Origin of the sequence: Brachybacterium alimentarium, from assembly GCF_002332425.1 — a bacterium.
GTDB lineage: Bacteria > Actinomycetota > Actinomycetes > Actinomycetales > Dermabacteraceae > Brachybacterium > Brachybacterium alimentarium.
In genome coordinates this window covers 1-57,070 of record NZ_NRGS01000020.1, presented here as the reverse complement: position 1 = coordinate 57,070, position 57,070 = coordinate 1, and the positions used below count along the sequence as shown (strand labels likewise).

Below are 57,070 nucleotides of genomic sequence, written 5' to 3'. Positions count from 1 at the left end.
GCGATCGCCGTAGATGCGCTTGGGATTCTCGCCCAGTGCCGCCTTCAGCCCGGAGGGGCTGCGCAGCACCATGTCGTCCACGACGCGGCCGTGGGTGCGGATCGCGACGGCGAGCCCACCGATGGGGTTCCCGGAGCCGGGGTTGACGTTCACGGCGGTGACGCCGCCGATGATCGCGTCGTCGAAACCGACCTCCACGGGGTTGATCGCGTCGATCGCCCGGGCCGCGGCCATCACCGGATCGGTCATCTCGTTGGTGTCCTGCCCGGCCCAGCCCTCGCCCTCCTCGTCCACGCCGAGGTGCACGTGGGCGTCGAGGAAGCCGGGCAGCAGCCAGCCGCCGTCGGCATCGATGACCAGAGCGTCCTCGGGGACCGGGACATCCGGTCCGGCGGCCGTGATGCGGCCGTCCTCGATCAGGACGGTGCCATCGAAGGCGGGGGAGGCGACGGGATGGACGTGGGCATCGATGAGGGCGGTGATCGTCATGCCTCGACACTCCGCCGACCGATCGGTGGAGTCAAGTGCACGCGGAACCCGGTGTGAGCGCCCCGCCCGCGTTAGCCTGCACCTCATGTCGAAGAAGACCGCTCCCGCAGACCAGAAGCCCCGAGGCTTCCCCATCGCGTCGGACTGGACGGGGGACGTCACCGAGCTCGATCCGCGCGCCACCCCGGGCTTCACGGCGAAGAAGGCCCAGGGCAAGAAAGTGCTCGCCGCACGGAACGAGCTCCTCTCCGAGCTCCAGGAGCGGCTGTACGCCCAGCACCACGGCCAGGACGGCGGGCGCTCCGTGCTGCTGATCGTGCAGGGCATGGACACCTCCGGCAAGGGCGGCATCATGCGTCACGTGGTGGGTGCCGTGGACCCCCAGGGCGTCGACATCACGGCGTTCAAGGCCCCCACTCGCGCCGAGAAGCGCCATGACTTCCTGTGGCGGATCCGCAGGCATGCGCCGGCGTCCGGGATGATCGGCGTGTTCGACCGCTCCCAGTACGAGGACGTGCTGATCCACCGGGTCCGGGGCTGGGCCGACGCGCAGGAGATCCGCCGCCGGTACACCGCGATCAACGCCTTCGAGCGTGAGCTCACCGAGGCCGGGACCGTGGTCGTGAAGGTCATGCTCCACCTCTCCCGCGCAGAGCAGGGGGCGCGGCTCAGGGAGCGTCTGGAGCGTCCGGACAAGCAGTGGAAGTTCGCTCCCGGCGACGTGGACGAGCGCGCGCGATGGGAGGAGTACATGGAGGCGTACACGAGGGCGCTGCGTGCCACCTCAACCGTGGGGAACCCATGGACGGTGGTCCCGGCCGATCGGAAGTGGTACGCCCGGCTCACGGTGCAGCAGCTGCTGCTGGATGCGCTGCGCGGGATCGACCCGCAGTGGCCACCAGCCGATTTCGACGTGACCGAGCAGATCGAACGCCTCGCGGAGACCACCCGCTGACGCTCTCCGGAGGTCTCTGCGGTGACCGCAGCGATGGCCTGGCGATGCCTCCGGCGGGCACCTCCCCGGGAGACGTCGGTTCGCGGTCCCACCAGGCAGCATGGTCCATGCTCCAGGGGGCGGCTTGTGCCGCTGGGGTCTGCGGATGATGATGGGGGCATGGCTTCCATTACTTTCCACAACGATCCCGTCTCCACTGTCGGCGAGCTGCCGGCCAAGGGCTCGGCGCTGCCGACCTTCGAACTGGTCGGCCAGGACCTCGCACCCGTCGCCAGCTCCGACCTCGCCGGCAAGCGCGTGGTGCTGAACATCTTCCCCTCGCTCGACACCGGCACCTGCGCCATGAGCGTACGGAAGTTCAACGAGCTGGCCGCAGGGTTCGAGAACACTGTCGTCGTCTGCGTCTCCAAGGACCTCCCGTTCGCCCAGGCCCGCTTCTGCGGTGCCGAAGGCATCGAGAACGTCGTCACGGGCTCCGCCTTCCGCTCCTCCTTCGGCGAGGACTTCGGCGTCACCATGGCTGACGGCCCGCTGGCCGGACTGCTCTCCCGCGCGGTCGTCGTCACCGACGCCGAGGGCACGATCGTCTACACCGAGCAGGTGGGCGAGGTCAGCGAGGAGCCCGATTACGAGGGCGCGAAGGCTGCGTTGGCCTGATCCGCACACGGTGATCGTGAGCACGGGAGGAGAACGAGCAGCTGGGCCCGGCAGTGCCAGGACGCTGCACCACCCGTGATCCAGGGCCCGGCCCGCGCTGCACAGCGCGCGCCGGGCCCTCTCTCATCCGCACAGGAGAAGACAGGAGAGTGGGCATGAGCACGATGAAGGTCTCGGTGGAGCGGGTGCAGGACGTGCTGGACGACGAGGGCTCGGCGACGGGCGAGTTCCGGGTGCTGGTGGACCGCCTCTGGCCCCGAGGCATCAAGAAGGAGCGTCTGGACCATGACGCCTGGAACAAGGACGTCGCCCCCAGCTCGGATCTGCGCAAGGCCTTCCACAGCGGAGAGCTGGGCTTCTCGACGTTCTCCGAGCACTACAAGCGTGAGCTCCAGGACAGCGATGCGCCCGAGGACCTGCTCAACCAGGCCCGCAGCCGGCATGCCCGGAACATCGTGCTGCTCTTCGCGGCGAAGGACACCGAGCACAACCACGCCCAGGTGCTGCAGGAGGTGCTGCAGGACCTCGCCGACTGAGCGGGAACCGGCCGGGACCGTCGGCCCGGGACCAAGGTCACCGGGCCGACGATGAGGCGCTTCTAGCGTGGGGGAGCAGGTGGCCGAGCGATCGGCGACCTGGCTCCACCCCGCGATCACGAAGGACTTCCCCATGTCCGTGGCCCTCACCGCCGCCCGTCGTCCCCAGCTCGACCTCGAGGGTGCGCTCACCCTCGCCCAAGAGACCGTCATCCGTGACACCCTTCCCCTGGTCGGTGCGGAGGCCGGGATCCCGGAGGAGCGGGTGCACGTGGAGCTGTTCGCGCCGAACGACTGGCTGCTGCCGGGCCGCTGATCCGGCATAGGGGGCGCGACCGGGCCGTGGACCTCCCACCGCGGGGCCGATCAGATCAGTAGGGTCGTCCGTCGTGGAACCCCTCAGTATCGTCGTCCTGCTCGTCATGGGCACCATCGCCGGCGCCATCAACGCCGCCGTCGGCTCCGGCTCGCTGCTCACGCTCCCGGTGCTCATGGCCATCGGCATCCCCCCGGGCGTCGCGGTGCGGACGAACACCGTGGGCATGTTCTTCTCGACGCTGGGCTCGTGCGTCGGATACCGCCGCGAGATCGTGGCCGAGAAGCAGCACATGCCCCGGCTCCTGGCCACGGCGACGGTCGGCGCCACGGTCGGCGCGATCCTGCTGCTCGTCTCCCCGGCCTCGGCCCTCGACGTCGTCGTGCCGGTCCTGATCGTCCTCGCCCTGCTGCTGGTCGTCTTCCAGAAGCGGATCACCCGCGCACTGCGAACCCGGAAGGGCCGCGGCGGCGCCCCCTCCGCGGACGATGCGCCGAGCGGTGCGGCACCGACCGAGAGCGCGGGCAAGCCGGAGAGCGCGGAGAATGCGGTGAGCGCGACGGGAGCGATCGACGCGTCGTCGGAACGCAGCCCGCTGCAGTCCAAGGGGCTCCTCGGCTCCCTCGGTGCCGCGTCGGTGTACGGCGGCTATTTCACCGCCGCGCAGGGTGTGCTGTACCTGGGGATCCTCGGCGTCTTCACCGGGCGCACCATGGGATCGGTCAACGGGATCAAGAACCTCATGAGCCTGGGCGTGAACCTGGCCGCCGCGGTCGTATACGTCGTCGCGTTCTTCCTGATCGACGCGGAGATCGTCTGGATCGGCAGCGCGGTGATTGCCGCAGGATCACTGCTGGGAGGCTTCTTCGGAGCGCACCTGGCCAAGCGGATGCCGGAATGGATGCTCCGCGGTGTCATCGTCGTCGTCGCGCTGGCGGCCCTGATCCGACAGTTCGTCTGAGGAGTCGACCTCTGTCCGGGCTCCGGGCCTTCTCGGATCCGGTGCGGTCACCTCAGACCCTCCGGCCGACGTGCCTTGGGGAACGCGCTGGTCGCGTGCGGGCGAGCATCCGCCCCCAGCACGGATGCCGCCCAGCACGGATCTCACAGCACTGATGTCACAGCTCGGTGGTGCCGCTCGTGCCCTCCGGCTTCTTCCCGGTGACCTTCGCCGTGACCATCGCGGCGAGCACCGCAGGTGCTCCGCCCGGCTTCCCCCAGAACTGGGCGGAGTCACCGTGGATCCGGATCAGACCCAGCCGGGGGTCGTCCACACCGTCGAAGAAGGCATCGACGGCGCCGTCCCACAGCGCCTCCGTCTTCGCGCGGTCGGTGACGAACTCGACCGTTCCGGAGAGCGAGAGCCACGATCCTGGCTTGGAGAAGGCGACGTTCACGGCGGGGTTCGCCCGCAAGGCGTCGGCATGGTCGCTCTCGAGGTCGACGAACAGCCACACGTCAGCGTCGTCGGAGACCTCCTGGACCGTCATCGGGTGGGCGACGAGCTTGCCGTCGGCCGTATTCGTGGTGAGCATGACGATGCGCTCGGAGCGCATCACCGCTACGACATCGGACTGCGAGACCGTCTCGTGGGTGGACATGGTGTACCCCTCCTGGCTGTGTTCGCGTGCTGTGAATGCGTGCTGCAAATGGATGCTCTCTCGACCGTAGACCCGACGGTGCGGCCCCGTCACTCGTCCCTACCGGCCGGGAGACCGTGCCGGTTCCGGCTCGGCGCGATGTCGATCCGGCGGGCCCGGAGGCGGTGTGGATGCAGAGCGAGGGACGCACCGCAGACGCGGCGCGCCCCTCGCTCGCTGCTCGTCCGTCGCGGCCGACGGGCCTGGCGAGATCAGCTCTCGCGGAAGGTTCCTTCCTCGCCTTCGACGTCGAGCTCCTCATGGGCGGTCTGGGTGGTTACCTCCTCGGTGTCCGTCACGGAGCGCTTGCCCACGTTGACCTGCTCGGTGGCGACGGTCTCGGTCTCGACCACGGGGCGTTCCTCGTGGAGTGTCACCTCGACATCGTCCTCGGAGATCCGGCCGCCGGTCTCGCCGCTCGCGGGCACGCGCTCGACGACGACCTCTTCGCGCTCGACGGGTACCTGCACGGTCTCCGTGTCGGTGACGACGTGCTTGCGCAGCCGCACCTTGCCGGTCTCGACCCGCTCAGTGCCGACGTTGGCACGCTCCTCATGCAGCGTGATCGACTCGCCGCCCTCACCGGCACCAGCACCGTCGTGGCGCTGCTGACCGGCGTCGCCGGCCCGATCCCGTGCGGTCTCCTGACCGGGACGAGGAGCACCTGCCCCGGCAGCGCCCTCGGAAGCACCGGTGCGCTCGTGCTGCCCGGTTCTCGTGCCCGCCCCTGCTCCGAGATCTGCGCCCGCGCCCGCGCCTGCCGCCCCGGCGGCTCCGGTCGTGCCGGTGCCCGGACCGGTCTGGCCCGGCGATGCCGGACCGTTCGCGCCGTCTCCGGCACCTCGGCCCTGCTCCGCGGTGCGGCCCTCCCCGTCGGCGGCGGCGCGGTCGTCCGTGACGCCGTAGTAACGGTAGAGCTCATCCTCCTCCTCGACGGAGATCGCGCCGTCGGGATCGATCTGCGGAGCATCCTTCACGAAGGACTTCTCGTAGGGGACGCGAATCCTGCCGTCGGCGTATTCGGCCTCCGTCAGGGGGATGAAGGACTCCTTCGTCCCGAAGAAACCGGTATTGACCGTGACCCACGTCGGCTCCTGGGTGCCGTCATACAGGTAGACCTGGCCGACCTTCCCGATCTTGTCGCCGCTCGAGTCGACGACCTCTGCGGACTGCAGGTCCTGGATTGTGCCGTTGAACGCCATGATGGTTCCTCTCGGTCTGGAGACCACGAGGGCGAGTGACCCGACCTCATGCTTCTGCCCCGTTTTATCCCATGAGACCTGCGTCACCGACGGGAGTTCGTGGTTCCGCCATCGGAAGTTCGCCGAACGGATGCCCGTGCCCTGGGCAGATGCCGGCGGAGGGCGTGAGGACGGCAGTTCCCCGACCGGTAGGTCAGCTGGTCCACCGTGAGCACCGCGCCGGCTGCGAGCCGCCCACGGCGTCGACGCCTCACCGGAGGAAGGGCAGCACCCGGTCGAGGATCGGCCCGGGCGGCGACAGCGTGCCGCCGTGATCGCGACCGGGCAGCGGCACGAACTCCGCATCGGGCATCAGCGCCGCGGCCCGCTGTGAGTCCTCGAAGCGCGGGTGGTCCTCGGTGCCGGCCATCCACAGCGTCGGGACGCTGCAGGCGGCGAGCATCTCGTCCGGAACTCCGCCGGTGGCGTCCGTGGCAGCGAGCAGCGCGGCGATGGCGCGGTGGTCGGCCGCGAGGAATGCGGTGCGGGTGGCACGGGCGCGGTGCGACGTGACGTCGGGCCCCAGTCCCTGACCGGTGCAGAATCCTTCCATCCCCTCGTGGCGCACGGCGTCGATCACGCCGGGGAAGAAGACGGAGTCCACGGCGCCGTGCTGCGGTGAGGCGGAGCCTCCGAGGCTCACCAGCCGTGAGACGCGGCCAGGATGCTCGAGCGCCGCGAGGAGCGCGATGCGGGCGCCGAGCGAGTACCCGAGCAGGGCAGCACGTCCGGTCTCCTCGGCGTCGAGCACTGCCATCAGGTCGGCCACGAAGTTCTCCTGCGTGTAGGCGGCAGGTTCGTGAGGCGCACCGGAGCGGCCATGCCCACGCAGATCCATCCTGATCACGGTGTGCTCCGCGCTGAGCGGCTCGAGGTAACCCAGTCCGCGCCAGATCGCGCGGGAGAGCACGGAGCCGTGCAGCAGGACGAGTGCCGGACCGGAGCCTGTCACGTCGTAGCGCAGATCGATGCCGTCCACGGGGGAGGGGATGACGGGCACGGTTCTCCTTCGCCGGCTGGTGGACGAATCTCGGTGCACAGAAGGCAGGCAGGGACGGACGCACAACGGCGGCCCTTCACCATGACGTGAAGGGCCGCCGTCCTCGGTCAGCGGTGGCCGAAGAAGGCCGAGGCCGCCGTCACAGCGCCGCGGAGATCTCCTCGAGGATGCGGTTGAACGTCTTCGACGGGCGCATCACGGCCGAGATCTTCTCCAGGTCCGGGCGGTAGTAGCCGCCGATGTCCGCCGGCTTGCCCTGCACGGCGATCAGCTCGTCGGCGATGGTCTGCTCGCTGTCGGTGAGCTCCTTCGCAATCGGACCGAAGGCGGTCGCGAGCTCGGTGTCCTCGGACTGCTGGGCCAGCTCCTGCGCCCAGTACATGGCCAGGTAGAAGTGGCTGCCGCGGTTGTCGATCGAGCCGAGCTTGCGCTGCGGGGACCTGCCCTCGTTCAGCAGCGTCTCGGTCGCACGGTCCAGGGCGTCGGCGAGCACTCGGGCACGCTCGTTGTCCGCGGTGCGGGCGAGGTGACGCAGGGACTCGGCCAGCGCCAGGAACTCCCCGAGGGAATCCCAGCGTAGGTAGTCCTCCTCGACCAGCTGCTGGACGTGCTTGGGGGCCGAACCGCCGGCGCCCGTCTCGAACAGGCCGCCGCCGTTCATCAGCGGGACCACCGAGAGCATCTTGGCGCTGGTGCCCAGCTCCATGATCGGGAACAGGTCGGTCAGGTAGTCACGGAGCACGTTGCCGGTCACCGAGATGGTGTCCTCGCCGCGGCGCACGCGCGCCAGGGTGTGCTCGGTGGCCTCGATCGGGTTGAGGATCTGCAGGTCCAGACCCTCGGTGTCCTCCTCCGCGAGGTACTTGTCGACCTTGGCTCGGACGTTGCGGTCATGGGCGCGGGCCTCGTCGAGCCAGAACACGGCGGGCATGCCGGACTCGCGCGAGCGGCGCACCGCGAGCTGCACCCAGTCGCGGATCGGGGCGTCCTTGGCCTGGCAGGCGCGGAAGATGTCGCCCGCGGCGACCTCCTGGGTCATGAGCGCGGAGCCGGAGGAGTCGCGCACCTCGACCCGACCGTCGGCCGAGATCTCGAAGGTCTTGTCGTGGGAGCCGTACTCCTCGGCCTTCTGCGCCATGAGGCCGACGTTCGGGACGGTGCCCATCGTGGTCGGGTCGAAGGCGCCGTTCTTCTGGCAGTCCTCGACGGTCGCCTGATAGACGCCGGCGTAGGAGGAGTCCGGGATCACCGCGAGGGTGTCCTGCTCGGCATCGTCCTTGTTCCACATGTGGCCCGAGGTGCGGATCATCGCGGGCATCGACGCATCGACGATCACGTCGGAGGGGACATGGAGATTGGAGATGCCCTTGTGGGAATTGACCATCGCCAGGTCCGGCCCGTCGGCGAGGTCCTGCTCGATCGCGGCCTTGACGCCGGCGCGCACGGACTCCTCGAGATCATCGACACCGGCGAGGATCCCGCCCAGGCCGTTGTTGGGGGACAGGCCGGCGGCGGCGAGCTGGTCGCCGAACTGGGTGAACAGGGTGGGGAAGAAGGCGCGCACGGCGTGCCCGAACAGGATCGGGTCGGACACCTTCATCATGGTGGCCTTGAGGTGCAGGGAGAACAGCACGTCCTGCTCCTTGGCGGCGGCGATCTGCTCGCGCAGGAAGGCGTCCAGCGCCTCGGCGCGCATGACCGTGGAGTCCACGATCTCGCCGTCGAGCACCGGCAGGGAGGCCTTGAGCACGGTCTCGGTGCCGTCGGCGGCGACGTGGACGATCGACAGGGTGTCCTCGCCCTCGAGCACGACGGACTGCTCGTTGGAGCGGAAGTCGTCCCCGGTCATCGTCGCGACGGAGGTCTTGGAATCCTTGCTCCACTCGCCCATGCGATGAGGGTGCACCTTGGCGAAGTTCTTCACCGCGAGCGGTGCGCGGCGATCGGAGTTGCCCTCGCGCAGCACCGGGTTCACGGCCGAGCCCTTGACCGAGTCGTAGCGGGCGCGGATGTCCTTCTCGGCATCGGTCTCGGGCGACTCGGGGTAGTCCGGCAGGGAGACGCCCTGCTCCTGGAGCTCAGTGATCGCGGCCTTGAGCTGCGGGACGGAGGCGGAGATGTTGGGAAGCTTGATGATGTTGGCCTCGGGCGTCTTCGCCAGCTCGCCGAGCTCGGCGAGGGCGTCCGCCTCCCGCTGGTCCTCGGGCAGGAGGTCGTTGAAGGCGGCGATGATGCGGCCGGCCAGCGAGATGTCACGGGTGGTGACGTCGATCCCGGCGGTGTCGGAGAAAGCATCGAGGATGGGCAGGAACGATGCCGTCGCCAGCATCGGTGCCTCGTCGGTATGGGTGTAGATGATGCGCGCCATGTGTCGCGGGGCTCCCTCGGTCGGTGCGGCAAGTGTCTTGACGTCAAGACTAATCGACAGCGAGTCCGATCTCGCTGGATCGATCCGGATACCCCCACGGTACGTGACGAGCTCGTCGCGGTGCGCTGCGCTCAGGCGTCGGCGAGGGTGCGGCGGGAAGCCTCGGGAAGCCTCGGGAAGCCTCGGGAAGCGCCGGACCGAGGAGCGCGATGGCGACCGTCAACGGCTCGGGCGGTGAAGGAGATGCCGTCCTCCCTGGACCGACGAAGGCTCCGCGGTGTGAGGAGGCGCCCGGCGGTCGCGGCGGAGAGTCGAGTGCCCGAGCGCAGGGGCACCGGCCGTACCCTCCCAGGAGGACCGAGGAGGCTGGATGGACTGGGACGAGCGCTACGCGATCTACGGCCGACCCTTCGGCGAGCAGCCGAATGCGTTCGTGCAGCAAGTGATGGACGACGACGGCTTCGCCGAGGTGCTCGGCAGCGCCTCGCGCATCCTGTGCCCGGGAGACGGGTATGGACGGAACGGGCTCGCCCTGGCTCAGCGCGGGCATCGCGTTCTCGGACTCGACATCTCCGCGACGGCCACGCGCGACGCCCGAGCCCGCGCGATGGAGACCGCGGCCGACGCCACGTTCCTTACCGCGGACCTCTCCGGCCCTCCGTATCCCCTCGCGCCCGACGACGTCTTCGACGCGGTCGTCTCGGTCTGGTTTCGTCTGCCGGAGCGCAGCGCCCGGAAGGCCTGGAACAGAGCGGCCATCGGGCACTTGACGTCTCGGGGAGCCCTCGTGGTCGTCACCGGCGGGAAGGTGACGACCATCGACGCCGAGATCGCCGAGTGGGGGAACGGCATCGCCTGGGAGGACCACTCCACGGCCGAAGAGATCCGACTGATCGGCCAGCTCGTAGACTGCCCGCATGCCTGATCCCGCCCCGTTCCTCGCCGTGACCGACCTTCGCGCGCGCACCCTCACCGCCGCCGAGCTCACGGCCGCCCTGCCTCGCGCCGAACTCGACGTCGACTCCGCGGCCGCCGCCGTGCGCCCCGTGATCGAGGACGTCGCCGCGCGGGGCGCCGCCGCCGTGCTCGACGCCTCCGAGCGCTTCGACGGGGTGCGGCCGGAGCATCTGCGGGTTCCGCAGTCCGAGCTGCAGCGCGCCCTGGACGAGCTCGATCCGCAGATCCGCACCGCCCTCGAGGAGTCCGCGGAGCGCGTGCGACTCGTCGACTCCGCCCAGTCGCGACCTGAGGAGACGGTGGAGGTGGTGCCCGGGGGCACGGTCTCGCAGCGTTGGGTGCCGGTGCGCCGGGTGGGCCTGTACGTGCCCGGCGGGCGAGCGGTGCTGCCCAGCTCCGTGGTGATGAACGTGGTGCCGGCCCAGGTCGCCGGGGTCGAGCAGATCGTGCTCGCCTCCCCGCCGCAGAAGGAGTTCGGCGGCCTGCCGCACCCCACGATCCTCGCCGCCTGCGCCCTGCTGGGGGTGACCGAGGTGATCGCCGCCGGCGGTGCGCAGGCGATCGCCCTGCTCGCCCACGGCGGCGACGATCTCGGGGACGGCGCCGCCCTCGAGCCGGTCGATCTCGTCACCGGCCCCGGCAACGTCTACGTGGTCGCCGCCAAGCGCCTGGTGCGCGGCACGGTCGGCATCGACGCGGAGGCCGGCCCCACCGAGATCGCGATCCTCGCCGATTCCACTGCGGATCCCGCCTTCGTGGCCGCGGACCTCATCTCCCAGGCGGAGCACGATCCACTGGCTGCGAGCGTGCTGGTCACGGATGACGCAGCCCTCGTCGGCGCCGTCGAGACGGAGCTCGCGCGGCAGGTGCCGCTCGCCCTGCACCGCGAGCGCATCGAGGAGGCGCTGCGCGGCACGCAGAGCGGAGCCGTCCTGGTCGACGGGGTGGAGCAGGGGCTCGCGGTGGTGGATGCCTATGGCGCCGAGCACCTCGAAGTCCAGACGGCCGACGCCGCCGCCGTGGCGGCGCGGGTCACGAACGCCGGCGCGGTGTTCGTGGGCTCGCACAGCCCCGTGAGCCTCGGCGACTACGCCGCCGGGTCCAACCACGTGCTGCCCACTGGAGGCAGTTCACGCTTCAACGGCGGTCTGGGCGTGCAGACCTTCCTGCGCGGCATCCACGTCGTCCACTACGACCGCGACGCACTGGCCGGCGCCCGCAGCGCCGCGACCACGCTGGCCGCCGCCGAAGGCCTTCCCGCCCACGGGTCGGCCATCGACATCCGCTTCGAGAGGTGAGCGGCGGGTCCCTCCCGCAGGAGACGTGATGCCGGACCCGGCGACGACCGGCCGCTGTCGACCGCCCGACGTCCCCTGATCCTCCCCACCGACCGGCAGAACGGCCCCGCACAGCGCGGGGCCGTTTCGCGTGGGGCGACCTCTTGCTCTTCGTGGATGTAAGCGCATACAGTGTGACCCTGACTGTAAGCGCTTCCATTGAGGGGGCGTCGACAGGCCCGGTGGCTGCCGACAGAGTCGTCCACCGCGCGAGCACTCGATGACGAGCATGAGGAGGCCCGACGATGGCAGAGCGTTCCGTGACGTCCGGCCCGACGATCTACGAGGTCGCGGCCCGCGCCGGTGTCTCGATCGCGACCGTGAGCCGCACCTTCTCCGACAGCTCGAAGGTCGCGGCCCGCACCCGGGATGCCGTGCTCGATGCCGCCCGCGAGCTCCACTACGTCCCCGCGGCCGCGGCCCGGGCGCTGGCCGTGCGGCGCAGCAAGGCCCTCGGGGTGGTGCTTCCTCATATCGATGGTCCGTACTACGCCGAGCTCCTGGTCGGCTTCGAGATCGCGGCGTCCGAGCTCGGACTCTCCGTGGTCCTCGCCCTCGCCGGGCCGCAGGAGCGACGCTCCGCCGCGGTGCTCGACCTGCTGGGCCGGGTGGACGGCGTGGCCTTCATGGCGCGAGGCGGCGCCGACGATGCGGCGGTGCTCGAGGTCGCCGGCGTGCGTCCCACGGTCAGCGTCGCCCGGGGGAGGGTCGACGGCGTGGATGCGTTCTACGCCGAGAACCGCGGCACGGCACGCGAGCTCACCGAGCACCTGATCCAGCACGGTCACCGACGCATCGGCTTCGTGGGCCGCCCCGAGGAGGGCTCCGACATCGGTCGCCGCCATCGCGGATATCTCGAGGCCCTCGACGCGGCCGGGCTCGCTCCGGCCGCACATTTCGCGGTCGCGCCGGTCGAGCACGCCGGGCTCGAACTCGCCGACCAGCTCCTCGCGGAGCAGCGCGACGACGCCGGAGGCCTCACCGGCCTGGACGCACTGGTCTGCGGGAACGACGAGCTGGCGATGGCGCTCGTGGCCCGCATGGCAGATGCAGGGATCGACATCCCCGGGAGACTGGCCATCACCGGCTGGGACGACACCGTCACCGCCCGCTACCTCACCCCGGGGCTGACCTCCGTGCGCCAGGAGGTCGCAGAGCTCGGCGCGCTCGCCGCCCGTCGCCTGGCCGCACGCATCGGCGGGGAGCCCGAGCAGGGCCCGGTCACCGTCGCCTCCACTCTCGTGCTGCGCCGCTCCTGCGGCTGCGATCCCGCCGCGCCCCTCACCTTTGCCCCGATCACCGACATACCGACGAAGGAGTCGTCATGACGATCACCCCCACCACCTCGCGTCTCTCGCGCCGGCACTTCGCCGGGCTGGGCGCCGCCGGCACTGCGGCGCTGCTCGCCGCCTGCGGCCGTTCGGAGGAGGACAAGAGCGGCTCCTCGGCAGCCGCCGAGCCGGTCGCCGAAGGTCCTGCGACCGGCTCGCTCACCGTCTGGGCGATGGGCGCCGAGGGCGAAGCCCTGCCCGAGCTCCTCAAGGGGTTCGAGGAGGAGAACCCCGACGTCTCGATCAAGGTCACGCCGATCCCCTGGGACTCCGCCCACGACAAGTTCACCTCGGCGATCGCCGCGGGCACCGCCCCGGACGTCGCCCAGGTCGGCTCCACCTGGATGGCCGAGTTCGTGGGCCTGAACGCGCTCGAGCCCACACCGGATCTCCTCGAGACCGACGATTACTTCCCAGGAGCGCTGGACTCCGTGACCGTCGACGACGTCGTCTACGGGGTGCCGTGGTACGTGGAGACCCGTCTGGTCTTCTACCGCAAGGACATCGCCGAGCAGGTCGGAGTCACCGAGCCTCCCACGGACTGGGAGGGCCTGTTCGAGATGGCCCGCGCGCTGCAGGGCGGCCCCGACGGGACATGGGGCATCGCGCTCCAGCCCGGCGGCGACGGCTCCTGGCAGACGGTGCTGCCGCTGTGCTGGTCCAACGGGGGCGACGTCGTCTCCGAGGACGGCGGCGAGTTCACCTTCGAGACCTCTCAGAACGAGGAGGCGCTGGCGTACTACCAGTCGTACTTCACCGAGGGGATCTCGGACCCCTCGCCCGCCGAGGGCACGACCGAGCAGGATTTCGTCTCCGGCGCGGTCCCGATGTTCATCTCCGGTCCGTGGATGATGGCCGCCGTCGAGGACCTGGGCGGCGAGGGCTTCGCCGATAAGTACGGGGTGTTCGTCATGCCGGAGAAGGAGAGCAGCGCGAGCTTCCTCGGCGGCGCGAACATCGGCGTCTTCCAGGGCACGAAGAACCGCGACGGCGCCTGGAAGCTGGTCGAGTACCTCTCCCGCCCTGAGGTCCAGGTGGAATGGTTCACGCAGGTCACCGATCTGCCGGCGCTGCAGAGCGCCTGGGAGGACGAGGCCGTCTCGGCGAACGAGAAGTTCGAGGCCTTCCGGACCCAGCTGCAGAGCGCCTTCGCTCCGCCCACGATCGCCACGTGGGAGCAGGTCGCCGCCCGCTTCGACGCGCAGATCGAGCAGGTCTGCAAGCAGGACCTCGCACCGAAGGACGCCCTGGCGACCACGCAGTCCGAGGCCCAGGGCATCGGAACCGGGGGCTGACATGTCCACCCAGCCGATGACCCCCACCGCGCCGCCCCGTCGGCGCAGTGGGAACGACGGAGCGTCTGCACGCCGACGGGGCCACCGATCCGCCGCCGAGGCCCGGGCGGGTCTGCTGCTCTCGCTGCCCTTCGTCCTGCTATTCGGCGTGTTCATCGCCTGGCCGGTGGTGCAGTCGATGTTCATGTCGTTCACCGACATGCGCATCTCGGACATCCGCACGCCCTTCGCGGTGGACTTCGTCGGCGTCGACAACTACGTCACCGCGTTCCAGGATCCCGTCTTCCGCCGGGCCGCAGCGAACACCGGAGTGTTCGTGCTCGGCGGCGTGCCCCTGACGATCATCGCCGGGCTCGCGGCGGCCGTCGCCCTGGACCGCGGCGTCTCCCGGCTGCGCAGCGTGTTCAGGATCGGCTTCTACACGCCGGTGATCACCTCGATCGTCGCCGTCGCAGTGGTCTGGCGGTTCCTGCTGCAGCCGGACAACGGCCTCGTGAACACGGTGCTGGGCTGGGTCGGCATCGACGGCCCGAACTGGCTGGGGGACGAGCGCACCGCGCTGCTGTCCCTGATCGTCATGGCCGTCTGGCGGAACTTCGGCACCTCGATGGTGATCTTCCTGGCCGGCCTGCAGGCGGTCGACCGGGGACTGCACGAGGCCGCCGCCCTGGACGGCGCGAACGCCTGGCAGCGGTTCCGGAACATCACCGTCCCGTCCATCCGCCCGACGCTGCTGTTCGTGCTCGTCACCACCTCGATCGGGTACCTGCAGTTCTTCGAGGAGCCCTTCGTGATGACCGGGGGCGGGCCGTTGAACTCCACCATCTCGGCCTCGATGTACACCTACAACCAGTTCGGCTTCGGCAACTACGGCGTGGCCGGGGCGATGGCCTATCTGACCTTCATCGTCATCGGCATCGTCACCCTCGTGCAGTTCCGCCTGATGAGGGAGAAGTGATGATCGAGCGTCGCAGCCCGGTGCTGACCTACATCGTCCTGACGGTCTTCCTGCTCCTGGTGATCACCCCGTTCGTGTGGATGATCCTCGGCAGCGTCAAGACCCAGGGGGAGCTGCTGCGGGTGCCGCCCACCTGGATCCCGGAGGAGCCCACCTGGGACAACTTCCGTCGTCTCTTCGACCGGCCCTTCGCCCAGTACTTCCGCAACTCCGCCGTCGTCGCGATCGCCGTGACATTGGGGAACCTCTTCTTCAGCTCGATGTTCGGCTACGCGCTCGCGCACCTGCAGTTCCCCTTCAAGCGGGCGCTGTTCATCCTGGTGCTGCTGTGCCTGATGATCCCGGGCCTGGTCACGTTCATCCCGCAGTACGTCCTGGTGGTGAACCTGGGGCTCGCCAATACGATCCCGGCCCTGATCCTGCCCTTCCTCGTGCAGCCCTTCAGCGTGTTCCTCATGCGGCAGTTCTTCCTGGGCCTGCCCCGAGAGCTGCTCGAAGCCGGTCGGATCGACGGGGTCGGGGAGGTCGCGATCTTCTTCCGCATCTATCTGCCGCTGGCGGGCCCTGCCTTCGCGACCCTCGGGATACTCACCTTCCTCGGCTCCTGGAACAACTTCCTGTGGCCGCTGGTGGTCTCCTCCGACGAGTCCACCTACACGCTCCCGGTGGCGCTCGCGCTGATCTCCACCGGTCAGAACCAGACGGACTACGGACTGCTCCTGGCCGGTGCCACGCTCATCGTGCTGCCGATCCTGATCGTCTTCCTGTTCTTCCAACGCCACTTCATCCAGGGCATCGCGACCACCGGGATCAAATGATCCGCCCGGTCGTGGGCTGCGTGCCGCTCGCAGCCCTCCCCGCACGAGAACCGGTCCGACGTCGTACCCACCGCCTCGAGGAGGCATCGTGAACACCATCGCTCGCCGCACCCTGCTCACCGTCCCGCTGCTCGGGGCCGGTGCCGCGCTCGGCGCCGCCGCTCCCGCCGTCGCCGCTCCGCTCCCGACCCTGTCGACGGCCGGCCCGCCCGCCCCAGCCGGCCGGGCCCGCGCAGGCGGCTCCGGGCGCCGAGGCGCCGACCGCCTGCTGCGCCGCTGGGCGCAGGACACCTGGCGCTCGCTGGACGCGATGACCGTGCGCTCCACGGGGCTCATCTCCGACGCCATCGGGGCCGACCTCGAGGGCCATTCGGGCAACACCTCACCGACCAACATCGGCGGCGGCCTGTGGTCCACCCTGATCGCTCGGGAGCTGCGCCTGATCACCCCCGGAGAGGCCCGTCACCGGATCTCCCGCACCCTGGGATCGCTCGAGACGATGGAGCACCACGGGCCCTCGGGCATGTTCTACAACTGGTACGACGAGACCGACGGATCGGTGCTGCGCAGCTGGCCCGGCACCGGCGAACCGGTGGTCCCCTTCGTCTCGAGCGTGGACATGGGCTGGCTCGGGGCGGCGCTGCACGTCGTCGCCGAGGCGGACCCCACCCACCGTCGACGCGCGAAGCGCCTGTTCGACGCGATGCGCTGGGACGTGTTCTTCGACCGGGACGTCGACGCCTCGCCCGGGCTGACCGTCGGCGGCTTCTGGAGCGAGGACCCCGAGCGCGAGGGCACTGAGCTGCGCCCGCTGATGGGCGATATCCGCGGGGCCGACGTCTGGTACCACTCCGAGCACCACTACGACACGGCCGTCTCCGAGGCCCGCATGGTCACCTACCTCGGGATCATGACCGAGCAGATCCCGGCCGGCGCCTACTACTCGACCTTCCGCACCTTCCCGCCGGGAGGGTTCAGCGCCGAGATGCCGCCCGTCGGTGAGTGGACCGAGCACGAGGGCGTGCCCGTCTTCGAGGGCGCCCACACCTACCGCGGCATGGAGATCGTGCCCGGCTGGGGCGGTTCCATGTTCGAAGAGCTCATGCCGGATCTGTTCGTGCCCGAGGCGAGCTGGGGACCCGGCAGCTGGGGGAGGAACCACCCGCTGCACGTGCGCGCCCAGCGCGAGCACGGCCTGGACGAGGCGGGATACGGCTACTGGGGATTCTCTCCCTGCTCGGACCCGCACGCCGGGTACCGCGAGTACGGGGTCGACGCCCTCGGCCTGAACCCCGCCGGCTACTTCTCCGACGCCGAGGAGACCGATTGGCATCACGACCAGCCCACCCCCGCCTTCGGCGACGGCGTGGTCACGCCGCACGCCGCAGCCCTCGCCCTGCAGTACGAGCGCGAGGAGGCGACCGAGAACCTCACGAGGATCGAGGAGGAGCTGGGCGCCTACGGCCCCGGCGGCTTCTACGACGCGGTCGCCGTCCGCTCCGGTGTCATCGCGACCCGGCACCTGTCCCTGGACCAGTCGATGGTCCTCGGCGCCCTCGGCAACGTGCTGCTCGACGAGCAGATCCACGAATGGTTCGGCACCGACGAGGTCGCCGCCAGCATCCGCCCCCTCATCGCCCAGGAGACCTTCCGTGCCCACGGCTGACCGCGCCCTGCCCCGGTTCCTCTCCGACTCGGAAGGCACCCGCTACCGGGACCTGAACCGCAACGGCGTGATGGACCCCTTCGAGGACCCGCGGCTGACGCCGGAGGAGCGCACCGAGGATCTGCTCTCCCGTCTCTCCCTCGAGGAGAAGGTGGGGCTGATGTTCCACACGGTCATCGAGACCGGAGCGGACGGCACGCTCCTGGAGACCCCTGGGGCGATCTCGAAATCGCCCACCTCGACCGTCGTGCTTGAGAAGTGCATGTCCCATTTCAACGTGCACGGGCTGGAGAGCGCCGGGGCCGCCGCCCGCTGGCACAACCGCCTCCAGGAGCTCGCCGAGCGCACCCCGCACGGCATCCCCATCACCCTCTCCACCGACCCCCGCCATGGCGGCGCGCAGAACGCCGGAGCCTCCTGGGTGACATCGTTCTTCTCCCTGTGGCCGGAGCCGTTGGGCCTCGGCGCACTCGCGGATCCCGAGCTCGTGCGCACCTGGGCGGACACGGTGCGCCGTGAATACACCGCCATCGGCATCCGCGCCGCGCTGCACCCCGTCGCGGATCTCGCGACCGAGCCGCGCTGGGCCCGGCAGCGCGAATGCTTCAGCCAGGATCCGGCGCTCGTGGCGGAACTGGTCACCGCGGCGCTCGCCGGCCTTCGTGGGGGCGGGCATTGTGCCGGGCCTGCCGTGCAGTCCACCGTGAAGCACTTCCCCGGCGCGGGCCCGCAGAAGGACGGAGAGGATGCGCACTTCCCCTACGGGCGCGACCAGGTCTATCCCGGCAGTCGCTTCGCGGAGCACCTGCTGCCCTTCCGGCGCGCCATCGAGGCGGGGGCCGACGCGATCATGCCGTACTACGGGCGTCCCGTCGGCCTCGAGATCGACGGGCAGCAGATCGACTCCGTCGGCTTCGGATTCAACAGGCAGGTCCTCACCGGACTGCTGCGCGAGGAGCTCGGCTTCGACGGCGTCATCGTCAGCGACTGGGAGCTGGTCAGCGACAACCACGTCGGCGATCAGGTGCTGCCGGCGCGAGCCTGGGGAGTTGAGGGCCTCAGCGCCTCCGAGCGCATGGCCCGCATCCTCGAGGCCGGGGCGGATCAGTTCGGGGGCGAGGAATGCACGCAGCTGCTGCTGGACCTCGTGCGGGATGGGGCAGTCGCCCCCGAGCGCGTGACCGACTCGGCCCGACGTCTACTGCGGGTGAAGTTCCAGCTCGGACTGTTCGACGACCCCTATGTCGACGAATCCGCCGCCGAGGCGCTCGTGGGTCGCGCCCATGACAGGCGCGCCGGCCATGAGGCGCAGGCCGCGAGCGTGGTGGTCCTGCACGACGACGGGCAGGTGCTGCCGCTGCTGGGCGTTCAGGGCCGGACCCGGATCTATTCAGAGGGCCTGCCCGAGGAGGTCGTGGCCCAGCTGGGGGAGCAGGTCCTCGCCCCGGCGGAGGCCGACGTGGCACTGCTGCGGATCGGCGCCCCGTTCCAGCCCCGCGACGACCTCTTCCTGGAATCCTGGTTCCACCAAGGCGACCTGGAGTTCCCGCCGGGTCTCGCGCACCGGCTGGCGCGGATCCGGGAGGAGTGCCCGCTGATCCTCGACGTGGACCTCGATCGGGCCGCGGTGCTCACCGACGTCGTCGGTCACTGCGATGCGCTGACGGGCAGTTTCGGGGTGTCAGGGGCGGCGTGGGCCGACGCGATCTCCGGGGAGGTGCCGGCTCGCGGACGCCTGCCGATCGAGCTGCCGCGGTCGATGGATGCTGTGCGCGCCTCGCAGGAGGACGTGCCCGGCGGCACCGAGGATCCGCTGTTTCCGGCGGGGCACGGTGTCGACCTCCGGGCGGTCGTCAGTCCTGCGCGGAGGGAGCATCCCCGACGCGGGTGACGGCCTGGGGACGGACCCGCTCGCCGCGGGTGGCGAACAGTGCGATCGCCCGCCAGCCGAGCATCAGCACCGCGGTGAAGATCGCGGTGGTGATGACGAAGCCCACCTCGGTGCCGGCCGCGAAGAGGGTGCGGATCGCCATACCGGCGGCGAGCGTGATCGCCCACACGAACACGCCGTGAGGCCAGATCCGGAACGGCGCGCGCCAGGTGCGGATCGCGAGATGGCCCAGCAGGACGCCGACGACGAACGGCCATGCCACCAGGAAGGTGTTCTCCATGGTCAGCGGCGTGCCGTGCTGCAGGAAGCCGATCGCGACGAAGAGGACGACGACCAGCAGGTCGCCGATCAGGGCACCCAGGGAACGGAACATCCCTCCAGCGTAATGGCGCGCGGGTCCCGGTTCTTCCAGCCTCGTGCGCCTGTGAAAGGGGCCACGTGACCGGGTCGTCGCACCGTCCCGGCGCATCGCGGGGTGTCTGGACGGTGGGCGGGGAAGTCGCTCCCACCTCGGCCTGACTACCATGGAGCCATGCCTGAGAACTCTGCTTCGACCCTGCCCGCCGCGGCGCTGCCCGCGCCGCGCGACGGTATCGCGGGAGCTGCACCGTACGGTGCGCCCCAGCTCGAGGTCGAGCATGCGCTCAACGTGAACGAGAACCCCTACGGGCCCTCCGCCGAGCTCGCTGAGGCCATCGGCCGCGCGGCGTCCGAGGCGGCACTGGGTCTTAACCGCTACCCGGACCGTGAGGCGCTCGGTCTGCGCGCCGACCTGGGTGCATACCTCGCCGTGGAGTCCGGCATCAGCGCACCCGCCCCAGAAGCGGTCTGGGCGGCCAACGGCTCCAACGAGATCATGCATCAGCTGCTGCTCGCCTATGGCGGCCCCGGTCGCACCGCGCTCGGTTTCACCCCGCACTACTCGATGTATCCCGAGTACGCGCGCGACACCTACACCGACTGGGTCACCGCGGAGCGTGGCCCGGCGCCCGAGTTCGAGCTCACGGCCGACGTCGTGACGGCGGCGATCACTGCGCACCGCCCCAGCATCGTCGTGCTGACCAGCCCGAACAACCCCACCGGCACCGCACTCGCACTCGACGTGGTCGCTGCTGCCGCCGCTGCTCTGGCCGAGACCCGAGGCCTGCTGGTGGTCGACGAGGCCTACGGCGAGTTCCGCCGCGACGGCGTGCCCAGCGCACTGACCCTGCTCGAGCAGCATCCGAACATCGTCGTCACCCGCACCATGTCCAAGGCCTTCGCCCTCGCCGGAGCCCGCCTCGGCTACCTGGTCGCCGATCCCGCGATCGTCGACACCGTGCGCGTGGTGCGCCTGCCCTATCATCTGTCGGCCGTCACCCAGGCCGTCGCCCGGGCCGCACTCGCCCATCGCGACGAGCTGCTGGGGAAGGTCGCCCTGCTGCGCAGCGAGCGCGACGCCCTGGCGCAGCACCTTGTCGAGCGCGGCCACAGCGTGGCCCCGTCCGACGCGAACTTCATCCTGTTCCGCACCTTCTCCGACCGTGACGCGGTGTTCGAGGCACTCCTCGACCGCAGCGTCCTCGTGCGAGCCGTCGGCCCTGCCGGCTGGCTGCGCGTGTCCATCGGCACGCCCGAGAACAACGCCGCATTCCGTACCGCCCTCGAGGAGGCCGACCCCCGATGACCGACACCACCACTTCTGCGCGCCCGTCCCGCACCGCGACCCTCACCCGCTCCACCCGGGAGTCGAGCGTCGAGGTCACGCTCGATGTCGACGGCACCGGCCAGGTCGACGTCTCCACCAGCGTGCCGTTCTTCGACCACATGCTCACGGCGCTGGGCACCCACGCCCGCTTCGACCTCACCGTCCGCGCGACCGGCGACACCCACATCGACGCCCACCACACCGTGGAGGACACCTCGATCGTGCTGGGCCAGGCGCTGCGCGAGGCGCTCGGGGACAAGAAGGGCATCGCCCGCTTCGGCGACGCGATGGTGCCGCTGGACGAGTCGCTCGCCCAGGCCGTCGTGGACCTCTCCGGCCGCCCGTACTGCGTGCACTCCGGGGAGACCGAGGCCCAGGCCCTGCACCTCATCGGCGGCCACTTCACGGGCTCGCTGACCCGCCACGTGTTCGAGTCGATCGCGCACCACGCCGCGATCTGCCTGCACATCCGTCTGATCCAGGGCCGCGACCCGCACCACGTCGTCGAGGCCCAGTTCAAGGCGCTCGCCCGTGCGCTGCGCGCCGCCTGCGCCTATGACGAGCGCGTGCTGGACGTGCCGTCCACGAAGGGAGCCCTGTGAGCACCGCCGACCGTCCCGACCCCGAACCCGATGACATCGATGCCGAGTTCGCGCGGCTGACCGAGGGGCTCTCGCTGGACGAGGTCCCGTTGACCGTCGAGGACGTGCTATCCGAGGGCGGCGAGGGAGAGGACGAGGAGGAGCTGCCCACGATCGCCGTGGTCGCCACCTCCGTCGCCACGTCCCGGGCCCTCGCCGGAGCGATCCGTCTGGGCCGCGAGGCCCGGACCGACGGGATCGACATCCCCACCGGCAGCCGTACCCACGACACCGGCACGGGCGCCATCGCGGTGGGCCCGCTCGCCGAGACCGCTGCCCACGACCTGGCCGCGATCGCGTCCACCGCCCTGCAGCGCAATGGCATCGTGCTGTTCTGGCGTCGCGGCGACCGGATGACCGCGACTCGCTACAAGGGCGGTGAGCGCGGCGAGGACATCTCGCCCGCGATCGTGCTCGGTGCGGTCGACGACCTCGTGGAGGAGCTGCTGCTCGGCGCGACCGCGCTCGACGAGCTGGACGAGGGCATCGATCCCTCCACGCTCACCCGTGCCGAGGCCCTCTCCTGGATCGCCGGCAAGGGCAAGGGCAAGGGGAACCGCTCGTGAGCCACTCGACCGGCTCCGTCGCCGACCCCCTCGGCGCCGCCGAGGCCACGACCACCACCGTCCCGCGCGTGGTCGTCCTGGATCACGGATCGGGCAACGTCCGCTCCGTGGTGCGCGCCCTGGAGAACGCCGGCGCCCAGGTCGAGCTGACGGCGGATCGGGAGCGCGCGCTGGCTGCCGACGGCCTCGTCGTGCCGGGCGTGGGAGCGTTCGCCGCGACCATCGCCCAGGTGCGCGGCGTGGGCGGGGACCGCATCATCGAGCGACGCCTCGCCGGCGGCCTGCCCGTGCTCGGCATCTGCGTGGGCCTGCAGATCATGTTCGACGCCGGCACCGAGCACGGTGAGCGCAGCGTCGGGCTGGCCCAGTGGCCCGGCGAGGTCACCGCGCTGGAGGCCTCCGTCGTTCCCCACATGGGATGGAACACGGTGCAGAGCCCCGCGCAGTCACTCCTGTTCGACGGGATCACCGACGAGCGGTTCTACTTCGTCCACTCCTATGCCGCGCGGCAGTGGGAGATGGAGCAGCTCGGCTCGCTCAACGCGCCCCTGGTGACCTGGGCCGAGCACGACGGGGATCGCTTCGTGGCCGCCGTCGAGAACGCCGCCCTCACCGCGACCCAGTTCCACCCCGAGAAGTCCGGCGAAGCGGGGTCGAAGCTCCTGGCCAACTGGCTCCGGACGCTGCCCCGCCTGCAGACGGACATCGCTGATCATGCTGGTGCTGGTGCTGGTGCTGGTGCTGGTGCTGGTGCTGGTGCTGGTGCTGGTGCTGGTGCTGGTGCTGAGAGGGATGGTGCGGCGTCCCCCGAGGAGATGCCTGCATGATCTACGCCTTCATCCTGCTCTTCGCCGGGGGCATGGTCCTCGGCGGAGCCTGGTCGTTCTACCGGTCCCACAAACCCTGGTGGGCGACGCTGGCTCTCGCCGTCGTCGGGCTCGGCCTGATCGCCTTCTCGATCTGGAACCTCCGAGCCGGCTGATCCGACCAGCCCCCTCGGGGGCGCCCGGCGTCCCGCCGGTCGACCCCCTCCTGAATTCCCTCTCTCGAGTCCCTGCGGGTCTCGACCCCGACCCACCTTCCCTGGAGGCAACCATGACCGCTCCGATCCTCGAGCTGCTCCCCGCCGTCGATGTGCAGTCCGGCCAGGCCGTGCGCCTCGTGCAGGGCGAAGCCGGCAGTGAGACGTCCTACGGCGCCCCGTTGGACGCCGCGCTGACCTTCCAGGAGGGCGGCGCGAGCTGGCTGCACCTGGTGGACCTCGACGCCGCTTTCGGGCGCGGCAGCAACTCCGCACTGCTCGCCGAGGTGGTCGCCGCCGTCGATATGAATGTCGAGCTGTCCGGCGGCATCCGGGACGACGAGTCCCTCGCCGCGGCGCTCGCCACCGGCTGCCGCCGCGTGAACCTCGGCACCGCCGCCCTCGAGAACCCGGAATGGACCGCAGAGGTCCTCGCCGAGCACGGCGACCGCATCGCCGTCGGCCTGGACGTGCGTGGCACCACCCTCGCGGCACGTGGCTGGACCCGCGAGGGCGGCGACCTGTGGGAGACCCTCGAGCGCCTCGACGAGGCCGGCTGCCAGCGCTACGTCGTCACCGACGTCACCAAGGACGGCACCCTGCGCGGCCCCAACGTCGACCTGCTGCGTGATGTGTGCTCCCGCACCGATGCGGCAGTCGTCGCCTCCGGCGGCATCTCGTCGCTCGATGACCTGCGTGCCCTGCGCGAGCTGGTCCCCGCCGGGGTCGAGGGTGCGATCGTGGGCAAGGCCCTGTACGCCCAGGCCTTCACGATGGGCGAGGCGCTGGACGTCGCGGGGCGCGCCTGAGGCCCACCCCTCACCGCCATGACGGGCAGGGCGGGTCGGAGCGAACTACGCTGATCCCATGACTTCTGCGAACGACCCGACCCGTCCGGCGGACGCGCACGCGGTCCAGGACGGAGCGGACTCCGCAGCGGACCACGGAGAGCAGGCCCGGCGGGCGCTGCCCGCCCATTTCCGCGAGAAGTCCGCGCTGACCGATACGGCGGGCGTCTCCTGGGAAGGGCGCGATTACACCGTCAGCCCCTTCCCGCAGGACGAGGGATCCACCCCCGCCGCGCTCGCAGAAGCCCTCGCAGCCCACCGCGCCGGAGAGGATCCGCACCGGAAGGACCTGGTCGCGGTCCTCGCCGCGACCCGCCTGCTGGTGCCGATCATGGCGGTGGCCACCGAGACCGGGACCACCGCCCACGGGCTCACCGGGGACAACGGCGCCGACATGGCGATGGTCTCGATCACCGCGCCGGACGGTTCCCGCGTACTGCCCGTCTTCACCTCGGTCCAGGCGCTGGCCGACTGGCGCCGCGACGCCCGGCCCGTGCCCGTGGTGGCGCCCCAGGCGGCCCAGGCCGCCGTCCAGGAGGGCTGCACCTCGTTGCTCGTGGACGCGGCGACCCCGGCCGATGTCGGCGGTCCGATCCTGCTGCCGCGCTCCGTGCTCTGGGCGCTCGCCCAAGGACGGGACTGGATCCCGCCGCATGAGGATCCGGAGCTGGCCGACGTCCTGCAGCGCATCGCTGCGGCGTCCGATGAGGTCACGGGACTGGACGCCCGGGCGGGGGAGCGTTCCGAGGTCGACCTCCACCTGCAGTTGCGTCCCGGTCTCACGGCGGAGCAGGTGCGCACGGTGGTCGAGGCGGTCTCCGCCCGTCTGGGCAACGAGCAGCTCGTCGCCGAGCGCATCAGCTCGCTGCGCATGGTGCTGGGTTCCTGAACCCCTGATCGCCTGCCACCGAGCTGTCGCCCGCGCAGCGCTCGCGTGACCAGCCTGCGCAGCGCTCACATGATCACGCAGTCAGGACGACGCGCGTCCGGGCCTTCGCGCGTCCGGGCATCTGCGCAGTCGTGCGGCTCGGCCCAAGGCGGCGAACTCGATCCGAGACAGGACCAGGCCGTCCGGATGTCCGGACGGCCTGGTGCATGACGCCTTCGCGGGTCGGGCGCTGAGCGCGGGGCGGGTCAGGAGACCCGGCCGGTGTACTTCTCGCCGGGGCCTTCGCCGGGGGCGTCCGGGTAGGGGAGCGCCTCGGCGAAGGCGAGCTGCAGCGAGCGCAGCCCGTCACGCAGGGAGCGCGCGTGCTCTCCGCCGATCTCGGGGGACGCGGCGGTCACGAGGCCGGCCAGCGAGATGATCAGCTTGCGGGCCTCGGCGAGGTCCTGGTATTGACCGGACTCCTCGTCCTCGGCGAGTCCCACCTTCACCGCGGCGGCGCTCATGAGGTGCACGCATGCCGAGGTGATGATCTCGACCGCGGCGACCTCGGAGATGTCGCGCAGGGCGTCGGCGGATCCGTCGCCCTCGGGGATGATGCTGGGAATCGTGTTGTCGTTCACTGAGATGTCCTTCGTCGTGCGGGAGAGCGGTCACCGGCGGTGACCGGGGGATGTGCGTCGGGCAGGGGCGGGGGAGCGCAGCAGGACCCACGGCGGCAGGTGCGCGGCGCACCGTTTGCGCAGGGTCATCCGTCCATGGGCAGCGGCCCGTGGCGGGAACCGGGGTCGGCGGAGCGCTCGAACTGGTTTCCGGCGGGATGCGAGCCGATCGGGACGTCACGGGCGGCAGGGGCGTCACTGGCGTCGAGAACGTAGAGATCGTGAGGGTCGACGCCCTGCTCCCCGGGATGCCCCTCAGCGTAGGCGGCGGGAGAGGCGGAGGAGGTCGGGGGCTGTGGATCCTCCGGCCCGGCGGCCAGCGCCCGGTACGCCAGGATGCTGCCGCCGATCGCGACGACGAGCACCAGGACCGCGACCACCACGACAGAGACGATCATGGACCCTCTGCCCGGCACGGTGCTCCGGCCCGAGCGGCCTGGACGACCTGGGTCACCGGGGGTCTCGCGCTCGGTCTCCACCAGAACTCCTCGCTCATCACGGCTCCTACGCGTGCGGACGCGACGCACATCACCTGGACTGCACGAGCGCTCCTGCTAGGATAGGGGATCGGAACAGGTCGAAACCCTCGTCACATCGTTCCTCAAGTGGAGTCCCTTCCCACCTCGTGGCAATCCGCGCCTGAGCCCTTCGGCTCGGGACGAACCGTCGCTGGGTCATTATCGCAGCCGGGCATCCGTGCCCGTCTCCGGGCAGCAGTGCCCGGTCGACGTCTCGACGTCGCGCACCTTGGGGCCTCCGCGTGAAGCGGGGGCCTTTCGTCTTGTCCGACTCGAACCAAGGTGAGGAGCCAACATCAGCGAACAGCGCATCAATGGTCAGATCAGGGTCCCCAAGGTCCTTCTGGTCGGGCCCGCCGGCGAGCAGGTCGGTGAGGTCCGCGTCGAGGACGCACTGCGTCTCGCCGCGGAAGCCGATCTCGATCTCGTCGAGGTCGCGCCCGGCGCGAACCCGCCGGTCGCCCGTCTCATGGATTACGGCAAGTACAAGTACGAAGCCAACCTGAAGGCCCGTGAGGCGCGCAAGAACCAGGCGAATACGGTCCAGAAGGAAATCCGTATGGGCCTGAAGATCGACGTCCATGACTATGAGACGAAGCGTCGCAATGTTGAGAAGTTCCTTGACGGCGGCGACAAGGTCAAGGTCATCATCCGATTCCGTGGTCGTGAGCAGTCGCGCCCCGAGCGCGGCGTGAAGCTGCTGCAGCGCATGGCCGAGGACGTCGCCGAGTACGGCTTCGTCGAGTCGCACCCGCGACAGGACGGTCGCAACATGGTGATGGTCTTCGGGCCGCACAAGAAGAAGGCCCAGGCCATGGCCGAGGCCCGCAAGCGCAAGACTGACGCCGAGAAGGCTGCTGCCCGTGGTGAGGACGACGCGTCCAAGCCCGAGGCCAAGGCCGAGCCCGGCTCCGAGTCCTGAGAACGTACGAAGGAGAACAGGCAACATGCCGAAGAACAAGACCCATTCGGGGACCAAGAAGCGCATCCGCGTGACCGGCTCGGGCAAGCTCATGCGGGAGAAGGCGAACGCTCGCCACCTCCTGGAGCACAAGTCCTCCACCCGCAAGCGCCGCCTCGGCAGCGACACCAGCGTCGCCAAGGCCGACGTCAAGCGCATGAAGAAGCTTCTGGGCCGCTGATCGCCCACGCGGGAGCCCAGCTCTCGCGCCCCTGAATTCACGATCGAAGGAGTATCACGTGGCACGCGTGAAGAGGGCGGTCAACGCCCATAAGAAGCGTCGGGAAATCCTTGAGCAGGCCAGCGGCTACAGCGGCCAGCGCTCGCGTCTCTACCGCAAGGCGAAGGAGCAGGTGCTGCACTCGCAGACCTACAACTTCCGCGACCGCAAGAAGCGCAAGGGCAACTTCCGTCAGCTGTGGATCCAGCGCATCAACGCCGCATCCCGCGCCAACGGCATGACCTACAACCGTCTCATCCAGGGCCTCGGTCTCGCGGGTGTCGAGGTCGACCGTCGCATGCTCGCAGAGCTCGCGGTCAACGACGCCCCGGCGTTCGCCGCACTCGTCGAGGTGGCGAAGAACGCCCTCCCTGAGGACGTCAACGCCCCGGCAGCCTGACATCGCGCCTCACCACGCGATGACCGAGCGCCCGGATCAGTCTCCGATCACCTCCCTCCGCTCCGAGCGGGTGCGGAAGGTGGCGGCGCTGGCCGGGCGCTCTGCGCGTCGCAAGCAGCAGTCCTTCCGCGTCGAGGGCCCGCAGTCGATCCGTTCGCTGCTCAGCCAGCGGGCCGATCTCGCCCGCGAGCTCTTCGTCACCGCCCGCGCCGACGCCGCCCATCCCGAGCTGGCCGACCTGGCCCGTGGGGCGGGCGTTCCGGTGCACGAGGTCGAGGACCAGATCATCCGCGCCATGGTGCGCGAGCACGACGTCGAGGACCCCAGCAGCGCAGGCCCCGTCTCCTCGAACCCCGGCGGCGCTCTGGTGAACCCTCAGGGTGCTCTCGCGCTCGGCCGCCTCCCTGCAGAGCAGTCGTCGGCCGCGACCGCGGCGATCGCGGCCCTGCCGACGCAGGGGCCCGTCACCGTCGTCGTCCTGCACGAAGTGCGGGATCCCGGCAATGTGGGCACACTGATCCGCACGGCGGACGCTGCCGGAGCCGATCTCGTCGTGCTCACCCGGACCTGCGCAGACCCCTACGCGCCCAAGGCCGTGCGCGCCGGCGTCGGCAGTCTCTTCCATCTCCCCGTGGTCACCGGCGCCGAGATCGACGAGGTCCTCGAGACTCTCGGCTCAGCGGACATCGCCACGGCGGCGACCAGTGGATACGCGCAGGACGAGCTGTTCACCGCCGAACTCCCCCCACGCCTGGCATGGATCTTCGGGAACGAGGCGCACGGGCTGGACGAGCACACCCTGCAGGCGGCGTCGTTCGGGGTGCGCATCCCCCTGGCCGGGCGTGCGGAATCCCTGAACGTCCACACCGCTGCGACGGTCTGCCTGTTCGAGACCCTGCGGCGCAGGCAGGCGAGGGAATGACCTCTCGTGCCGTGCGGGCCAGCGCTCTCGCCGTGCCCCTGCTGCTCATCCTCACGATCGTGTCGGCCCTGATCGGGCTGTTCGCCACCGGAGCTGCCGCGCCGTCGACGCTCCTGCCCGCCTCGCCACTGGTCACCTGGGGCCTTCCCGTCGTCCGCGCCCTCCACCATCTCGGGCTGCTGCTCGCCATCGGTGCAGGCGGCACCGCCGTGCTCCTGCAGCCCGGTCCGTCCCGCCGCGAGGTCACACGCCTGGATCCCGCCCGGCGCAGGACGGTCCGCCTCGGAGGAGCCGGCGCTCTGCTGTGGGCGGTCGCCGCCCTCACACAGATCCCGCTGAGCGGCCTCGAGGCCGCCGGTGCCGGCTCGGGGATGGACCTGTGGAGCATCGCCCTGGGCACTGATCTCGGCAAGCTGCAGCTCTCGGTGGGCATCGCCGCAGGGCTCGCCGCACTGTTCTATCTCGTCGCGCGCTCGACGACCCTCGCCTGCTGGGGCCTCGCCTTCGCCGGACTCGGCGTCGGAGCCCTCGGCCTGGCCGGGCACGCCGGAGCGAGCCTGGACCACACCAACGCCGTCAACGCGATGGCCCTGCACTTCGTGGCCGTCGCCGTCTGGGCCGGCGGACTGCTCGTGATCGCCCTGATCGCTCCGCGCCTCGACGACGATCAGCTCGCCACCACCGTGCGTCGCTTCTCGCCCTGGGCGCTGGCCGCTGTGACGGCACTCGCCCTCAGCGGGATCCTCAGCGCCGTGATCCGCCTGTCCGGGTGGGGGGACCTGCTCACCACGGGCTACGGACGCGTCGTGCTCGTCAAGGCCGTCGGCCTGGTCGTGCTCGCCGGCGTGGGCGCCTCCCAGCGTCGACGTCTCGGCGAGAGGCTCCGCTTCCGGCACCTGGCGGCGACCGAGGGCATCGTGATGGCGGCGGTCATCGGCGCCTCGATCGCGCTGGGTCGCTCGGCGCCCCCGGTGCCCCAGGAAGTGCCCGCCGTCGGGGATCTGAAGACCCTTTCGCTGGTGGGCTACCTGCCGCCCGCGAAGGAGTTCGGCCCGGGGACGATGTTCACCGTCATCCAGCCGGACTGGATCGCTCTGCTGCTGGCCGTGGCGATGGCGGCGATCTACCTGACCGGTGTGTTCCGGCTCATCCGGCGCGGGGACACCTGGCAGTGGCATCGCACGCTCGCGTTCCTGGCGGGCTGCCTGGCCTTCGCCTGGGTGCTCAGCGGTGGTGCCGCGGCCTGGGGCCGCTTCCGCTTCGATGCGCACATGATCCAGCACATGGCGATGATGATGATCGTGCCGCCGCTGTGGGTGCTGGGCGCCCCGGTCACCCTGCTCTCTCGAGCCGTGGCACCGCGCACCGACGGCTCCCGCGGCATCCGCGAATGGGTCCTCGCGGCCCTGCACTCCCGCTACTCGGAGTTCGTCTCCTCGCCGCCCCTGGCGGGCCTGATCTTCGCCGGCTCCCTGGTGGTCTTCTACTTCTCGCCGCTGTTCGAGGCGGCGATGTACTCCCACCTCGGGCACGTGCTGATGACCGTGCACTTCCTGGCGTCCGGATATCTGTTCGCCTGGGTCCTGATCGGCATCGATCCCACCACCAGGCCGATCAACCCGATCCTGAAGCTGATCACCCTGCTGGTCACACTCGCCTTCCATGCCTTCTTCGGGGTCGCGATGGTGTCGATGACCTGGCTGATCGCCCCGGACTGGTACCACCAGCTGGGGATGTACACCGAGGAGCAGCTCCAGGTCATCCAGACCCGTGGCGGCACGATCATGTGGGCGATCTCCGAGGTGCCCACCGTCGGCTACGCGATCATCGTCGCCGTGCTCTGGATGCGCTCGGAGGACCGTCGGGCCCGCCAGTTCGACCGCAAGGCGGAACGCGATGGCGGCGCGGAGCTCGAGGCGTACAACGCCTATCTCGCGAGCCTCCAGGAGCCGACGGATCCCGCGGACGGTCCCTCCGGGACGGCTCCGTCGGTCGATGCCGATACCACCGATGCAACCGGTGCACGCCTCGACGTCGACGCTGGCCCCGGCATCGAGACCGCCGCCACTGGCTGCGGGACCGACACCGCCACTGACCCCGGGGCCGACGCCGCTGACACCCCCGCGAGCCCGGAGGCCGACGCGGACGAAGGACGTCGCCCGAGCCTGTGAGCAGGACCGAGAACCGGCCCGTGAAAGGCCCGGCCGGCCGGGCGCGTGAGCGCAGCGGCACCACGGCCGGGAACGACATCGGCGGCGGTCGCGAGAGGCGACCGCCGCCGATGAGGTCAGGGGCTCAGGGGAGGAACAGCGCAGTGCTCCTCGCCGTGCTCACAGGTGCTCACAGCCAGTCGCCGCGAGCCGCCTCCTTCTCTGCGCCGATCGTGGTGTCCGGGCCGTGCCCGGTATGCACCACGGTGTCCTCGGGCAGCGCGAACAGACGCTCCTTGACGGACTGCTCGATGGTCTCCCGCGAGGAGAACGAGCGCCCGGTCGCCCCGGGGCCGCCCTGGAACAGGGTGTCCCCGCTGAACAGAGCACCCAGCGCCTCGACGTAGTAGCAGGTCGAGCCGGGGGAGTGGCCCGGGGTGTGCAGAGCCTCGATGTCGACGCCGGCGATGGTGAACATGTCTCCATCGGTCACGTCGTCGTCCCAGGGCAGATCACCGTGGGTCAGCTGCCAGACCTCGCGGTCGGCGGGGTTCAGCAGCAGCGGCGCCTCGAGGTGCTCGGAGAGCTCCGGAGCCATCCGCACATGGTCGTCGTGCGCATGGGTGAGCAGGATGCCCACGCACTCGCGCTCGCCGATGAGATCGGAGACCGTCGTCAGATCGTGCGGGGCATCGAACACGACGCACTGCTCGTCGTCGCCGAGCACCCACACGTTGTTCTCGACCTCATGGGTCTCGCCGTCCAGGCTGAAGGTGCCTGCGGTGACGGCATGGTCCACACGCGCGCTCATCGGGCCACCTCCGCCACGGTGCGCAGGGTGTCGCCCTCATGGAGCGAATCCAGCGCCGTGTTCACCCCGGCCAGATCGGTACGGCCGGTCACGAAACGGTCCAGGGGGAGACGCCCCTGCAGGAACAGGTCCGTGAGATACGGGAAGTCCCGCTCGGGCAGGCAGTCCCCGTACCAGGAGGACTTCAGGGAACCGCCGCGGCCGAAGACGTCCAGCAGCGGCAGCGTGATCTCCACGTCCGGGCGGGGGACACCCACCAGGACCACGCGACCGGCGAGATCGCGCGCGTAGAACGCGGTCTCGTAGGTCTGCGGGATGCCGACGGCGTCGACCACGAGATCCGCGCCGTTGCCGTCGGTGAGCTCCTGGACCTTCTCCGCGACCTGCTGCGGGGAGAGATCCTTGGTGACCAGCGTGTGGGTGGCGCCCAGCTCCTTCGCGGCGGCGAGCTTCTTCTCGTCGACGTCCAGGCCGATGATCGTGGTGGCGCCCGCGAGCTTCGCGCCGGCGATCGCCGCGCAGCCCACGCCGCCCAGACCGATCACCGCGACGGACTCGCCGCGCTGCGCGGCACCGGTGTTGATCGCGGCGCCGATGCCCGCCATCACTCCGCAGCCCAGGAGCCCGGCGACCTCGGCCGGGGCGTCCTCGGAGACCTTCGTGCACTGGCCCTCGTGGACCAGCGTCTTCTCCGCGAAGGATCCGATGCCCAGAGCCGCGGTGAGCTCCGTGCCATCGGTGAGGGTCATGGGTCGGGAGGCGTTGTGGGTGTCGAAGCAGTACTGCTGCACACCCTTCTTGCATGCGCGGCACTCCCCGCAGACGGCACGCCAGTTCAGCACGACGTAGTCGCCGACCTCGACGTGGGTGACGGACTCACCGATCACGGAGACGCGACCGGCGGATTCGTGGCCCAGCAGGAACGGGAACTCGTCGTTGATGCCGCCGTCGCGGTAGGCGAGGTCGGTGTGGCACACGCCGGTGGCCTCGATGTCGACGATGACGTCGTGCGGCCCGGGATCCGGGATCACGATGTCGACCAGCTCGGCCGGCACCTTCTCGGAGCGGGCGACGACGCCCTTGACGGTCGTGGACATGGGGCCTCCTTCTTCCTCAGGACGAGGGTAGACAGTGTCCTGGCCAGGCTATGCGGTTTCGGTGCGGATCTCGCCTTTCCGGGGATCCTCGGAGCGGCACGTCTCCCACCGGGCGAGGCCGCACGGAGCCCTGGGACCTGTGGCATGCGCCGCCCTGGCGGGGCAGACCGCGCATTCCTCCTAGAATGGACCGCGGTACCCGTGCTCCGGTGCGGGCGGCCCACGCACCTTCCGCACCTCTCCGCACCCTTCAGGACGAAAGCGATACCCGTGTCCGACACATCCCCTGCGCCCGAGGCGCCCACGATCGACGAGGCGAGCATCGACGCCGCGATCGACGCCGCGCTCGCCGCGATCGCCGCTGCCCCCGACACCGCTGCGCTGAAGCGGGTGCGGATCGAGCACGTGGGCGACGCGAGCGTGCTGACCTCCGCCCACCGCGCCATCAAGGATCTGCCCAAGGAGCAGAAGGCCACCGCCGGCAAGCTCGTGGGGCAGGGCAAGGGCCGGGTGCAGAAGGCCCTCGCCGCCCGCCAGGAGGAGCTCGCCGCCGCCGAGGAGGAGGCCGCGCTCGCTGCGGAGACCGTCGACGTCACCCTCCCCACCGATCTGCGCCCCCGCGGCGCGACGCATCCTCTGACCACCCTGACCGATCGCATCAACGACTTCTTCGTCGGGATCGGCTGGGAGATCGCCGAGGGTCCGGAGATCGAATCCTCCTGGCTCAACTTCGATGCGCTCAACGCCGATCCGGAGCACCCCTCCCGCTCCCTCCAGGACACCCTGTACGTGGCCCCCGAGGGCTCCGGCATGCTGCTGCGCACCCAGACCTCCCCGGTCCAGATCCGCGCGATGATCGAACGCGGCGCCCCGCTGTACGTGGCATGTCCCGGAACCGTCTACCGCGCCGATGAGATCGACGCGACGCACTCGCCGATGTTCCATCAGGTCGAGGGCCTCGCGATCGACAAGGACCTCACGATGGCGCACCTCGTGGGCACCCTCGACGCCTTCGCCGCCCACCTCTTCGGCGGCGCGCCGATCACGCGCCTGCGCCCGAACCACTTCCCGTTCACGGAGCCCAGCGCCGAGATGGACTTCCGCTGCTTCCGCTGCGAGGCACGGCTGGGCCTGGATCACGACGCGGACCCGGACTGCCGGGTGTGCGGCGGCACCGGCTGGATCGAGATGGGCGGCTGCGGCATGGTCCACCCGAACGTGCTGCGTGCGGCCGGGGTGGACCCCGAGCAGTACCAGGGCTTCGCCTTCGGTCTCGGGATCGAGCGCCTTCTCATGCTCCGCAACGGCGTGGCGGACATGCGCGACATGGTGGAGGGCGACGTGCGCTTCTCCCAGCACTACGGTACGGAGATCTGAGATGCCCCGCATTCCCCTGACCTGGCTCGCCGAGCACACCGCTCTGGCTCCCGCCGCCTCCGCCCAGCAGGTCGCCACCGACCTCTCCCGCGTGGGTCTTGAGGAGGAGGCGCTGTTCGGCGCCCAGGTGACCGGCCCGCTCGTCGTCGGCCGCGTGCTCGAGCTCGTCAAGGAGCCGCAGAAGAACGGCAAGACCATCAACTGGGTGCGTGTGGACGTCGGCCCCGAGCACAACGAGGACGCCGACGACCCCAAGGACCCCCAGCCCGGCGAGGAACGTCCCAGCCGCGGCATCATCTGCGGTGCGCACAACTTCGTCGAGGGCGACCTCGTCGTGGTCTCCCTGCCCGGCACCGTGCTGCCCGGCGACTTCGCGATCGCCGCCCGCAAGACCTACGGACACGTCTCGGACGGGATGATCTGCTCCGGCGACGAGCTGGGTCTGGGCCCGGACCCCTCCGGCGAGGACGGCATCATCGTGCTGGGCCGCGGCCACGCCGAGGGCCTGACCGGTGAGCCCGGCGACGACGCGATCGCTCTGCTGGGGCTCGCCGACGAGGTCGTCGAGATCAACGTGACCCCGGACCGCGGGTACTGCTTCTCGATGCGCGGCGTCGCCCGCGAGTACTCCCACGCCACCGGCGCCTCCTACACGGACCCCGCCACGACCGTCGACGTCCCGCCGGCCGAGGCCGGCGGTGTCGCCGTGCAGCTGCATGACGACGCCCCGCTGCACGACGTCGAGGGCTGCTCCCGCTTCGTCGCCCTCGAGGTGCACGGCGTGGACCCGTCGGCGCAGACCCCGCGCTGGATGGCCCGACGCCTGACCCTCGCGGGCATGCGACCGATCTCGCTGATCGTCGACGTCACCAACTACGTGATGCTCGACCTCGGTCAGCCGCTGCACGCCTACGACGCCGACCGGGTCGTCGCCCCGATCGTGGTGCGCCGCGCCGCGCCGGGCGAGAAGCTCACCACCCTCGACGACGTCACACGCACGCTCGACCCCGAGGACCTGCTGATCACCGACAGCGAGGGAGGCGAGGGCGCCCGCGTGCTCGGCATCGCCGGCGTGATGGGCGGGGAGTCCACCGAGGTCTCCGCGACCACCGCGAACATCGTGCTCGAGGCGGCCACCTTCCACTCGATCTCGGTGGCCCGCTCCGCGCGCCGTCACCGCCTGCCCTCGGAGGCCTCCAAGCGCTTCGAGCGCGGGGTCGATCCGCTCCTGCCGCGCGTGGCCGCCTATCGCGCCGCGCAGCTCATCACCGAATACGGCGGCGGCCAGGTCTCCGAGCGGATCACTGACGAGGGCGGGGCACCGGCGGCCGGGACGGGCACCGCGATCTCGCTCCCGATCGGCGCCGCCGAGCGCGTGGTCGGCATCGCCTACACCCCGCAGCAGGTGCGCGAGAGCCTCGAGAAGATCGGCTGCGTGGTCGAGGACGGGCCCGAGGACACGCTCGCGGTCACCCCGCCGAGCTGGCGCCCGGATCTCGCCATCCGCGAAGACCTGATCGAGGAGATCGCGCGCCTGGTCGGCTACGCGGAGATCCCCTCCGTGCTGCCGACGGCGCCCGGCGGCCGCGGTCTCACCCGCGCCCAGCAGTCCCGGCGCGCGGCGAACCGCGCGCTCGCCGAGGCCGGACTCGTCGAGGTCACCTCCTACCCGTTCGTCGGCGAGGGCATCTTCGACGCCCTGCACTACGAGGCCGAGGACGGTCGCCGCAACGCGGTGCGCCTGCTGAACCCGCTCTCCGACGACGAACCGCTGATGCGCTCCTCGCTCCTGCAGACCCTCCTGCCGGTGGCGCGGCGGAATCTCGGCCGCGGCGAGGAGTCGGTGGCGATCTTCCAGCTCGGCACCACCTCGATCTCGCGCGGCGAGAACGCCCGTGCGCGGGTCCCCGCCGCCGCGCAGCGTCCCAGCGACGAGGACCTCGAGGCCACGCTGTCCGCACTGCCGGTCCAGACGCGCGCCCTGGCGGCCGTCGTGGGCGGAGCGTCCGGGCCGGACTCATGGCAGGGAGAGGTCCCGCCGTGGGGCTGGACCGACGCGTTCGACCTGGCTCGTCGCGCGGCCGCCGCTGTCGGCGCCCGGCTCGAGGTGCGCCAGATCGAGCTCGCCCCCTTCCACCCCGGTCGCGCCGGCGAGCTGCGGGTCCTCGCGGCCGACGGCACGAGCACCGTGGTCGGCCATGCCGGTGAGCTGCATCCGGCCGTGGTCGCCCAGTTCGATCTGCCCGCGCGCACCAGCGCCCTGGAGCTCGATCTCGAGGCTGTCATCGACTCCGCCCCGACCGTGGTCGCGGCGGAGCCCGTGCCGACCTACCCGGTCGCCAAGGAGGACTTCGCCTTCGTGGTCGACGAGGACGTTCCCGCCGCAGCGGTCGAGGCCGCGATCGTGGTGGGCGTCGGCGATCTCGCCGAGTCCGTGCGCCTGTTCGACGTCTTCACCGGCGAGCAGATCGGCGAGGGCAAGAAGTCGCTCGCCTTCGCGGTCCGCCTCCGGTCCGCCGAGGGCACTCTCACGGCCGAGCAGATCGGGGCGGCGCGCACGCGCTGCATCGCTGCGGTCGACACAGCCGTAGGGGGAGTCCTGCGGGCGTGAGGGGTGCGAGCCCTGGCACGGGTCGTCGATCGTTCACGGATCGACGGCCCGCGTCGAGTCCTGCAGGTTCGGTGTCGAGCGCCACGGCGACGGCGTCGAGCGGGCTCGGATCGGCGAGCTATCGCGGGCTCAGCCTCGACGTGGGACGCAAGGCCTTCACGGCCGGCGCCGTCGTGCGGCTCATCGATCGCCTCAGCGAACTCGGGTTCACGGCCCTGCATCTGCACCTCACCGAGACCCACCGGGTCGGGGTGCGGCTGCCCGGCTTCGAGGAGCTCGCCGCGGAGGATGCCTGGGACGCGGACGATGCGGCCCGGATCGTCGAGGCGGCGGAGAGGGCCGGCATCGCCCTGGTGCCCGAGATCGACCTGCCCTCCCATGCCGCAGCCCTCCTCGTCGGGCGTGAGCATCTGCGGCTCGTGGACCGCCACGGCGTCGTGCACGAAGACAGGCTGGACATCTCGCAGCCCGAGGCGCTCACCTTCGCACTCGGACTGCTCGAGGCGGCCTCCGCGCTGTTCCCCGGAGACGCGATCCATCTCGGCGGAGACGAGTTCTTCGGTGCGCCCTGGGAGGACGACGATGCTCGAGACCCCGAGCGCTTCCCGGCCCTGGTGGAGCATGCCCGCACCGAGATCGGCCCCGATGCCACGGCGATGGACTCCTTCGCCCTGTTCATGAATGTTCTCGCGGCCTGGGCGCTCGAACAGGACCGAGTCCCGATGCTCTGGAACGACCACGTCGTCCCGGCAGCAGACGGGCCGCTGGTGCCGATCCGGACCGACGTGGTGCTCGACGTGTGGATCCGCTGGCGGGAGTGGACGCCGTCGGCGCAGGACTACCTTGACTCCGGCTATCGCCTGGTGAACTCGAACGGGGACCTGCTGTATTTCGTGCTCTCCGCGGACGGGGTCCCCGAGCCCCACGGCCGACGACGATTCGGGCTCCTCGAATCCGCGTTCGCCCCTCGCCGTTTCATGGGTCTCGCCGCGCAGAACCTCCATCACGATGTGCCGGAGGTGCCCGCCGGAGTTCCCGACACCGTCCTCGGCGCATCCATGTCCGTGTGGTGCGACAGCCCTGATGCCCTGGCGGAAGCTGAGATGTTCGAGCTCCTCGACACCTGGCTGGTGCCGTTCGCACGAGTGATGGGAGCGGAACGGCACCCGGTCCAGACCTGGCACTAATCCGGTTAAGTAGTTAGGGTCACAGCGGGCGCAGACGCCCTGCCCGTCGGGCACTGACCGATCATCGAACCGGAGGAGACCCCATGGCAACCATCACCCGCAGAAGGATGCTCGCGGGAGCGGGCGGCCTCGCTCTCGCAGGCTTCGGCACGGGAGCTCTCGCCGAGACAGCGCAGGCGGCTCGCTTCAAGGACCCGGGACGCACGACCTCCATCGCCTATATCGAGGTCAACGAGAATTCGCTGCTCAACGTGGGCGAGTACACGCTCGACGACGGGACTGCAGCCTTCGACATCGCCGTGATCTTCGCGGCGAACATCAACTACGACGGGGAGAACGCCTACCTGTCCTTCAACGAGAGCGTCCAGCACGTGCTGGACAACGCCGACACGATGGTGCGTCCGCTCCAGGAGATGGGCATCAAGGTCACCCTCTCCATCCTCGGCAACCACCAGGGAGCGGGTTTCGCGAATTTCCCGGACCGGCACGCCGCCGATCGCTTCGCCCAGCAGGTGGCGGCAGCCGTTCGACGCTACGGTCTCGACGGCGTCGATCTCGACGACGAGTGGGTGGAGTACGGAGAGAACGGGACGGGCCAGCCGAACGCCCACTCGTTCGTCCACCTCGTGCAGGCGATGCGGGCACGCATGCCCGCCTCACTGATCACCTTCTACGTGATCGGCCCTGCCGCTGAGAACACGGTGCATCACGGCCATCGGGTGGGGGACATGCTCGACTATGCGTGGAACCCCTACTACGGGACGTTCCAGGACTTCGAGGTGCCCGGTCTGCCCCGGTCGAGGTATGGGGCCGCAGCCGTGGACCTGGGCCCCGAGGGGGAGCCCACGCCGGAACTCGTCCGAGATCTCGCCACCAGGACGGCGGAGGGCGGCTACGGCGCTTTCGTGACCTACGAGCTGCAGGACGGCGACCAGTCCGAGCTCGTCTCAGCGTTCACCGAGCCGCTCTACGGCAGTCCGGCGCACGTCGGCTGAACAGTCCGGCGCACGCCACCTGAACAGTCCGGCGCACGTCGGCTGAGCAGCCCGGGGCACGCCACCTGCGCAGGGTGGTGGGGCGGGGATGAGACGTGCCGGCACACCGCGGCCCGGTCGCGCCGGCGTGAATCGTCGCGCCGAGATCGGCCCCGCACCCCGTGGAGGGCGGGGCCGATCGCCGGGAGGCGAACTCGCGTCGCTCAGGGTGCCGTGGGCGCGGCGTCCGACACGGTGCGGATCATGTTGTTGTATCCGTCCACGCGGGGGAAGTAGTCGATCTCGGTGGCTTCTTTCAGCCCCGACCACTTCTTCGTCGTGAACATCCCGCCTGCGCCGTTGGACTGCACCGGAATGTACGGTGCGTCGTCCGCGACGGCCTGCTGCAGCACCTGGCAGTATCCGATGATCGCGTCGACATCGTCCGGCGGTGTCGTGGTGATCGCCACGATCGCCTCCTCCGCTTCGTCCGGCATCTCCCATCGTCCGTAGTTGCCATCGGCGGTGTCGTCCCCGACCTCGAAGATCTTCGAGCGCTTGTACATCGTGAAGGCCTGGAATGCGCCCCCGGCGGCGTTGGTGGTCCACAGCGAGAGCTCGTAATCGCCCTTCGCCTGGGCGGGCCCGAACACATCAGGAGGAAGCGGCGTGAAGGCGATGTCCAGACCGAGGTTCTTCAACCACTGATCCACGATGATCGGCATCGTCGTCATCTCGGCAGGGTTGTCGTTCTGGATGTGGAGCTTCAGCGGGAACTCCTCGCCATCCTTCTCGAGGTTGCCGTTGTCGTTGACGGTCCAGCCGGCGTCGGCCAGCTCCTTCTTCGCGGCATCGACATCGGGCGTCATCGGGGCCTTGAACTCGTCCTTGAGCATCGTCTCGTAGATTCCGGTGTCCAGACCGGTGATCGAGGGGACCGTGTATGCGATGCCGGCGGCTTCAGCGACGATCCCCATGTCCGCGCCGGCCCGCAGGGCGCGGCGGACAGCCGGATCCTGAGTGGGTCCCTTGTGGGTGGCCATGATGATTCCGCGGGTCGAGCCGTCCGGATAGTAGAAGTACCCGTTGTGCTCCTCCATCGTCACGAAGTTCGAGACCACACCGGGTGCTCCGCCCTGGGCCCAGTCGACGTCTCCCTGCGTGATCTGAGATTCGATATTGCCTGCGGTTCCCGCAGGGACCAGGTGCACCTCGGCGAGGTCGGGATTGATCTCTCCCCAGTAGTCGTCCCGGATCGCGATCTCGATCTGCTGGCCGGCGAAATTCTTCAGCACGCCCGGACCGGTCCCGACCGGGTCCTTGTCCTGATAGTTCTCCCGATCGAGATCTCTGTAGATGTGCTCGGGGAAGATCGGGAAGTACAGCGAGAGCGGAAGATCCTCGGTGTACTGCGGCTCGTTGTAGGTGACGACGACGGTCATCTCATCGGGCGTCTCGATCGCCTTGGCGAGGAACGGCAGGTTCCCCTGCTCATCCGGCTCTGTGGATGGGTCCTCCAGCACGAAACCGTAGGTGAAAGCGACGTCCTTGGACGTGAACTTCTCACCATCGTTCCAGGTCACGTCGTCACGCAGGATGTAGGTGCATACCGTTCCCCCTTCGGTGTACTCGAAGCTCTTGCCCAGGTTCGGCACCAGAGCGGAACCGTCGGTCGACGAGATGCGGAACAGCGTCTCCCAGAACAGAGCGTTCCCCGGCGCCGAGTCGCCTCCGCCGAAGACATTGAAGTTCTCGGGGAAGACGTTCGAGGTCCCGACCACGGCCCCCACTCGCAGGATGCCGTCATTGTCGATGGTCCCTTCGGTGGAACGGGGCCCGGAGCCACCGGCGACATCGGAGTCGCCGCCACTCGAGGTTCCGGAGCCGCCGCAGGCTGCCAGGGTCGTCGCGGTGAGTGCGGTGGCACCCAGGCCGAAGAGGGAACGCCGGTTCACGGCGAAAGGGGTCGATCGTGGTGACATGGAACTACTACTCCTTCGTTGCAGTAACCGGGGGAACCCGGGGTCTGTGGTCACGACAGCCGCTCGTACTCCGAGGTGCTCTCCGCCTGCCAGCACTGGACCGTGTGGTCGTTCTCGGTGCTGCGGAACAGGGGGAGGTCCTCGGTGGTGCATTTCGGCATCGCCACAGGACATCTGTCCGCGAACCGACATCCCGTGATGTCGGAGCTGTTGTCGACGGGTCGGGCATCGAGGATCCGCTCGTGGGTCGGTTTGCCGGATCCCTTGTATCGAGCAGGATCCGGAGCCGCGCCGAGGAGGAGCTGCGTATAGGGGTGGACGGGAGCCGAGATGATGCTCTCGGTGGGCCCGGCCTCGACGACCTTGCCGCCGTACATGACGTGGATCCGGTCCGAGAGATACCGCGCGCTCGCGATGTCGTGCGTGATGTAGAGGACCGCGACGTTCTCGGACCGGCGCAGGTCACCGAGCAGGTTCAGGACATCGAGGCGGATGGAGGCATCCAGCATGGACGTGGGTTCGTCAGCGAGCAGGACGGCGGGATCGACGGCCAGCGCTCGGGCGATGGCGACTCGCTGCCTCTGGCCCCCGGAGAGATCGGTGGGGTACCGGTCGATGTAGCGAGCGGACGGCGTCATGTTCGCCTTCTCGAGCAGCTGCTCCGTGCGTTCGAGTATGCGTGCCCGCCCCAGCCGGGGGAAGTGGATCTTCACGACGCGGGAGACGATGGACCGGATCTTCTTCAGACCGTTCAACGACGCGAAGGGGTCCTGGTAGATCAGCTGGACGTGACGGTAGTAGGCGCGCTCCGCCCGCCCGCCACGCACCCGGATCGGCTTTCCGTCGAGCAGGATCTCGCCGGAGGTCGGTTTGTGGATCAGTGCGAAGATCCGCGCGATCGTGGTCTTTCCGGATCCGGACTCGCCGACCAGAGCAGAGATCTGTCCCCGGTGCAGGGTGAGGTCGACGCCGTCCAGGGCGCGGATCGTCACGGGGCGGCCGGCGCTGTCGGTCCCGGTGAAGTGGACGTGGACGTCCCGTGCCTCGAGGACGGGAACGGCCTCTCGGCTCGGCGAGGAGCGGGCCTCGCGGGGGTTCTCGGGCTGCGGCACCTTCTCGCTGGACGGGTGCGCGTGCAGGTCGGAGGTGTTCACAGGGCCTCGCCCTCCTCGTCGTGCCCGCCGTTGAGGGGCGGGTGCTGCTGAACCGCCAGCTCCTGTTCGCTGAGCTCACCATTGGTGAGGAAGCAGGCGCTGCGACCCTGGTCGATGTCCCGGAGCTCGGGGACCCGCTGGTGGCAGATGGGCATCGCGGCAGCACATCTCGGTGCGAAGGAGCAGCCAGGAGGCAGATCCAGGAGATCCGGTGGGGACCCGGGGATGCCGGAGAGACGACGCACCGGTTCGGACAGGGGCGGGAACGCATTGCGCAGCGCGCGAGTGTATGGATGCTTCGCGGTGCTGTGCAGACGTGCTGCGGTGCCGACCTCGACGACTTTGCCCCCGTACATGATGGCGATGCGATCGGAGATCTCCAGGAGCAGCGAGAGATCGTGGGTCACGAACACGACGGCGAAGCCCAGCCGCTCCTGCGCGGCGAGCACCTGGTCGAGGATCTGTCTCTGCATGACCACGTCGACCGCGGTGGTGGGCTCGTCCATCAGGACCAGATCCGGATCGCAGGCGAGGGAGAGCGCGATCAGGGCCCGCTGCTGCATCCCTCCGGAGAGCTGGAAGGGAAAGGCGGTCAGCCGGTCGGCGCTGATCCCCACCATGGTGAGAAGCTCGGCGGCTTGCGCGCGCGCTTCCGCCTGCCGGATTCGCGGATTGTGGGTGCGGATGACGTCCGTGAACTGTTCGCCGAGGCGGATCACGGGATTGAGGCTGGCCATGGCGGACTGCATGACGACAGAGATCTTCGTCCAGCGGTAGGCGGCCAGCTCGTCCTCGGTGAGGCCGACGAGATCGACGGGCTCGGTGCCATCGGTGGGATGGAATCTGATCTCGCCGGCGCTGGTCGCAGCCGGCATCCGCTGCAGCCGGCCGAGTGCGTTGAGCAGGGTGGACTTCCCGCTCGCGGACTCACCCGCCACACCGAGGATCTCGCCTCGGCGGAGGGTGAGATCGACGTCGTCGCATGCGCGGATGTTCCCCGCCTCGGTCACGTAGTCGACGCACAGCCCACGGACGTCGAGGAGCACGGGAGAGTCCTCGAGGCGGGAGATGATCTCCGCTTCCGTCTCCAGATGCTGCGGAACGGTGGTGAGGGTCATGACGCGGTCAGCTCCTTCTGGCTGTGCGAGCTCGTGGATCGAGCCTTCTCCCGCAGGAAGATGCGCATCAGCTTCATGCGCTTGCTGGACAGGGTCGGGTTGGTGATCTCATCGAGCCCGAAGTTCACCATCGTGGTGGCGAAGCCGATGAGGCACAGTGCGAGGCCGGGCGGGATGAACCACCACCACAGGCCTCGGAAGAGGGCGTTCTGCGTCATCGCCCAGTTGATCATCAGGCCCCACGAGGGCTCGGACGGATTCCCGATCCCCAGGAACGCCAGCGCCGCCTGCTGGTTGACGCCCGCGGCGATCAGGCCGAGGAACATCGGGGAGATGACCCCGAGCAGATGGGGCATCACCTCGACGAGGATGATCCTGGCGCGGGACTCGCCGACGGTGCGCAGGGCGGTGGTGAAATCGCGCCCTCGCAGACTCATCGTCTGGGCGCGGATCTGACGTGCTCCGCCTGCCCACTCGATACCGCCGATGACGATCGAGACCAGCAGCCAGTTGGCGTTCTGGAAGGCGGCGGCGACGATGAACAGCAGCGCGAAGGTCGGGAAGTTGCCGAACACGAGGATGGTGCCGTTGAGGAACCGATCCACGAAACCGCCGGAGAAGCCGGCCCATGCGCCGATCACGACCGTGAGGACGGTCCCGATGATCGCCGAGGCGAACCCCACCAGCATCGAGGTGCGCGTGCCATGGAGCATCCAGGCCAGGACGTCCTGGCCTTGGCTCGTGGTGCCGAGCCAATGCTCCGCGTCCGGTGGGCTGCCGGTCAGGTTCATGTAGTCGACCTGCTGGGGCGTCATCTCCAGCACTGTGCGGCTGAACCACGGTCCGAAGACGGCAGCCAGCGTGAACATGCCGATGATTGCCAGGCCGATCTGGACCTTCCCGATCAGGAGGAAGCGCTTGAGCATCTCACTTCACCTCCCGGGTGCGGGGATCGAGCAGGACGTATACGGAGTCGGCGATGAAGTTGAACAGCAGGGAGGCGAAGATGACCATCAGCATCACGCCCTGCATGACCGGGTAATCGCGGGCTGCCTGAGCGCCCGTGAGCAGCGAGCCGATGCCGGGGTAGACGAAGACCGTCTCGGCGAGGATCACCGCGGTGAGGGCTCCACCCATGCTCTGGGCGAGTCCCGTGAAGTTGGGCAGCAGGGCGTTGCGGGCGGCGTAGCGATTGCGGATCCGGTTCTCCCGCAGCCCCTTGGCTCGTGCGAGCTGCACGTAGTCCTCATTGACCGTCGTGATCATCATGTTGCGCATCGAGAACAGCCAACGAGCGAAGCCGACGATGATGAGTGTGAAGAACGGCAGGGCCCCGTGATACAGGACGGAGAGGAGGAAGTCCGGGCTGAGGAGGTTCTGAGGGAGCGAGTTGTTGTAGGCGCCCTGGTTGGGGAACCAGCCGTTCATGTAGGCGAGGTACCAGACGATGAGCAGTCCGAGCCAGAAGGCGGGGATCGAGCTGAAGAACATCGAGACCGGGGTGAGGATCGCGTCGAGTCGCCGGCCGGGCCTCCATCCGAGGCGGGCGCCGAGATAGGTGCCGACCATCCAGCCGAGCACCGTCGAGACGATCGCCAGGTACAGCGTCCACGGCAGCGCCCGGCCGATCAGCTCGTTGACGGAGATCGGGAAGTACTGCGCTGACTGGCCGAGATCTCCTTGGGCGAGCTGGGTGATGTAGTCCCAGAACTGCAGCAGGATCGAGCGGTCGGGGTCCCCGTAGCGTGCCTTGATCAGGCGCATCTGGTAGCCCGAGGGTGGAGCTCCGGTCCGGTTGGTGATGTCGCGGATCATCTGCGTGGCGGGATTGCCGGGCATGAAGCGCGGGAGGATGAAGTTCACCAGGATGCTCGCGAAGGCGACGATCAAGTACATCGTCAGACGTTGTCGCAGGTAGACCAGGCCGGCCAGGCGACTCGCGCGGGAACCGGACCGCGGGCGCTCTGGCGAGGAGCCTGCTGGGGGCTCGCCGGCGGGGGCGGCCGTCGGCTCTGCTTTCGCCAGGGCGTCCAAGGGTGCTGGCTCGGTCATGATCACCACCTTGTGAACGTGACGTGCTCGGGTTCCGAGCGATCGTCGATGATCGGTTGTCTCTGGTGACTTTAGCGGTTAACTTCTTCGCCAGGCGCCCCGTTACACACTCGTGACGAAACCGCGGTAAAACGTTTGGGTGCAGCGGCTCCGCAATGCTGCCGCGCTCGGCGCGCCGCCGTGATGGGGCGTGCCGCGTGGGCGTGCTGCGTACGGACTGGGCGTTCTGGAGGCCGCCTTCGAGGAGGGAGTGGTCGACGGAACCGCTGTGCACAACCCGTCATAGGGGGCGTGGCGGCTGGTGGGGTCGGGGGTCGGTGTGGACGGGTGTACCCGCAGACCGTGCGGATGGCAGGCGCGACGTGACGGACTTCCCTGAGGCCGGCGCGGTAAGAACTGGCTGAACATGCATGGTCCTGTATATACTTCCGGCATGACTTCCTCATCGGACGCCCCCGTCTCCACTGCCGGCGCCGCCGCCACCCGGGCGGGTCGCGCCGCGCGCCTGCCCCGTGTCGCCGTGGTCGGCGCGTCCGGATACGCCGGGGGGGAGACCCTGCGCCTGCTCTCGGCGCACCCGGGGGTCGAGATCGCCACCGTCGCCGCGCACTCGAGCGCGGGGAAGCGGCTGAGCGAGGTCGCTCCGCACATCGACCTCGGCCACGACCCGGTGCTGCAGGAGACCACGGTCGAGACACTCTCGGGTCATGACGTCGTGGTCCTCGCGCTGCCGCACGGGCAGTCCGGGCAGATCGCGGCCGCCCTGCGCGCCGAGGACCCGGACGTGCTCGTGCTCGACCTGGGAGCGGACCACCGGCTCGAGAGCGCCGAGGACTGGGCCGAGTACTACCGCAGCGAGCACTCCGGCACGTGGACCTACGGGATGCCCGAGCTCCCGCTGGCGGACGGCACCCGCCAGCGGGACCAGATCGTCGGCTCTCGGGAGATCGCGGTGCCCGGCTGCAACGCCACGGCAGTCTCCCTCGCCCTGGCTCCGCTGGTGCGCGCCGGTCTCGTCGACGCCTCCCGGCTGAGCGCCGTGCTCCCGGTCGGCTACTCCGGGGCCGGCCGGTCGGCCAAGCAGCACCTGCTGTTCGCGGAGGCCTCCGGAAGCGCTGCCCCCTACGCCGTCGGCGGCAGCCACCGCCATGTGCCCGAGGTGCTGCAGAACCTTCGTCGTGCCTCGGGCGCGGAGGGCCTGCGCCTCACCTTCACCCCGGTCCTGGTGCCGATGAGCCGCGGCATCCTCGCCGTCGTGAACGCCCCGGTCCCCGACGGCACCACCACCGCGGATCTGCTCGCGGCGCTCAGCGCGGACTACGCCGAGGAGCGCTTCCTCACCGTGCTGCCCGAGGGCGTCTTCCCCACGACCGGCGAGGTCGCCGGGGCGAACGTGATCCGTCTGGGCGCGGCCGTGGACCGCCACAGCGGCCAGGCCACCGTGATCGCCGCGATCGACAACCTGGTCAAGGGCACCGCTGGCGCGGCCATCCAGTCGATGAACCTCGCGCTCGGCCTGCCCGAGGGCACCGGCCTGTCGCGCACCGCGCTCGCTCCCTGAGCCACCGGATCGGCCGCGGCCCGTCCCGTCGGGACCCGTCGGCCGCTCCTCGTGCCCACGCGCGGTCCGCGTCGTGCCCGCGCTCCGCCCCGATCCCGCCCACGTCTTCGCCTTCACGCTTCCCCCGCCGTTCCCCCAGGAGCCCCACATGACCATCACCCGCCCTCGCGGCTTCCGGGCCGTCGGCCTCGTCGCCGGCATCAAGTCCAGCGGCGCGGAGGACCTCGCCCTCGTCGTCAACGACGGGCCGCGCGACACCGCCGCCGCCGTCTTCACCTCGAACCGGGTGCAGGCCGCGCCGGTGGTCTGGTCCCGCCAGGCCGTGGCCGACGGCCGCGCCCGCACCGTGGTCCTGAACTCCGGCGGCGCCAACGCCTGCACCGGGCCCGACGGCTTCGCCGACACCCACCGCACGGCGGAGCATCTCTCCGGGCTCCTCGGCATCTCCGCCCAGGACGTGCTGGTCTGCTCGACCGGCCTGATCGGGGAGCGGCTGCCGATGGATCCGCTGCTGGCCGGGATCACCGCCGCGACCGAGCAGCTCTCCTCCGGTGACGAGGCCGATGCCGCCGCGTCCCGCGCGATCATGACCACGGATTCGGTGCCGAAGACCGCCGAGGCCACCACCGCCTCCGGCGTGGTCGTCGGCGGGATGGCGAAGGGTGCGGGCATGCTCGCGCCACAGCTCGCCACGATGCTCGTCGTGCTCACCACGGACGCGGACGTCGACGCCGCCACGGCCGACGCTGCCCTGCGCGGCGCGACCGCGACGACCTTCGACCGGGTCGACTCCGACGCCTGCATGTCCACCAACGACACCGTGATCCTGCTGGCCTCCGGTGCGAGCGGCATCGCCGTGGAGGCCGATGAGCTCGCAGAGGCCGTGCGCGCCGTCAGCGCGGATCTCGCCCGCCAGCTGGTGGCCGACGCCGAGGGTGCGAGCCACGACGTCCACGTCGTCGTCCGGTCCGCGACCACCGAGCAGGCGGCGCTCGCCGTGGCCCGCGAGATCGCCCGTTCCAACCTGGTCAAGGCCGCGATCTTCGGCAACGACCCGAACTGGGGGCGCATCGTCGCCGCCGCGGGCTGCGTGCCCGAGGCCGTCGCCCCCTTCGACGTCGACCACCTGTCGGTCACCGTCAACGGCGTCGAGGTGTGCCGCGCCGGCGGTGCGCACCGCGACCGCTCCGAGGTGGACATGACCCCGCGTGAGACCCTCATCGAGGTCGACCTCGGCGCCGGCTCCGCGACCGGCGACATCTGGACCAACGACCTCACCCACGACTACGTCGAAGAGAACAGCGCCTACTCCTCATGAACAGCTCTCCCACCGGGAAGAACCCGCTCGCCGAGCTCACGACCGCCCAGGCGGACGCCCGTGCGAAGTCCGAGATCCTCATCGAGGCGCTGCCCTGGATGCAGCGCTTCATGGGGAAGATCGTCGTGGTCAAGTACGGCGGCAACGCGATGATCGACGACGACCTGCGGCGTGCCTTCGCCGCCGACATGGTCTTCATGCGCCATGCCGGCATTCACGTGGTCGTCGTCCACGGCGGCGGCCCGCAGATCAACGCGATGCTGCAGCGCGTGGGCGTGGACAGCGAGTTCCGCGGTGGCCTGCGGGTGACCGACGCCGAGACGATGGACATCGTCCGCATGGTGCTGGTGGGCCAGGTGGGCCGTGAGCTCGTGGGCCTGGTCAACGAGCACGGCCCCTACGCGATCGGGATGTCCGGTGAGGACGCCCGGTTGTTCTCGGCCCGTCGGCGGGGCACGGTGGTCGACGGCGAGGAGCTCGACCTCGGGCACGTCGGCGCCGTCACCCAGGTGCGGCCCGAGTCCATCCAGGATCTGCTGGACGCCGGCCGCATCCCGGTGGTCTCGTCGATCGCCCCGGAGATCGACGAGAACGGCCGCCCCACCGGCGCCGTGCTGAACATCAACGCCGATCTCGCCGCCGCTGCTCTCGCCGCCGGGCTGGACGCCGAGAAGCTCGTCGTCCTCACCGACGTCGAGGGGCTCTACGGTGACTGGCCGGATCGCGACTCCCTGATCCCCGAGGTCTCCGCGAGCGAGCTGCGGGCCATGCTGCCCTCGCTCACCGCCGGGATGATCCCCAAGGCGGAGTCGCTGCTGGACGCGGTCGACGCCGGGGTGCGCACGGCCGCGATGATCGACGGAAGGATCGAGCACGCAGTGCTGCTCGAGGTGTTCACCGCCAAGGGTGTGGGCACGATGGTGAGGAGGGACGACTATGTCTGAGGAAACGTCTGAGCAGGGAACGACCGCCCCCGTCGAGGGCCTCGACACCCGGTACCGCGACGCCCTGCTGCCCGTGTTCGGCACGCCGCAGAAGATCCTCGCCCGCGGCGAGGGCGTGCGCGTCTGGGACACCGACGGCACGGAGTACCTCGACCTGCTCGCCGGCATCGCGGTGAACACTCTGGGCCACGCCCATCCGGCGATCCTCTCCGCGCTGAGCAAACAGGCCGAGACCCTCGGCCACGTCTCGAACTTCTTCGCGAGCGCTCCGCAGATCGAGCTCGCCGAGAAGCTGCTGGACCTGGCCGAGGCGCCCGCCGGCTCCGCCGTGTTCTTCGCGAACTCGGGCACCGAGGCTAACGAGGCGGCCTTCAAGCTCGCCCGCCGCACCGGACGACCGCGCATCCTCGCGCTGTCGAACTCCTTCCACGGCCGCACCATGGGTGCGCTCGCACTCACCGCGAAGGAGGCCTACCGGGCACCCTTCGAGCCCCTGCCCGGCGGCGTCGAGTTCGTGCCGGCCGGTGACGTGGAGGCGCTCGCCGCGGCCCTCGCTCCCGGGGACGTCGCCGCTGTGTTCGCCGAGCCCATCCAGGGCGAGGCGGGAGTGCAGCCGCTGGGCACCGAGTACCTGCAGGCGCTGCGTCGCCTCACCCGCGAGCACGGCACCCTGCTGATCCTCGACGAGGTCCAGACCGGCATCGGTCGCACCGGTCACTGGTTCGCCCACCAGGCGGTCCCGCACGTCCAGCCCGACGTGATGACTCTTGCCAAGGGTCTCGGCGGCGGGTTCCCGATCGGCGCCATGGTCACCTTCGGCCAGGAGGTCCATGACCTCCTGGAGCCGGGCCAGCACGGCACCACTTTCGGCGGCAATCCGCTGGCCTGCGCGGTGGGCCTCGCCGTGCTCGGCACGATGTGGGAGGAGGATCTGCTCTCGCACGTGCGCACGGTGGGCGCCCAGTTCTCGGCCGACGTGCTCGCCCTCGACCACCCTCTGGTCACCGAGGTGCGCGGGGCGGGCCTGCTGCTCGGCATCGGGCTGGATGCCCCGATCGCCCAGCAGGTCGCCGCTGCGGCCCTCGAGGCCGGTTTCATCGTCAACGCCCCGAATCCGTCGACGCTGCGGCTGGCGCCCGCGCTGATCATCACGCAGGCGGATCTGGACACGTTCGTCGCCGCCCTGCCCGGACTGCTCGGGGCTGCGGCTCCCGAAGGAGAGAACTGATATGCCCCGCCACTTCCTGCGCGACGACGACCTCAGCCCTGCCGAGCAGAAGGAGGTCCTCGCGCTCGCCCTCGAGCTCGCCGAGGATCGCTTCGCCCAGCGGCCGCTCGAGGGCCCTCGCACCGTCGCGGTCCTGTTCGACAAGTCCTCGACCCGCACGCGGGTCTCCTTCGCGACCGGGGTGGCCGAGCTCGGCGGCAGCCCCCTCGTGATCGACGCCGGCTCCAGTCAGCTGGGACGTGGCGAGTCCGTCGCGGACACCACCCAGGTGCTGACCCGCATGGTCTCCGCGATCGTGTGGCGCACCTTCGGGCAGGAGCGGATCGAGGAGATGGCGGCGCACGCCACCGTGCCCGTCGTCAACGCCCTGACCGACGAGTTCCATCCCTGCCAGATCCTCGCCGACCTGCAGACCATCGCCCAGCACACCGGCGGTCTGGCCGAGGGTGAGGCGGCGCTCGCCGGCCGGTCGATGGCCTATCTCGGCGACGGGGCGAACAACATGTCCCACTCCTACCTGCTCGGCGGCGCGACCGCCGGGATGGATGTGCGGATCGGCGCCCCCGCCTCCCATCACCCCGATCCCGAGGTGCTCGCCCGGGCCGAGGAGATCGCCGCGGCCACGGGCGGCAGCATCACCGTGACCGAGGACCCGCGCGAGGCCGTCGCCGGGGCCACCGCCGTCATCACCGACACCTGGGTGTCGATGGGGCAGGAGGGCGAGGACGGTCGGGGCGAGGAGACCTTCTCCCCGTACCAGGTCACCGACGAGCTCATGGAGCTCTCCGGCGGCGTCTTCCTGCACTGCCTGCCCGCGTACCGGGGCAAGGAGGTGGCCGCGTCGGTCATCGACGGTCCCACCTCGGTGGTCTGGGACGAGGCGGCGAACCGCCTGCACGCCCAGAAGGCGCTGCTGGCCTGGCTCCTCACGCATCCCGACGAGCGGACTGCGGAGCATGCCGTGCCGCTCGAGGGCCGACGATGAGCGATCAGCGGCGGGCCCTCGCGCAGACCAAGACCTCCCGGCAGCAGCGCATCGTGCAGGTGCTGACCCACCAGGAGGTCTCCTCCCAGTCGCAGCTCGCGCAGCTGCTGACCGCGGAGGGGATCGAGGTCACGCAGGCCACGCTGTCCCGGGATCTGGTCGAGCTTCAGGCGGAGAAGGTGCGCGGCTCCGCGGGCAGCCTGGTCTACCGGCTGCCTCCCGAGGGCGGCACGGCTCGTCCCGCCGGACCGCCGGCCGAGAACGAGCTGCTCGAGGCCCGCCTGCCGCGTCTGGCCGAGGGACTTCTCGTCTCCGCGGAGGCGAGCGGGAACCTCGTGGTGGTGCGCACGCCCCCGGGAGGTGCGCAGTATCTCGCCTCGGCCATGGACAGATCGGTCATGCCCGATGTCCTCGGTACGATCGCGGGGGACGACACCGTGCTGCTCGTCGCCCGGGATCCCTCGGGCGGGGACCGGCTCGCCGCCCGTCTGCTGGACCTGGCCGACGGCCGACGGGACGCCGCCGAGGCAGCGACCCCCGAGTCGGAGGCCGCGGCCCGGCCTCACCGCACGGAGCCGCCGCACCCGCCTCGGTAGCTCGGCACAGACCTGCACCGACCAGCACCGACCAGCACAGACCAGCGCAGACCAGCATCGACCAATACGGACCTGCACGACCTGACCGGACAGTTTTCCCTCCCGGCGCCGGCCCTGCCGCGCCCCGCACGACCCATCGAACTCGACTAGGAGCACTCTCGTGACCGAACGCATCGTCCTCGCCTACTCCGGCGGACTCGACACCTCCGTGGCCATCGGCTGGATCCACGACGCCACCGGCGCCGACGTCATCGCCTGCGCGGTGGACGTCGGCCAGGGCGGCGAGGACCTCGAGGTCATCCGCCAGCGCGCCCTGGACTGCGGCGCCGTCGAGGCCTACGTGGCCGACGCCCGCGACGAGTTCGCCGAGGAGTACTGCATGGCAGCCCTCAAGGCCAACTCGCTGTACATGGACGCCTACCCGAACGTCTCGGCGATCTCCCGCCCGGTGATCACCAAGCACCTGGTGAAGGCCGCCAAGAAGTTCGGCGCCACCACCGTCGCCCACGGCTGCACGGGCAAGGGCAACGACCAGGTGCGCTTCGAGGTCTCGATCACCTCGCTCGCTCCGGAGCTGAAGTGCATCGCACCGGTGCGCGACCTCGCCCTGACCCGCGACAAGGCGATCGAGTACGCCGAGCGCAAGGGCCTGCCCATCGAGACCACGAAGCACAACCCGTTCTCGATCGACCAGAACGTGTGGGGCCGCGCCATCGAGACCGGCTTCCTCGAGGACATCTGGAACGAGCCCACCAAGGACATCTTCAGCTACACCGACGACCCGGCGTTCCCGCCGGTCGCCGACGAGGTCGTCATCTCCTTCGAGCGCGGCGTCCCCGTCGCGATCGACGGCCGCCCGGTCACCCCGCTCGAGGCCATCCAGGAGATGAACCGTCGCGCCGGCGCCCAGGGCATCGGCCGCATCGACATCGTCGAGGACCGCCTGGTGGGCATCAAGTCCCGCGAGGTCTACGAGGCCCCCGGTGCGATGGCCCTGATCACCGCGCACCAGGAGCTGGAGCGCGTCACTCTCGAGCGCGAGCAGGCCCGCTTCAAGCGGACCGTCGGCGATCGCTGGTCCGACCTGGTCTACGACGGCCAGTGGTTCTCGCCGCTGAAGAAGTCCCTGGACGCCTTCATCGACGACACCCAGCTGTACGTGAACGGCGACATCCGCATGGTGCTGCACGGCGGTCGCGCCACCGTGACCGGACGTCGCTCGGAGACGGGCCTGTACGACTTCAACCTCGCCACGTACGACGAGGGCGACACCTTCGACCAGGGCAGCGCCCGCGGCTTCATCGACATCTACGGCCTGGCCGCGAAGCAGGCTGCGGCCCGCGACGTCACGTTCGGCAACGGCGAGGACCTCTCGACCGCCGACGGGGAGGACGCATGACCTCGGACGGCACCGTCCCGGGCGTGAACGGCGCGGCCGGCGCGAACGGCGCGGTCGACGGCGTCCCGACGCCGGGCGACGTCTCGGCGGCGCAGGAGCGCGCCTCGCTGTGGGGCGGACGCTTCGGCACCGGTCCGGCGGCGGCGCTCGCCGCGCTCTCGAAGTCCACGCACTTCGACTGGCGCCTGGCGCAGTACGACCTGCGGGGCTCCAAGGCCCACGCGAACGTGCTGCACACCGCCGGTCTGCTGACCGACGACGAGCTGACGGGGATGCAGGACGCCCTGGACCAGCTCGCCGCGGACGTCGCCTCCGGCGATTTCGTCGCCGCTCCCGATGACGAGGACGTGCACACCGCCCTCGAGCGGGGGCTCATCGAGCGGGCCGGGGGAGACCTCGGGGGCAAGCTGCGCGCCGGTCGCTCCCGCAACGACCAGATCGCCACCCTGATCCGCCTGTTCCTCCGCGATCGTGCCCGCACCGTCGGCGACCAGGTCCTGGACCTGGTCGACGTGCTCCTGGCCCGCGCCGTCGAGGTCCACGGGGTGCCGATGCCGGGGCGCACGCATCTCCAGCACGCCCAGCCCCTGCTGCTGAGCCACCACCTGCTGGCCCATGCCTGGCCGCTGCTGCGTGACGTGGAGCGGCTGCGGGACCTGGACCGTCGGGCGGCGGTCTCGCCCTACGGCTCCGGTGCGCTCGCCGGATCGAGCCTGGGCCTGGATCCGCAGGCCGTCGCGGCCGAGCTCGGCTTCGACGACTCGGTGTGGAACTCGATCGACGGGACCGCCTCGCGGGACCTGACCGCGGAGTTCTCCTTCGTCCTGGCGATGATCGGCATCGACCTGTCACGCCTGGCCGAGGAGGTCATCCTGTGGAACACGAAGGAGTTCTCGTTCATCACCCTGGACGACTCCTTCTCCACCGGCTCGTCGATCATGCCGCAGAAGAAGAACCCGGACATCGCCGAGCTCGCGCGCGGCAAGGCCGGACGCATCGTCGGCGACCTGGTCGGGCTGCTGACCACGCTGAAGGCGCTGCCGCTCGCGTACAACCGCGATCTGCAGGAGGACAAGGAGCCGGTCTTCGACCAGGTCGACTCCCTGGACCTGGTGCTGCCGGCGTTCACCGGGATGATGGCCACGCTCGTGTTCCACACCGAGCGCATGGCGGAGCTGGCGCCGCAGGGATTCTCGCTGGCCACCGACATCGCCGATCACCTGGTGCGCCAGGGCGTGCCCTTCCGCCAGGCCCACGAGATCTCGGGCGCCTGCGTGAAGGTCGCGGAGGATCAGGACAAGGAGCTGTGGGACCTCACGGACGCCGAGTTCGCCGAGATCTCCGAGCACCTGGACTCCACCGTGCGCGAGGTGCTCACCGTGGACGGCTCGATCGCCTCGCGCGACGCCAAGGGCGGAACCGCTCCGGCGCGCGTGGCCGAGCAGGAGCAGGCGGTCTCCGAGACCCTCACCGCACTGCGGGCCTTCACCCGCGAGCAGTGAGCTGATCCCGTCGGTGCCGGGCCCGTGAGCCCGACCGCCGGACCAGGTACCCGAGCTGCGGCCGACGACCCCTGAGGTCGTCGGCCGCAGCTCCGTCCGGACGTCGTCCCGTGGTCCGAACCTGCCGCGCGAGCGCCGATCTGTGACAATGACGCACGACGCTCTTCCCGAGCGTCGTTGATCCGGCTGCCGCGCCGACGACCCGTCGGCCCGCAGCCTCACCGAATCCGGCACACCGTGCCCCGCAGAGAGGAAACTGATCGATGCAGACCGTCCTGGACGAGCTCGCCTGGCGAGGACTCGTCGTGCAGACCACCGGGCGTGAGGCGCTCGGCAGCGCTCTGGCGGACGGACCGATCAGCCTGTATTGCGGCTTCGACCCGACTGCCGCCTCCCTGCACGTCGGTCACCTGACCCAGGTGCTCACCATGCGCCGCTTCCAGCTCGCCGGGCACAAGCCCTACGCTCTCGTGGGCGGTGCGACCGGACTCATCGGTGATCCCCGCATGTCGGGGGAGCGGGTGCTGAACGACGAGAGCGTCGTCGCCGGCTGGGTGGGGACCCTGCGGGACCAGATCTCGCGTTTCCTCGACCTGGACGGTGAGTTCGGCGTGCAGATGGTCAACAACCTCGACTGGATCGGGGGGATGAGCGCGCTGGAGTTCCTGCGCGACATCGGCAAGCACTACCGCATGGGCACCATGCTCGCGAAGGAGACCGTCGCGCGTCGCCTCTCGAGCGATGAGGGCATCAGCTACACCGAGTTCAGCTACCAGGTGCTCCAGGGGCTGGACTTCCTCGAGCTGAACCGCCGCCACGGGGTCTCGCTCCAGTTCGGCGGGAACGACCAGTGGGGCAACCTGCTCTCGGGCGTCGACCTGATCCATAAGGTGGAGGGGAAGGACGCCCATGCGCTGACGACGCCGCTGGTCACCAAGGCGGACGGCCAGAAGTTCGGCAAGAGCGAGGGCGGCGCGGTGTGGCTCGATCCCGAGCTCACCAGCCCGTACGCCTTCCACCAGTTCTGGCTGAACGCCGCCGACGCGGACGTCGTGAACTACCTGCGGTACTTCTCGTTGCGCGGCCAGGACGAGATCGCCGAGCTCGAGCAGGCGACCATCGAGGCCTCCCACCAGCGTGCTGCGCAGCGTGCCCTGGCCGATGAGCTGACCACGCTGGTCCACGGCGAACAGGCCACTGCCCAGGCGACGGCCGCCGCCGCCGTGCTGTTCGGGCGCGGGGACGTGCGCGAGCTCGACGAGTCCACGGTCGTCTCGATCTCCCGGGAGCTCCCCACCGCGCAGCTGGCTCCGACCTCGCCCCTGGTGGACGCCTTCGTGGAGTCGGGGATCGTGCAGTCCAAGGGTGCCGCGCGTCGCGGGGCCGACGAAGGGGGCCTCTCGGTCAACGGACAGAAGGTCTCCGCCGACGACCTGTCCCAGGAGATCGGGGATCTCGACGCCCTTCCGGGTCGACACCTGCTCCTGCGCCGCGGCCGCAAGAACGCCGCCATGGTCCGCCTCGACGGCTGACCATGACGCCCGTCGAACGCCCCGGTATCCCTGCATCAGGGAGGCCGGGGCGTTCTGCGTCGTCCCGGCGCGAGCGCGGCGGAGCGGGTCGTGCCGGCTCTCGGGCGAGCACGAGCGCGCCCCCGCAGAGCTGCGGGAAGCCCGCCCTGCTCTCTCGGGACGCCCGCAGCGCGTGTAAATGCCATGGGCGAGTACCGCGCAGCAACTCCTCGTGACCCCACTCTCAAACGTGGATCACATCAGCACTCCGGAGCGCTTTCCCAGAGACCAGAAACGCGCAGTGACCTGCAGTGATGGTGCTTGTCGGTGCTGTCGAACCGGACGATTTCCGGGTTTGCCCGCCGGGCCGGTGGCGCGTAATGTTCTTTCTTGTCAGCAGCGAGGACGCAGACGCGAAAGGCCGAGAGGTTCCCCCGGGAGCAGCGGCACGGAGCGGATGAGGAGACGCTGAAGACCCGGACTCCCGGGAAACCAGGAGAACGGCCGTGACCAGCTCACTGGGACGATCGCATAGCGATCCGACCGAGGCGCAGGACACACGGAGCGGAGTTGGACCGGACCGCGAAGATCTGCTAGAGTAGTGACTCGCGCCGGGCCGACGAAGACAAGTAGTCGCCCGCCGGTTGATCCGGAAGGCGCACCCGAGCCTCTGACTCACGCCGCTGATAGCGGCGAGATGACGATGTGCGCGTGTTGTTTGATATC

General features: G+C 70.0%; 53 protein-coding genes (1 of these 53 cut by a window edge). 38 read left to right on the top strand and 15 right to left on the bottom strand.

Annotation, left to right across the window (positions count from 1 at the left end; translation table 11 throughout):
- A protein-coding gene (locus CIK71_RS12215; RefSeq protein ID WP_096165957.1) for an amidohydrolase crosses the window boundary here: on the bottom strand, window positions 1-489 show its start. It extends 684 nt beyond the left edge of the window; the window shows 489 of its 1,173 coding nt (coding positions 1-489); it begins with the start codon at window positions 487-489; its stop codon lies off the left edge, out of view.
- 85 nt (window positions 490-574) lie between these two features.
- On the opposite strand from CIK71_RS12215, the gene CIK71_RS12210 reads away from it, so the two are divergent.
- The 5 genes from CIK71_RS12210 to CIK71_RS12190 all read left to right on the top strand — a co-directional run bounded on the left by CIK71_RS12210 (window position 575) and on the right by CIK71_RS12190 (window position 3,914).
- Entirely contained in the window at window positions 575-1,444 is an 870-nt protein-coding gene (locus CIK71_RS12210) for a PPK2 family polyphosphate kinase (RefSeq protein WP_176485639.1), read from the top strand.
- A gap of 159 nt (window positions 1,445-1,603) precedes the next feature.
- Window positions 1,604-2,101: a thiol peroxidase gene (gene tpx, locus CIK71_RS12205; protein ID WP_096165956.1), complete on the top strand. Its 498-nt coding sequence runs from the start codon at window positions 1,604-1,606 to the stop codon at window positions 2,099-2,101.
- A gap of 155 nt (window positions 2,102-2,256) precedes the next feature.
- Entirely contained in the window at window positions 2,257-2,637 is a 381-nt protein-coding gene (locus CIK71_RS12200) for a DUF488 domain-containing protein (RefSeq protein ID WP_096165955.1), read from the top strand.
- A 79-nt stretch (window positions 2,638-2,716) separates the two neighbouring features.
- On the top strand, window positions 2,717-2,953 hold the full coding sequence (locus CIK71_RS12195) for a hypothetical protein (protein WP_141393724.1): 237 nt from the start codon (window positions 2,717-2,719) through the stop codon (window positions 2,951-2,953).
- Window positions 2,954-3,026: 73 nt separating this feature from the next.
- Window positions 3,027-3,914 (top strand): sulfite exporter TauE/SafE family protein, encoded by an 888-nt coding sequence (locus CIK71_RS12190; RefSeq protein WP_096165953.1) that lies wholly within the window; start codon window positions 3,027-3,029, stop codon window positions 3,912-3,914.
- A gap of 157 nt (window positions 3,915-4,071) precedes the next feature.
- Here CIK71_RS12190 and CIK71_RS12185 read toward each other — a convergent pair whose 3' ends face one another.
- From CIK71_RS12185 to CIK71_RS12170, 4 genes are all read right to left on the bottom strand, one after another.
- On the bottom strand, window positions 4,072-4,554 hold the full coding sequence (locus CIK71_RS12185) for a pyridoxamine 5'-phosphate oxidase family protein (protein WP_096165952.1): 483 nt from the start codon (window positions 4,552-4,554) through the stop codon (window positions 4,072-4,074).
- A gap of 251 nt (window positions 4,555-4,805) precedes the next feature.
- Window positions 4,806-5,795 (bottom strand): DUF2382 domain-containing protein, encoded by a 990-nt coding sequence (locus CIK71_RS18185; RefSeq protein ID WP_096165951.1) that lies wholly within the window; start codon window positions 5,793-5,795, stop codon window positions 4,806-4,808.
- Window positions 5,796-6,045: 250 nt separating this feature from the next.
- Window positions 6,046-6,834 (bottom strand): alpha/beta fold hydrolase, encoded by a 789-nt coding sequence (locus CIK71_RS12175; protein WP_096165950.1) that lies wholly within the window; start codon window positions 6,832-6,834, stop codon window positions 6,046-6,048.
- 139 nt (window positions 6,835-6,973) lie between these two features.
- Window positions 6,974-9,202, bottom strand: a complete 2,229-nt coding sequence (locus CIK71_RS12170; protein ID WP_096165949.1) for an NADP-dependent isocitrate dehydrogenase — start codon at window positions 9,200-9,202, stop codon at window positions 6,974-6,976.
- Window positions 9,203-9,572: 370 nt separating this feature from the next.
- On the opposite strand from CIK71_RS12170, the gene CIK71_RS12165 reads away from it, so the two are divergent.
- The 8 genes from CIK71_RS12165 to CIK71_RS12130 all read left to right on the top strand — a co-directional run bounded on the left by CIK71_RS12165 (window position 9,573) and on the right by CIK71_RS12130 (window position 19,455).
- Window positions 9,573-10,127, top strand: a complete 555-nt coding sequence (locus tag CIK71_RS12165; RefSeq protein ID WP_096165948.1) for a class I SAM-dependent methyltransferase — start codon at window positions 9,573-9,575, stop codon at window positions 10,125-10,127.
- Window positions 10,120-11,457 carry a histidinol dehydrogenase gene (hisD, locus tag CIK71_RS12160; protein WP_096165947.1) on the top strand — a complete coding sequence of 446 codons (1,338 nt, stop codon included), beginning with the start codon at window positions 10,120-10,122 and terminating at the stop codon, window positions 11,455-11,457. Before CIK71_RS12165 ends, hisD begins: the two co-directional genes overlap by 8 nt.
- Before the next feature lie 284 nt (window positions 11,458-11,741).
- Complete coding sequence (locus CIK71_RS12155) at window positions 11,742-12,824, top strand: LacI family DNA-binding transcriptional regulator (RefSeq protein WP_096165946.1); 1,083 nt, start codon at window positions 11,742-11,744, stop codon at window positions 12,822-12,824.
- Entirely contained in the window at window positions 12,821-14,122 is a 1,302-nt protein-coding gene (locus tag CIK71_RS12150) for a sugar ABC transporter substrate-binding protein (protein ID WP_096165945.1), read from the top strand. Before CIK71_RS12155 ends, CIK71_RS12150 begins: the two co-directional genes overlap by 4 nt.
- Before the next feature lies 1 nt (window position 14,123).
- Entirely contained in the window at window positions 14,124-15,080 is a 957-nt protein-coding gene (locus tag CIK71_RS12145) for a carbohydrate ABC transporter permease (protein WP_241964083.1), read from the top strand.
- Complete coding sequence (locus CIK71_RS12140) at window positions 15,080-15,898, top strand: carbohydrate ABC transporter permease (RefSeq protein ID WP_096165944.1); 819 nt, start codon at window positions 15,080-15,082, stop codon at window positions 15,896-15,898. Before CIK71_RS12145 ends, CIK71_RS12140 begins: the two co-directional genes overlap by 1 nt.
- Before the next feature lie 88 nt (window positions 15,899-15,986).
- Window positions 15,987-17,564, top strand: a complete 1,578-nt coding sequence (locus CIK71_RS12135) for a glucoamylase family protein (RefSeq protein WP_096165943.1) — start codon at window positions 15,987-15,989, stop codon at window positions 17,562-17,564.
- On the top strand, window positions 17,551-19,455 hold the full coding sequence (locus tag CIK71_RS12130) for a glycoside hydrolase family 3 protein (protein ID WP_241964084.1): 1,905 nt from the start codon (window positions 17,551-17,553) through the stop codon (window positions 19,453-19,455). Before CIK71_RS12135 ends, CIK71_RS12130 begins: the two co-directional genes overlap by 14 nt.
- Here the strand turns inward: CIK71_RS12130 and CIK71_RS12125 are convergent.
- Window positions 19,418-19,828 carry a DUF3054 domain-containing protein gene (locus tag CIK71_RS12125; protein ID WP_096165942.1) on the bottom strand — a complete coding sequence of 137 codons (411 nt, stop codon included), beginning with the start codon at window positions 19,826-19,828 and terminating at the stop codon, window positions 19,418-19,420. The two genes, CIK71_RS12130 and CIK71_RS12125, sit on opposite strands and share 38 nt — an antisense overlap.
- Window positions 19,829-19,987: 159 nt before the next feature.
- Here CIK71_RS12125 and CIK71_RS12120 point away from each other — a divergent pair, with 159 nt between their 5' ends.
- The 7 genes from CIK71_RS12120 to CIK71_RS12090 all read left to right on the top strand — a co-directional run bounded on the left by CIK71_RS12120 (window position 19,988) and on the right by CIK71_RS12090 (window position 25,107).
- On the top strand, window positions 19,988-21,121 hold the full coding sequence (locus tag CIK71_RS12120; protein ID WP_096165941.1) for a histidinol-phosphate transaminase: 1,134 nt from the start codon (window positions 19,988-19,990) through the stop codon (window positions 21,119-21,121).
- Window positions 21,118-21,744 carry an imidazoleglycerol-phosphate dehydratase HisB gene (gene hisB / locus CIK71_RS12115; RefSeq protein ID WP_096165940.1) on the top strand — a complete coding sequence of 209 codons (627 nt, stop codon included), beginning with the start codon at window positions 21,118-21,120 and terminating at the stop codon, window positions 21,742-21,744. The genes CIK71_RS12120 and hisB overlap by 4 nt, the downstream gene beginning before the upstream one ends.
- On the top strand, window positions 21,741-22,349 hold the full coding sequence (locus CIK71_RS12110) for a hypothetical protein (RefSeq protein ID WP_096165939.1): 609 nt from the start codon (window positions 21,741-21,743) through the stop codon (window positions 22,347-22,349). The genes hisB and CIK71_RS12110 overlap by 4 nt, the downstream gene beginning before the upstream one ends.
- Window positions 22,350-22,417: 68 nt before the next feature.
- The gene (hisH, locus tag CIK71_RS12105; protein WP_245857536.1) at window positions 22,418-23,176 is read left to right on the top strand and encodes an imidazole glycerol phosphate synthase subunit HisH; all 759 of its coding nucleotides are present in this window, start codon (window positions 22,418-22,420) and stop codon (window positions 23,174-23,176) included.
- Window positions 23,173-23,331, top strand: a complete 159-nt coding sequence (locus CIK71_RS17760; RefSeq protein ID WP_096165937.1) for a hypothetical protein — start codon at window positions 23,173-23,175, stop codon at window positions 23,329-23,331. Before hisH ends, CIK71_RS17760 begins: the two co-directional genes overlap by 4 nt.
- 113 nt (window positions 23,332-23,444) lie before the next feature.
- Window positions 23,445-24,179: a bifunctional 1-(5-phosphoribosyl)-5-((5-phosphoribosylamino)methylideneamino)imidazole-4-carboxamide isomerase/phosphoribosylanthranilate isomerase PriA gene (priA, locus tag CIK71_RS12095; protein WP_096165936.1), complete on the top strand. Its 735-nt coding sequence runs from the start codon at window positions 23,445-23,447 to the stop codon at window positions 24,177-24,179.
- A gap of 58 nt (window positions 24,180-24,237) precedes the next feature.
- Window positions 24,238-25,107, top strand: a complete 870-nt coding sequence (locus CIK71_RS12090; protein WP_096165935.1) for an SseB family protein — start codon at window positions 24,238-24,240, stop codon at window positions 25,105-25,107.
- A 245-nt stretch (window positions 25,108-25,352) separates the two neighbouring features.
- Here the strand turns inward: CIK71_RS12090 and CIK71_RS12085 are convergent, their stop codons facing one another.
- Window positions 25,353-25,727 carry a DUF1844 domain-containing protein gene (locus CIK71_RS12085; RefSeq protein ID WP_096165934.1) on the bottom strand — a complete coding sequence of 125 codons (375 nt, stop codon included), beginning with the start codon at window positions 25,725-25,727 and terminating at the stop codon, window positions 25,353-25,355.
- Between the two features lie 125 nt (window positions 25,728-25,852).
- A complete protein-coding gene (locus CIK71_RS12080) occupies window positions 25,853-26,164 on the bottom strand; it encodes a hypothetical protein (protein ID WP_096165933.1) in 312 nt (103 codons plus the stop codon).
- A 415-nt stretch (window positions 26,165-26,579) separates the two neighbouring features.
- Between CIK71_RS12080 and infC the strand changes: the two genes are divergently transcribed.
- Genes infC through CIK71_RS12055 form a run of 5 tightly spaced genes read left to right on the top strand, consistent with a single transcriptional unit; the run spans window position 26,580 to window position 30,958 of the window.
- A complete protein-coding gene (infC, locus tag CIK71_RS12075) occupies window positions 26,580-27,206 on the top strand; it encodes a translation initiation factor IF-3 (protein WP_096165932.1) in 627 nt (208 codons plus the stop codon).
- Window positions 27,207-27,231: 25 nt separating this feature from the next.
- Entirely contained in the window at window positions 27,232-27,426 is a 195-nt protein-coding gene (rpmI, locus tag CIK71_RS12070; RefSeq protein ID WP_096165931.1) for a 50S ribosomal protein L35, read from the top strand.
- A 58-nt stretch (window positions 27,427-27,484) separates the two neighbouring features.
- Window positions 27,485-27,865, top strand: coding sequence for a 50S ribosomal protein L20 (gene rplT / locus CIK71_RS12065; protein ID WP_096165930.1), 381 nt, complete (start codon window positions 27,485-27,487; stop codon window positions 27,863-27,865).
- 19 nt (window positions 27,866-27,884) lie between these two features.
- Window positions 27,885-28,787: a TrmH family RNA methyltransferase gene (locus CIK71_RS12060; protein ID WP_096165929.1), complete on the top strand. Its 903-nt coding sequence runs from the start codon at window positions 27,885-27,887 to the stop codon at window positions 28,785-28,787.
- Window positions 28,784-30,958: a bifunctional copper resistance protein CopD/cytochrome c oxidase assembly protein gene (locus CIK71_RS12055; RefSeq protein ID WP_096165928.1), complete on the top strand. Its 2,175-nt coding sequence runs from the start codon at window positions 28,784-28,786 to the stop codon at window positions 30,956-30,958. Before CIK71_RS12060 ends, CIK71_RS12055 begins: the two co-directional genes overlap by 4 nt.
- A 169-nt stretch (window positions 30,959-31,127) precedes the next feature.
- On the opposite strand, the gene CIK71_RS12050 is transcribed toward CIK71_RS12055, so the two are convergent.
- The gene (locus tag CIK71_RS12050; protein ID WP_096165927.1) at window positions 31,128-31,748 is read right to left on the bottom strand and encodes an MBL fold metallo-hydrolase; all 621 of its coding nucleotides are present in this window, start codon (window positions 31,746-31,748) and stop codon (window positions 31,128-31,130) included.
- Window positions 31,745-32,845, bottom strand: a complete 1,101-nt coding sequence (locus CIK71_RS12045; RefSeq protein ID WP_096165926.1) for an S-(hydroxymethyl)mycothiol dehydrogenase — start codon at window positions 32,843-32,845, stop codon at window positions 31,745-31,747. The genes CIK71_RS12050 and CIK71_RS12045 overlap by 4 nt, the downstream gene beginning before the upstream one ends.
- Window positions 32,846-33,115: 270 nt before the next feature.
- Between CIK71_RS12045 and pheS the strand changes: the two genes are divergently transcribed.
- The 4 genes from pheS (at window position 33,116) to CIK71_RS12025 (ending at window position 39,015) form a co-directional block, all read left to right on the top strand.
- A complete protein-coding gene (gene pheS / locus CIK71_RS12040) occupies window positions 33,116-34,222 on the top strand; it encodes a phenylalanine--tRNA ligase subunit alpha (RefSeq protein WP_096165925.1) in 1,107 nt (368 codons plus the stop codon).
- Window position 34,223: 1 nt separating this feature from the next.
- Window positions 34,224-36,833, top strand: a complete 2,610-nt coding sequence (gene pheT / locus CIK71_RS12035) for a phenylalanine--tRNA ligase subunit beta (protein ID WP_096165924.1) — start codon at window positions 34,224-34,226, stop codon at window positions 36,831-36,833.
- 71 nt (window positions 36,834-36,904) lie between these two features.
- Window positions 36,905-38,020, top strand: coding sequence for a family 20 glycosylhydrolase (locus CIK71_RS12030; protein ID WP_096165923.1), 1,116 nt, complete (start codon window positions 36,905-36,907; stop codon window positions 38,018-38,020).
- 83 nt (window positions 38,021-38,103) lie between these two features.
- The gene (locus CIK71_RS12025; RefSeq protein ID WP_096165922.1) at window positions 38,104-39,015 is read left to right on the top strand and encodes an endo-beta-N-acetylglucosaminidase H; all 912 of its coding nucleotides are present in this window, start codon (window positions 38,104-38,106) and stop codon (window positions 39,013-39,015) included.
- 203 nt (window positions 39,016-39,218) lie between these two features.
- Here the strand turns inward: CIK71_RS12025 and CIK71_RS12020 are convergent, their stop codons facing one another.
- From CIK71_RS12020 to CIK71_RS12000, 5 genes are read right to left on the bottom strand one after another with little or no spacing between them, the layout of a single operon-like run.
- Window positions 39,219-40,976, bottom strand: coding sequence for an ABC transporter substrate-binding protein (locus tag CIK71_RS12020; protein ID WP_096165921.1), 1,758 nt, complete (start codon window positions 40,974-40,976; stop codon window positions 39,219-39,221).
- Window positions 40,977-41,026: 50 nt separating this feature from the next.
- Window positions 41,027-42,130 carry an ABC transporter ATP-binding protein gene (locus tag CIK71_RS12015; protein ID WP_245857533.1) on the bottom strand — a complete coding sequence of 368 codons (1,104 nt, stop codon included), beginning with the start codon at window positions 42,128-42,130 and terminating at the stop codon, window positions 41,027-41,029.
- Complete coding sequence (locus CIK71_RS12010; protein WP_096165920.1) at window positions 42,127-43,248, bottom strand: ABC transporter ATP-binding protein; 1,122 nt, start codon at window positions 43,246-43,248, stop codon at window positions 42,127-42,129. Before CIK71_RS12010 ends, CIK71_RS12015 begins: the two co-directional genes overlap by 4 nt.
- The gene (locus CIK71_RS12005; protein ID WP_096165919.1) at window positions 43,245-44,174 is read right to left on the bottom strand and encodes an ABC transporter permease; all 930 of its coding nucleotides are present in this window, start codon (window positions 44,172-44,174) and stop codon (window positions 43,245-43,247) included. The genes CIK71_RS12010 and CIK71_RS12005 overlap by 4 nt, the downstream gene beginning before the upstream one ends.
- A 1-nt stretch (window position 44,175) precedes the next feature.
- Window positions 44,176-45,300, bottom strand: a complete 1,125-nt coding sequence (locus tag CIK71_RS12000; RefSeq protein WP_096165918.1) for an ABC transporter permease — start codon at window positions 45,298-45,300, stop codon at window positions 44,176-44,178.
- A 433-nt stretch (window positions 45,301-45,733) separates the two neighbouring features.
- Here CIK71_RS12000 and argC point away from each other — a divergent pair, with 433 nt between their 5' ends.
- The 9 genes from argC to tyrS all read left to right on the top strand — a co-directional run bounded on the left by argC (window position 45,734) and on the right by tyrS (window position 56,365).
- Window positions 45,734-46,861, top strand: coding sequence for an N-acetyl-gamma-glutamyl-phosphate reductase (argC, locus tag CIK71_RS11995; RefSeq protein ID WP_338022876.1), 1,128 nt, complete (start codon window positions 45,734-45,736; stop codon window positions 46,859-46,861).
- Between the two features lie 148 nt (window positions 46,862-47,009).
- Window positions 47,010-48,179, top strand: coding sequence for a bifunctional glutamate N-acetyltransferase/amino-acid acetyltransferase ArgJ (gene argJ / locus CIK71_RS11990; RefSeq protein WP_096165916.1), 1,170 nt, complete (start codon window positions 47,010-47,012; stop codon window positions 48,177-48,179).
- A complete protein-coding gene (gene argB / locus CIK71_RS11985) occupies window positions 48,176-49,123 on the top strand; it encodes an acetylglutamate kinase (RefSeq protein WP_096165915.1) in 948 nt (315 codons plus the stop codon). Before argJ ends, argB begins: the two co-directional genes overlap by 4 nt.
- Complete coding sequence (locus tag CIK71_RS11980) at window positions 49,116-50,351, top strand: acetylornithine transaminase (protein WP_096165914.1); 1,236 nt, start codon at window positions 49,116-49,118, stop codon at window positions 50,349-50,351. Before argB ends, CIK71_RS11980 begins: the two co-directional genes overlap by 8 nt.
- A 1-nt stretch (window position 50,352) precedes the next feature.
- The gene (argF, locus tag CIK71_RS11975) at window positions 50,353-51,336 is read left to right on the top strand and encodes an ornithine carbamoyltransferase (protein ID WP_096165913.1); all 984 of its coding nucleotides are present in this window, start codon (window positions 50,353-50,355) and stop codon (window positions 51,334-51,336) included.
- A complete protein-coding gene (locus CIK71_RS11970) occupies window positions 51,333-51,932 on the top strand; it encodes an arginine repressor (protein ID WP_096165912.1) in 600 nt (199 codons plus the stop codon). Before argF ends, CIK71_RS11970 begins: the two co-directional genes overlap by 4 nt.
- Window positions 51,933-52,092: 160 nt before the next feature.
- Complete coding sequence (locus CIK71_RS11965; RefSeq protein WP_096165911.1) at window positions 52,093-53,331, top strand: argininosuccinate synthase; 1,239 nt, start codon at window positions 52,093-52,095, stop codon at window positions 53,329-53,331.
- Window positions 53,328-54,833: an argininosuccinate lyase gene (gene argH / locus CIK71_RS11960; RefSeq protein ID WP_096165910.1), complete on the top strand. Its 1,506-nt coding sequence runs from the start codon at window positions 53,328-53,330 to the stop codon at window positions 54,831-54,833. Before CIK71_RS11965 ends, argH begins: the two co-directional genes overlap by 4 nt.
- Window positions 54,834-55,096: 263 nt before the next feature.
- Window positions 55,097-56,365: a tyrosine--tRNA ligase gene (gene tyrS / locus CIK71_RS11955; RefSeq protein WP_096165909.1), complete on the top strand. Its 1,269-nt coding sequence runs from the start codon at window positions 55,097-55,099 to the stop codon at window positions 56,363-56,365.
- Window positions 56,366-57,070: the final 705 nt, after the last annotated feature.

Coding starts and splice junctions, on each gene's coding strand:
- CIK71_RS12210 (WP_176485639.1), top strand. CDS start 575: ATGTCGAAGAAGACCGCTCCCGCAGACCAGAAGCCCCGAGGCTTCCCC.
- tpx (WP_096165956.1), top strand. CDS start 1,604: ATGGCTTCCATTACTTTCCACAACGATCCCGTCTCCACTGTCGGCGAG.
- CIK71_RS12200 (WP_096165955.1), top strand. CDS start 2,257: ATGAGCACGATGAAGGTCTCGGTGGAGCGGGTGCAGGACGTGCTGGAC.
- CIK71_RS12185 (WP_096165952.1), bottom strand. CDS start 4,554: ATGTCCACCCACGAGACGGTCTCGCAGTCCGATGTCGTAGCGGTGATG.
- CIK71_RS18185 (WP_096165951.1), bottom strand. CDS start 5,795: ATGGCGTTCAACGGCACAATCCAGGACCTGCAGTCCGCAGAGGTCGTC.
- CIK71_RS12170 (WP_096165949.1), bottom strand. CDS start 9,202: ATGGCGCGCATCATCTACACCCATACCGACGAGGCACCGATGCTGGCG.
- CIK71_RS12165 (WP_096165948.1), top strand. CDS start 9,573: ATGGACTGGGACGAGCGCTACGCGATCTACGGCCGACCCTTCGGCGAG.
- hisD (WP_096165947.1), top strand. CDS start 10,120: ATGCCTGATCCCGCCCCGTTCCTCGCCGTGACCGACCTTCGCGCGCGC.
- CIK71_RS12155 (WP_096165946.1), top strand. CDS start 11,742: ATGGCAGAGCGTTCCGTGACGTCCGGCCCGACGATCTACGAGGTCGCG.
- CIK71_RS12150 (WP_096165945.1), top strand. CDS start 12,821: ATGACGATCACCCCCACCACCTCGCGTCTCTCGCGCCGGCACTTCGCC.
- CIK71_RS12145 (WP_241964083.1), top strand. CDS start 14,124: ATGTCCACCCAGCCGATGACCCCCACCGCGCCGCCCCGTCGGCGCAGT.
- CIK71_RS12140 (WP_096165944.1), top strand. CDS start 15,080: ATGATCGAGCGTCGCAGCCCGGTGCTGACCTACATCGTCCTGACGGTC.
- CIK71_RS12125 (WP_096165942.1), bottom strand. CDS start 19,828: ATGTTCCGTTCCCTGGGTGCCCTGATCGGCGACCTGCTGGTCGTCGTC.
- CIK71_RS12120 (WP_096165941.1), top strand. CDS start 19,988: ATGCCTGAGAACTCTGCTTCGACCCTGCCCGCCGCGGCGCTGCCCGCG.
- hisB (WP_096165940.1), top strand. CDS start 21,118: ATGACCGACACCACCACTTCTGCGCGCCCGTCCCGCACCGCGACCCTC.
- CIK71_RS17760 (WP_096165937.1), top strand. CDS start 23,173: ATGATCTACGCCTTCATCCTGCTCTTCGCCGGGGGCATGGTCCTCGGC.
- priA (WP_096165936.1), top strand. CDS start 23,445: ATGACCGCTCCGATCCTCGAGCTGCTCCCCGCCGTCGATGTGCAGTCC.
- CIK71_RS12090 (WP_096165935.1), top strand. CDS start 24,238: ATGACTTCTGCGAACGACCCGACCCGTCCGGCGGACGCGCACGCGGTC.
- CIK71_RS12080 (WP_096165933.1), bottom strand. CDS start 26,164: ATGATCGTCTCTGTCGTGGTGGTCGCGGTCCTGGTGCTCGTCGTCGCG.
- rpmI (WP_096165931.1), top strand. CDS start 27,232: ATGCCGAAGAACAAGACCCATTCGGGGACCAAGAAGCGCATCCGCGTG.
- CIK71_RS12060 (WP_096165929.1), top strand. CDS start 27,885: ATGACCGAGCGCCCGGATCAGTCTCCGATCACCTCCCTCCGCTCCGAG.
- CIK71_RS12055 (WP_096165928.1), top strand. CDS start 28,784: ATGACCTCTCGTGCCGTGCGGGCCAGCGCTCTCGCCGTGCCCCTGCTG.
- CIK71_RS12050 (WP_096165927.1), bottom strand. CDS start 31,748: ATGAGCGCGCGTGTGGACCATGCCGTCACCGCAGGCACCTTCAGCCTG.
- CIK71_RS12045 (WP_096165926.1), bottom strand. CDS start 32,845: ATGTCCACGACCGTCAAGGGCGTCGTCGCCCGCTCCGAGAAGGTGCCG.
- pheT (WP_096165924.1), top strand. CDS start 34,224: ATGCCCCGCATTCCCCTGACCTGGCTCGCCGAGCACACCGCTCTGGCT.
- CIK71_RS12025 (WP_096165922.1), top strand. CDS start 38,104: ATGGCAACCATCACCCGCAGAAGGATGCTCGCGGGAGCGGGCGGCCTC.
- CIK71_RS12020 (WP_096165921.1), bottom strand. CDS start 40,976: ATGTCACCACGATCGACCCCTTTCGCCGTGAACCGGCGTTCCCTCTTC.
- CIK71_RS12010 (WP_096165920.1), bottom strand. CDS start 43,248: ATGACCCTCACCACCGTTCCGCAGCATCTGGAGACGGAAGCGGAGATC.
- CIK71_RS12005 (WP_096165919.1), bottom strand. CDS start 44,174: ATGCTCAAGCGCTTCCTCCTGATCGGGAAGGTCCAGATCGGCCTGGCA.
- CIK71_RS12000 (WP_096165918.1), bottom strand. CDS start 45,300: ATGACCGAGCCAGCACCCTTGGACGCCCTGGCGAAAGCAGAGCCGACG.
- argC (WP_338022876.1), top strand. CDS start 45,734: ATGACTTCCTCATCGGACGCCCCCGTCTCCACTGCCGGCGCCGCCGCC.
- argJ (WP_096165916.1), top strand. CDS start 47,010: ATGACCATCACCCGCCCTCGCGGCTTCCGGGCCGTCGGCCTCGTCGCC.
- argB (WP_096165915.1), top strand. CDS start 48,176: ATGAACAGCTCTCCCACCGGGAAGAACCCGCTCGCCGAGCTCACGACC.
- CIK71_RS11980 (WP_096165914.1), top strand. CDS start 49,116: ATGTCTGAGGAAACGTCTGAGCAGGGAACGACCGCCCCCGTCGAGGGC.
- argF (WP_096165913.1), top strand. CDS start 50,353: ATGCCCCGCCACTTCCTGCGCGACGACGACCTCAGCCCTGCCGAGCAG.
- CIK71_RS11970 (WP_096165912.1), top strand. CDS start 51,333: ATGAGCGATCAGCGGCGGGCCCTCGCGCAGACCAAGACCTCCCGGCAG.
- argH (WP_096165910.1), top strand. CDS start 53,328: ATGACCTCGGACGGCACCGTCCCGGGCGTGAACGGCGCGGCCGGCGCG.
- tyrS (WP_096165909.1), top strand. CDS start 55,097: ATGCAGACCGTCCTGGACGAGCTCGCCTGGCGAGGACTCGTCGTGCAG.